Consider the following 54,173-nt stretch of genomic DNA (forward strand, 5'->3'; position numbering starts at 1 on the left):
CACTCCCCATCGGGTTTCCCCATCCGGATAAGTTGTGGGATGACAGGTGTAATTTCACCGTCCTTTCCTGATATTTTACCTGCCGCTTGCTAAAGGCGGTTTTTGATATATACCCTTACGGGCGCACATAAAGCTCGGTCATTGAATTGCTGACTGGCGTCCCGGTGGCGAATACGACGCCCCGGCTGTGCGTGATTTCGTCGAGATACCGGCATTTCAGAAACATGTCGCTGGACTTCTGCGCGTCGGTGGTGGAGAGGCCCGCCACGTTGCGCATTTTCGTGTAGAGAAACAGATTTTTGTAGTTGTGCGCTTCATCCACGAACAGACGGTCCACGCCGAGCTGCTCGAAAGTGACGACATCATCCTTGCGGGAATTGTCGTTAAGACGCTTTAACCGGGCCTCGAGCCCCTTCTTGGTGCGTTCCAACTGCTTGATTGTGAATTGCTCTGCGCCACTGTCTTTGAGTTCCTCCAGCCCGTTTTCAATTTCCCAAATCTGTTCCTGAATCAGCCGTTTCTGCCGTTCCAGCGAGACGGGGATTTTCTCAAACTGCGAGTGGCCCATAATGATTGCGTCGTAATCGCCGGTGGCGATCCGGGCGCATAATTTTTTGCGGTTGCGTTTTTCAAAATCCTTTCGTGTGGTAACGAGAATATTGGCCGAAGGATACAGTCTCAGAAACTCGGAAGCCCACTGCTCCGTCAGATGATTCGGAACGGCAAACAGGGATTTTTGACACAGCCCCAGCCGCTTGCCCTCCATTGCGGCGGCGATCATTTCGTAGGTTTTGCCCGCGCCTACGACGTGCGCCAGCAGAGTGTTCCCGCCGTAAAGCTGGTGCGCCACGGCGTTGAGCTGATGCTCTCGCAGCTTGATTTCAGGGTTCATACCGGGGAATACAAGATGCCGCCCGTCGTATTCACGTGGGCGGCTGGAATTAAACGTTTCGTTGTATTTTTTCGTCAGGGTCTGACGCCGCTCCGGGTCTTTCCAGATCCAGTCGCGGAAAGCGTCCTTGATGGCCTGCTGCTTCTGCTGGGCGAGGGTGGTTTCTTTGGAATTGAGGACGCGGCGCTCTTTGCCGTCCGGGTCTGTCACGGTATCGTAGATCCGCGTGTCCCGGAGATTTAAGCTGTCCTCCAGAATTCGGTAGGCGTTGGCGCGGTCGGTGCCATAGGTGACATAAGCCGCCACATTGTTGTAGCCGATGCTGTTTTTATTGGATATAGCCCACTCCGCCGTAAACGAGGAATAGTTTACCCGGATGCCATCGCGCACACCGGACGGCGGGTTGAGCAGTTCTTCCATGAACTGCTGGATGTACCCCTTGTCAATCCACGTCGCGCCGAGACGCACCTCGATTTCCGAGGCGTCGAGGTCTTTCGGCTGGGCGGCTTCCAGCGCCTCAACGTTGGGGGCGATTTTCTCCGCAAGATCGGGCCGCATTTCCGCGAGGTCTTTCGCCAGCCGCAGCTTACGGCGCACGTTGCCGGAGAGGTATTCGTCGGCGGTCACAAAGGGGATATTGCCCAGCTTGTAAAAGGCTTTCGGAACACTTGCCGGGTCCTGTTCGCCCAAATCGCGGAAAATCACACCCCGCAGTTCGTCGATCAGCGCTTCCGGCGTTTTGCCGGTGAGGGAAGCCATGTAATCCATATCCACCCGCGCCTTTTCCGCGATGGAGAGAGCCAACGCTTCCGACGCCGTGTCCACGGAAGTGACGATTTTCCGCTGCCGGATGGTACGCTTGGTGAACATGTCGGCCTTGCGTTCCAGCTTGCCGTCCTCGTCAATCACTTCCAGAGAACAGAGCAGATAGTACGAAGAATCCTCCGCAAACGCGAGACTGTTGCCGCGCGAGTTGATGAGGCCGTATTTCGCGGAAAAGGCGTCGTAGAGCCGGTTCAGCTCCGCTTGCGCCTGAAAAATTGCCGCATCTGCCGTGTATTCATCCAACTGGAGGTTGATGAGCTTCTGCACACAGTCCCGCAGCTCCACCATGCCCATGACGCGGGCCTTGGCTGTTTCGTTCAGCTCCGGCCGCACCATGCGGGAGTTTTCCCGGTAGTACACCTTGCCGTCCACGACGGTATAGGAATAGTTTTTTACGTCGGGGTCTGCCGGGATGGAATCGTCGATTTCCTCGTTCTCACCGAGATCCGGCAGTTCCGCTTCGGCCATCTGTCCCTGAATATGGAAAACCGCCTCGTGGAGCTGTTCGGAAAGATCAGTATCGGGAAACGGCTCACAGGTTGTTTCCTTTTTATCGCCGTGCATCTTATCATCCCATTTGATCGTCCCCAGCACCATTTCGGGATGATCGGCAAAATAGCCGTTGACGGGAATGCCATCCCCGGTCTGACCGAGATGCACCCAATCCGGTTCAATGTCAATGGGCCGGTCGCGCTTTTGGAGAAAGAGGATGTCGGTGGTGACTTCTGTTCCGGCGTTGGCCTTGAAAGCATTGCTCGGAAGCCGAATGGCCCCCAGCAATTCCGCGCGCTGCGCGATGTACCGCCGCACCTCCGGCGACTGTTTATCCATCGTGTAGCGGCTGGTCACGAACGCGATCACGCCGCCCGGCCGCACCTGATCGAGTGTTTTGGCAAAGAAATAATCGTGAATCGGGAAACCGAGTTTGTCGTAAGCCCGGTCGGAAACCTTGTAGCTGCCGAACGGCACGTTGCCAACGGCCAAATCAAAAAAGTCTTTCCGGTCGGTAGTTTCAAAGCCCGCCACGGTAATGTTGGCGTTGGGATAGAGCTGTTTGGCAACCCGGCCTGTGATGCTGTCCAGCTCCACGCCGTAGAGCCGGGACGCCGCCATGCTCTCCGGCAGCAGGCCGAAAAAGTTGCCGACGCCGCAGGCCGGTTCCAGAATGTTGCCGGTCTGAAAGCCCATGTTGCCGACAGCTTCATAAATGGCTCGGATTACCGTGGGGCTGGTGTAATGGGCGTTCAATGTAGAGGCCCGTGCCATTTCGTATTCCTCGGCGGTCAGTGCGCCGACCAGCTCGGTATATTCCTTTGACCATGCGGCGTTGTCAGGGTCGAACGCCTGCGGGATGCCGCCCCATCCGACATACCGGGAGAGGGTTTCCTGTTCTTCCGGCGTTGCCGTGCGGCCCTCGGACTCGATTTGTTTCAGAGTGCGGATAGCGGCGATGTTGTAGCCGTATTTGGTCTTCGCGCCGCCCTCGCCCAAATGGTCATCGATAATGCGAAAGTTGCGGCGTTCTGATTCAACCTGTTCTTTTGCGGTGACCGTTTTTTCAGGGAGAGCCACACCGCTTTCCGGGCGTAGCTTGCCGGACGGCTCTATGGCAGGCTCCCGCAGGACCGGTTCATGGGAAAAGCCGTCCTGCTCCTGTTCATACAGAGCGCGGAGAATTGGGGCAATTTCTTCCCAACGGGCGCTCCGTTTGCTGTTGTATTTGTCGTGAATATCGACCTCGAAGCCCGTGGTGGTGGCGAAGAAATCCGCCGTCTCTCCGGTGGCCAATTCCATCGTATCGGAAGTCCCAGCATAGGTATCAGAAAGGCGTTGGGCCACGCGGGTATTACCCTCGTTTTCGCGGAAGTATCCCGCAATCTTTTCCTTGTCCCGCTGTTCCAGCAGGCCGGAAGTCAGGGCCTCGCGCAGATCGGCGTCCGTGTGTTCCAAGTCCGCAGCCAGAAACTCCGTGATGGGACCGTTCCGGGAATCCTGCCGCAGCAGGCGTTCAAAGTTTTCCCGGCTTTCAGCGCGGAAAATGGGATAGGCAAGCGACGGGTCGCGGAGTTGGACGTCGGAAGTGCCGATGTCGGTGATTTCAAAGGGCTTATTGTTCAGAAATACCGTATCGCCAATCTTGTAGGGAAGCTGAATAGCAGCGCTGTCGGGAACCGTCCGCTGTAGCGCCTCCCATTGCTCGTCGGAAAGCGTTATATCCACTTCATGGGAAGCGTCACCGTTTCCGATGGTGATGGTGTCGCCGGTGCGGGTGATCGGCTGGTCGCTAAGATCGGGCGCTGCCTGTTCTTCCTGCGTGTAAAACCGATTCTCCCGGATGAGCTGGGCGATTCGCCGCTGCACCTTCGGCCATGACAAGTCCGTCGATGTGCTGCCCACGGTCACGGGAAACGCCGGGAGATCGTCGCCGTACTCGGCGCGCAGGAACGCCGACGTGTCCTTGTCGCGGGCGTGTTTCCGCATATACTCGGCAACGGTGTTTTTGCTTTCGGTGCTGCCGTTCCATTCCTGAAGGGCGGCGTCAATGTCGGCTTGGGCCGTAGTGCTTTTTTCCGGCTTCTGTGGTGCTGGTACAAAAAAAGCGGAGGGCTTTTCGCTCTCCGTTGCGGCAATTTTCTGTATTTGTTCCTGCTCCGACGGGAAGAAACTTAGCTGTAGATAAGCTCCGTCAGAATCGTTTCCTCGGCCTGCGCTTTGAGGTCGTTCATGAGGCCCACCCAGCGCATCGGGTCGGAGGCTTTCAGGCTCTCCGTAACGCCCGCCGATTTCATCAGCTCCGGCATCATGCGCTCTAACCGCGCCGTCGCCGTCCGCTCGATCTCCAACAGGTGCGGGTACAGCTTCTCCGACAACAGCAGGCTGTTGTACAGAACCGGACGGTGCTCCTTCAGGTAATTCTTCCGCATCCTCCCGTATTTCCCGATGCTCTCCGTCTGCTCCGTGATCGTCAGGTCCGGAATCAGGTAATCCCCGTTCTTGGTGTAGGTCAGGTTGTTCTCCATGTGTGGCGCTCCTTTCCGCGAGGTGTTCTCGTTCGTAATTTTTAACGGTGACTTCAATCTGCCGCAGCACCCTTTGACTTCCTTCGCTGACCGCCGTGCCGAGGGCGGCGACGGTATCCGGCGTGTTGAAATCAAAGATGCTCAGAAAATCCTCATGCTCAAAGTATTCGTCGGGTTCCAGCCCGCAGCGGGACATGAGGGCGTAGGTCAGACTGACAGAGGCGGCATTTAGGAACTGTGCTCCGATGTTGAATTCATCATATTCCTCTAAAAAGCTGCCGTCAACGATGTGGAGAATGTCGTACTGATGGTCCTGCCAATATTCGTTTGCCAACTGTCCGGCGATCTGCTCCAATTGATCGGCAAGGCCCTTTTCGCCTGAAATTTCATATTCCTGTTCCAGCACTGTCGCAACCGCGTCCTCATGCTCCGGGCGGTACTGCCAAAGGAACGGACGGCGGGAATTCTCCCTGCCGCCCGTGTCGGAAATATCAAAGACGTACCGGATTCCCGGCCTGTCGCCGGATGCGTCGATGAGCGCGATCCCCTTGCTGCCGTGCCGAACGTACCGGCGCATTTTATCGTTCCAGACCTCATATCCGGCACAGGCCGTCGCGTCGGGGCGCTGGGCGAAAATCATGAGCTGTTCTTGATATGGGTACTTGTAGAGCCGCGCGGCGGTTTTCAGAAAATCCATCCAGCTTTCATGACTGGCGGTAATCTGCGTCGCCGTTTTCTCCGCGATCTGCTCGCAGGCTTGTAGTTTTGTCGGCATATATTTACAACTCCTTCCTGTTACTCAAATGAGTTTTATAATAAAACGCAACATAAACTAGTTTTTCAATATGCTAAAATGGCCGTTACAAAACGGAAGTTTTGTAACGGCCATCATCTTTGGTATCGCACTGTTTCTCTGAATTAAAACTTTTTGGGAAACGCTTAATTGTTGATTTTTTGCCCATCAACAAAGATATTGATTGACTTATATTTAATTTTTTGATAACTTAGTGTTTTTTCAAGAGATTTTAATAAAGCCGTGCGATTGCTCTTGGTAAGACAATCCGTAAATTCGTTCGACAATGTCACATTTAAGGTAAAAACATCCCCAACAACATACGTGGCGGTACTGCTATTCCCTGATTGTTCATACCCATTCGAATCAATTTTATAATCAACCATACTCACACTATCAGGAATGTTATTCAACTTTTTCCATTCTTGAAAGATATTCTGTGGAGTGTAATCTAACTTCACCGATTCTTTTTTTATCTCAGTTGTGCCATTTTCAAGATAGTATATATCAACATAGTCATTGAGAATGGCGTTTGTGGTCTTTTCCTGATGTGCCTCTTTGCTTGATATTAAAGTAGGAAGAAATTTTGGTATGATTACAGAAGCACATAAAACAAGCGCAATGCATGCGGCAATTCCAGTGAAACGTTTCCAATTGAAGCTGACCACATTTTTTTTGAGGGTGACAGCTTCATCGGCCTCTTGTATGAAGTTATCATCGATACTATTGATGGCATTATACAGATTTTTCCCTGTCATGCCATAAAGCCTCCTTTCTGTAAATAGACTTTCAATTTGTTTCTTGTCCTAAAGAGAGAGGATTTAACTTTACTTTCACTGATTTCAAAACGGACTGCAATTTCTTTAATGGAATCTGTGAACCAATATCGCCTAACAAATATAATTCGTGATTCGCGATCAATAGTATGGAGAAAACAGTTCACTGACCTTCCAAGATCATCGGCATCATATTGCCCTTCCACACCCTTTAATCCGACAATACATTCTTCCAGTTCAGAAAAGGCGATTTCTAATTCAGTGTTCCTTTTTTGAGCTGAATAATATTCGTATCGTTGCAAGGCAAGATTGCGAACGATCTTCCCAAGATAGGATTTTAACATACTAGGTTTTTGGGGAGGAATAGCATTCCATACCCTCAAATATGCGTCGCTTTCACATTCCTCGGCATCCTCCTTGCTTTTTAGGATGTTGTTAGCAATACAAAAGCAGAAATTTCCATATTTTATCTTAGTCTTGTCAATTGCTTCTTCGGAACGCTCAAAATACAACTGAATAATTTGGGAATCATCCATGCTTTTCCCCCTCTCTTATTTAATGAAAGCTTTCACTTATTATAGATCGGAAAAGAATAAATTGGTTGCAATGTTTTGAGAAAAATCATGTAAAAAATTGATAATCGTGTTCTTCATTCAGCATCCACGTCAAAATCCGGGAGCAGATCAAGCTCGGCGTACTCGGCGTCGCTCATGCCCCGGAGCTTTCCCAGCGCGGAATCCGTCAGGGACAGAAGCTCTGTTTCCTCCGCGCCGAGATAGTCGCGCATCTTTGTCAGCTCCGCAATCAGTCCCTCCCGCGTCCCGGTATTGTAAATGCACATCAGGTTGATTTCATCGTTAGTAAACATATCACCGCTCCATTTCCGCGCCTCTGTCGGGCGCTGTTTTTTTGTGTTCCCGGCTGACCGGCTGATTTCTGAGCCGTTCCACGACGGAATTTTTCTTTTCGTCGTCTTCCCGCCGAGACGCCTCGGCAAGCTCCAGAAGGGAGATCGGCTGACCGGTTTTGGACTGCTGTTCCAGCTCCGCGACGGTGGGATTTTTTCCGTTGTCGATGACGCCGTCGATCATGTCGTAATCGTCCTCCATCGACATTTCCGCGCTTTTCAGGTAGTTTTCCGGCTTCAGAAAGGCCGGAATCTCCTGAAAACCGAAGCTGTCCACATAGTGACAGGATACAACGCCGTTCTGCTTTAGGGCAATGATGTCGCTGACGGACAGGCTCGGCTTGTGATAATCGGCGGGATGATCGTTGTTAAACCTGTCCCACAAAACGGCCAGTCTTTCCTCTGTATTGCCCTTATCGGTAAGCGGGGCGGTATAGGTAAGATCATAAATTGCCGTGATCCACGGAAATGCCTTTGGATTCCAGCCAACTGAGCGGCTCAAACCGGATATCCCGCAGCTCGTCGCCGTCCTTGACCTGATAGATGGCGAAAGCGTCCTGAGAGGTTTTCAAAAAAGCGGCTTCCCGCTGCTCCTGATGCTTCATCCGGTCCTCTATAGCGGATGAAAACTCCCGGCTTTCTTCCCATTCCTCGCGACTGACGGCGAACAGGCCGCTGTGGGCCTGAATCTCATCCGGGTCGAACGCCATGCTTGCGCCGCCGTTCTCAATCATGTAAACGGTGAGATCCTGCTCGAAAAGCTCCAACGCCCGGTCTTTGGAGAGGGACAGCAGATCGCCGTCCAGATACCCGCAGGCTTTCAGATTTGCCACGGTCAGTTCTGAATCCGGCCTGGGATATTCGTCGAGTGCCAGTTCCGGCGCATCCGGCAGCATACTGGCTTCTTTCGAGGATGTGGGGGCATCTTGTGGCTCCGGCGTGACAATCTGATGATCCCCCATGCTTAGATTATTTTTACGGATATATTCCTGTATGTCCTGTTCACGCACGGCGGCAATCTTGTTTAGAATGTCAAGCGGCACCTTTTCTGAGGTTGCGGGGGTCAGGTGTTCAAGGGCAATCGCCTGTTCGTAAGCGGTTGGAATGGAACTGACACCCTCATCGGCAAATCCATTTGCCGTTTCCCGCAGGCTCTCCTTATCGTAAAGGGTATAGCCGTATCCGTCCTCATTTTCCTTCAAATAAAGATAGGCGGCGTTGTCCAGCAGATACACCGCCTCGGTTTCCCTCGGAGAATAGATTTTTTCGATTTCATCCAGCCGCCGCAGAAGCTCATCCGGGAACGCCGTGTCCTCACCCTTGGCGGCACTGAAAATGGCCGCACGGGTGTCTTTTCCGTAACCGCTTTTCAAATCTTCCACGGTGGCCGGGACTTCTTCCTCCATAGAGTTGAGAGGAAACGGCGGTTCCATGACGGAAGTTGTGTACTGATACACGTCCCCGGCGAACTGTTCCAGAACGCTGTCATACTCTTTCAGGACCTCGCGGAAATTTTGGTCGATGTCGGAAATAAGGCCGGAGGCGGTTTTATTGATGGTTTCAAGAGAAGCCCGCAGCTCCGGCAATTCCTTATCCTTGCTCCAAGAGGCGATATAGCCGAAGCTGTTCTCGCCGGTCTGAATGCCGTAATATTGGCAGACGGCATAGGAAACGCTCTCGGCCTCCACTTCCTCGCTGTGCCGATCCTTCGGTTTGGGCGGTTCGGCGGTTTCATCACTTTTGGCGGCGGCAAGCCGGGCCTGTTCATAGTTATGCAGCGTGGCGTGAGTGATTTCGTGGACGGCGGCGGAGACGGTCTGCACTTCGCTCATGCCGGACCGGATGGCGATACGCTGGTCTTTTTCGCTGAAATAGCCGTCCGTATTCGGCTCCATCGCTTCAAAAGCAAGCGGAACGGGGGACGAACGCCGCAGCGCCTCCATGAAAATCTCATATTGCTTCACATTTCCCATGAGATCGTTTGCCAATGTCGGCAGAGGCTTCCCCTCGGTCTGCGAAACGTCAAAGACCGACACCACCTTGTACATGGGAATTTTGATTTCCTTTTCCTCCATGATGATCTTGCCGTCCGCGTCCAGCATGGGAACCTTGGTATCGGGGTCGAGCTTTTCTTCCTCGATTTTCTTTTTGAACGGCGTGGGAGCGATAATTTTGATCTCTTTTTCGCCCCGCATGACATTCCGACTGAACTGATCGCGCCATTTGTTGAACCCGGCCACGAGGGTGGCGTCCGGTTTCTGCATGTAGATGAGCATGGTGTTGTTGACGGAATAGCGGTGAAACCGGGACATGGTACGGAGGTACTGCGCGTACCGGTCGCTCTGGAACAGGCTTTGGATGCCCTGTTCGATGCTGTCGGTGATCTCTTTCAGCCGTTCTTTATTCTTTTCGGCCATAGTGTGCTCCTTTCTCAATTCATAGAATCGAAAAAAGCGCGCCCCCGCACAGGCCGGGGGAATCCTATGCAGGAGCGCGCTCATTATTCATTTTCGGAGCGTATGCTCCTTGTATTATAGAGTAGTAGTTATTAAGGGCCCTCTCCAAGGACTTGTGCTACACTGTAAAGGATGCTGTGGATTGGTTGTATGCTCCTACCACCAGATGGTTCCCGACAGGTTCCAACCACAGCCCTTTGCATTTTTGTTAATTAGTTAAATACCGCCAGACGGTTTATGTGGAACAAGGTTACAAGAGCAAAGCGCCCTGTGGAAGCAGCATCACAATCTTACCGTCGGAGGTCTTGCTATGATTTCTGTTGGAATCGACGTTGCCAAGGATAAGCACGACTGCTTTATTATCAATTCAGAAGGGGAAGTCCTCGCGGATGTGTTCACCATCCCGAACAGCCTAGAGGGGTTCCAGAGTCTGCTGCAGAAAATCCGAAGCTGCTCCTCGACTCAAGACAAAATAAAAGTAGGGCTTGAGGCTACCGGACATTACAGCTACAACATCCTTGGGTTTCTTCTTGACAATGGTCTTCCCACCTATGTCCTGAACCCCCTGCACACTAACCTTTACCGGAAAAGCCTCAGTCTCAGAAAGACGAAGACAGACCGTGTCGATGCACGAACGATTGCGGCTATGCTTATGTCTGATTTAGGCCTCAAGCCCTACACAAATACAGCATACCACAATGAGGAATTGAAGTCACTGACGAGGTACCGTTTTGACAAGGTGAAGGAGCGTGGCCAGCTTAAGCAATCAATTTCCCGTCTGGTCTGCATTCTCTTTCCTGAACTGGAAAAGTTGGTACCGACGCTTCACATAGTTTCCGTTTATACCTTGCTGGAGAAATTTCCAGGAGCCAAACAGATTGCGGAAGCTCATCTGACGCGGCTGAAAACACTTTTACATGACGCTTCCAGAGGCCGCTATGGGCGGGACATGGCCGTAAAAATCCGTGATGCTGCCAGAAATTCCGTCGGTTCTGTGATGCCGGCGAAATCGCTGGAGCTGCAGCATACCATCCGGCTTATCAGGGAACTGGATACCGAGATTGGGGAAATTGAGTCCGCCATCCAACACATTATGGATAAGATTCATTCACCTATTACCACCGTTCCCGGCATTGGTACTCAGATGGGTGCTATGATTCTGGCTGAGGTAGGAGACTTCTCCCAGTTCGACTCTCCGGATAAAATTCTGGCCTACGCCGGGCTTTCGCCCTCTACCTACCAGTCCGGGCAACTCAAAAATTGCTATGCCCACATGGAAAAACGGGGTTCCAGATACCTACGTTATGCCATATTTAATGCCACAAAGTATGTTTGCCTTTGGGTTCCGACGTTTTCTTCCTACTTTGCTAAGAAACGAGCAGAGGGCAAGCACTACAATGTCGCAATCTCCCATGCTGCCAAAAAGCTGGTACGGCTCATTTACGCCTTAGAAAAGTCCGGAGAATCTTATCACCTGGCAGCATAGCTTTCACTCAATAGCTGGTGTGAAACTTTGATAGGACCTCGCTTTGCTATACATTTTTGAACCATCTTCTTTTCGATCACCATCCTCAGTTTCGAACTTGACTTTTAATAGTTAATCTGTCGGGAGGGCGTATTTTCGCTGTTTTAGCCCGCAAACTGTCGGCTTCGCGCCGCCGGTCGCTGTACGGTTCCCGGACGGAAACACAGCCTTTGGGAACAAGATAGCTGACGGCCCCGCGATGCTCCGGGTGCTCCGGTTTCACCTTGTCGGGGTATTTTACTGAGAGCCGTTTGAGCTTTTGGATAAGTTTTTTATTATGTGTGTAAACGCTGGCCGTCGCTTCTTCTTCGTTATAGCTGATGATCGTCTCCCGTTCATATTTGGTAAGTTTCATGATCTGCCCCGCTTTTTCGTCCCCGAATCAAATTCCAGTTTGAAATTGACGTGTTCCCCGGTGTCATCCAAAATCACCGTGGCGTCGTAAGTCTTGCCGGCTTTTTCGGAATAGCAGCCGGTAAGCCTTACGCGCCCGTCCTTCAGGAGCGCGGCGGCGACGGATTTTGTCAGCGCCTTTTTCTTGACAGCGAAAAACCGGTTGTCCTTCCACAGCCCGAAACGGCAACTGTCGTTTTCGCAGAAAAAGCCCTTTTTGCTTTCGGTCACGCTGCCGCCGCAACGGGGGCATTTGCCGATAATTTCCCGACCGGAGGGGAACAGCACTTCCGCGCCCTTGACCGGCGTATATGTTTTTATAAGTTCCCGGAGCATGGATGAAATCCCGTTCATAAAAGCGTTCGGTTCCAGTTCGCCGCGCTCCACCTGTTTGAGCCGGTTTTCCCATTCGGCGGTCAGCAGCGGGGATTGAAGCTGTTCCGGCAGGACGGTGACAAGCGACACACCGACCTGAGACGGAATGAGATTGACGGTTTTCTTGGCCTTTTTCCGTTCCACAAATCCGGTAGTAACGAGCTTTTCCAGAATGGCCGCGCGGGTGGCGGGGGTGCCCAAACCTTTTCTCTCCGCATCATCCGGCATATCCTTCGCGCCCGCCGTCTCCATCGCGGAAAGCAGGGTGTCCTCCGTGTAGTGTTTGGGCGGCGAGGTTTTTCCATCTTTGACTGAAAAAGCGGAAATAGGGATGTCCTGTCCTTCTTTTAACTCAGGCAAAGGTTTGTCGGACTGTTCCTGAAAATAGGTTTTCCAGCCCGGAACGAGGATCGTTTTGCCCTTGGCAGTAAATCCATACCCTGCACAGTCCAGCGTGACGGCTGTTTCGTCGTATCGGTGCGGCTCACTGACTGCGCAGAGAAGCTGTCGGGAAACGAAACGCAGAATTTCCCGTTCTCCGGCGGGCAGCGCGTAAACATCCGCTTTGCCAGCGACGGAGGTGGGAACGACGGCGTGATGGTCGCTGACCTTCGCGCTGTCGCAGACCTGACCGGCGTTGAGCTTTTCAGGAACATCCGCGCCGCAAATACCGGCGGCGACGGAGACAAGTGCCGGGACGGTTCCCTCCATATCGTTTGTCAGGAACCGGCTGTCGGTGCGCGGATAGGTGCAGAGCTTCTTTTCGTAAAGCGATTGCAGATAATCGAGCGTCTGCTGGGCCGTGTAGCCGAGCAGACGGTTGGCGTCGCGCTGGAGGGTGGTCAGGTCGTAGAGGGCGGGAGTCTTTTCGGCTTTTTCTTTCCGCTCCACGGCTCTGACAGTGGCTGTTTTCCCTTTGCAGGCGGCGGCAATGGCTTCGGCCTCCGGTTTCTGTTTGAACTTGTCGCCGGTGGCGGTGAAGTCGCCGCAGTCGAGGCTGACCGTATAGAACGGCTCCGGCTGGAATGCGGAAATTTCAGCTTCCCGCTGCACGATGAGCGCCAGTGTCGGGGACATGACGCGCCCGACGTTCAGGGTACGATGGTAAAGGGTACTGAACAAGCGTGTCGCGTTGATACCCACCAGCCAGTCGGCCTTGGACCGGCAGAGCGCGGACTGATGCAGCCCGTTGTAATCCCGGCCCGGTTTCAGGTTGGCAAAGCCCTGCCGGATAGCCTCGTCCTCCATTGAGGAAATCCAGAGCCGTTTAATCGGCTTGGAACAGCCCGCCATGTCATACACGGTACGGAAGATCAGTTCGCCCTCGCGTCCGGCATCGCAGGCGTTGATGACTTCATCCACATCGTCGCGGCGCATCAGGGCGCGGAGAATATCAAACTGTGCTTGTTTGTCCCCGCTTACGGTGAACCACCAGTTTTCCGGCAGGATAGGTAAATCTTCACGCCGCCATTTCGCGTATTTTTCATCATAGGCGTCGGCGCTTGCAAGCTCCGCGAGGTGGCCGAGGCACCACGAAACGAGATAGCCGCCGCCCTCCAGAAACCCGTTGCCGCGCTGTTTCGCGCCGATCACGGCGGCAATACTTTGAGCAACCGATGGCTTTTCACTGATTACAAGTTTCAATTTTTTCTCCTTTCATCGGACATAGAAAAAGGACAACCGATTTCTCGATTGCCCTTGAGTATAAAGATACGAAACTAAATCTGTGCCTTTTGTTGGGTTACTTCTTTTTGACAGGAATCCATATCTCGCTGTAATATTTCTCATCCTGTATTCCTTTGGGATACTCGGCAGGATCGCTGTACATTTCAATATTGTAGCCCGCCGCAATCTCATAATCCTTGCTGTTTGGAAGCCATTCCGAAAAAATTCTTTTGCTTACATCCTGTAAGGACTGGGGCATCCCGCCTTTGCAGGCAAAAACAGCCCAGGTGTATGCGGGAATAACCTTTGTAACAAAGCCTTCCGGTATTTCTGCGGCCGGATTGTAATTGTCTGCGACCAGATACTCGAATTCATCCGATCCCATACTCTCGTCAATACTGATGCCATACATTCCACATACCACCCGCTCTTTTCCGGGCTGATGGAGTTCCAGCCAAAACTTAGGAATTTCTGCTTTTGCGTCATCATACTTGAATGTTCTGGACGCTCCCATAACCGTAAAGGAATCCTTTTCGACAATCTTGTAATCCATAACATAACCGCCTTCCAAAGTAAATTTGATTTTCAGCTGAGCAAAAGACTTAATCATTGCTCCGTCTTTTCGAACGGCAGTCGGTGTGACGCCATGAAAACGGGTAAACGCCTTGGTGAAGCTGTCCGGTGAGTCATAGCCGTATTTCAGTGCAATATCAATGATCTTTTCATCGGTGGAAACAAGCTCACTGCCGGCAAGAGTAAGCCTGCGTTCTCGGATATACTCTCCGACCGTAAAACCGCAAAGCATGGCAAATCCCTTTTGAAAATAGAAAGGGGATACTAACACCTGCTTTGCAATCTTTTCAATTGTCAGTTCATCAGTAATATTGTTTTCAATATAGCAGATGGCTTCACCGATGCAATCAACCCAGCCCATGTACACATCTCCTTGCCTGTGCTTTCATCTTATTACTTTCAAAGCGGCTGTTCCCGACTTTTTGTGTTATATTTTGTCCGCAGATTAAATTCGCGTTTATAAGTATCTTATCATTCAGGATAATCCAAAACAAGCCGCGTTATTTTATTAGCCCCTTTTGCATTAAAAAAGGCAACCGATTTCTCGATTGCCCTTACACAGTAGCTATACCTGTCGTGAAAATAAACCCGTGATTATGACTTTTTCACTGGTCTGATATACTTCCAAAAACGTTCCGGATCATGATAAAAGTAAATTATTCTCCCGGGGGAAGTATCATAGCAATAACCGGTTCCTGCAAAATCAAAAGTAGCCATTGCCTTTTCAACCTTTTCCTCCACACTGCGATTTTCCTGCTCATAATCGAATGGCTCATGTTCAAAAACAAGATACTCGGCTTCGGGAACATCAATTAGTAGCATTTGTGGCGGTACTTCGCCTTTGTAATCAGAAGGAAGGCGCACGCCATAACACTCTATACGTGGGAAACCCCAATCGCAGAGTCTGCCGTCCGGGTCATTAATGTACGCCATAATTTGACCGCTGCTGCTGTTTGATTCGCTCCCACCATCGTCATCCAATTTACCTTTGATGCTATCGAGTAAGCCGCAAATTGTATCGCAGTCCTGTCCCGAAATAAGGCTTTGTTTTTGCCAAAAATCCCAGTACCCATTACTCTCATAGTTTTTAATGTGTAAGAATTTGTGTGCGGGAATGGTTACAAAATAAATTTTAACACCATCTGTGGATTTTATCATACCTATCTCTCCCAATCCGAAAAAGTAGCGGTCGAAGGGGTTTATTTTTGTACGAAGAACGACAGGCTTAGGCTTTTTTCGGTATTCACTTGGAGTTACACCATAGGTTCCCTTGAAAGCTCTGGTAAAAGCTTCGTGTGATGAAAAGCCATAATCAAAAGCAATATCCAAAATGTTTTTTTCGCTATCCCGAACCTCTTTCAGTGCAAAGGCTAACTTTCTAAGCCGCAAATAATCTCTAAACTGCATACCCGATATTTCCTTGAATTTTCTGGTGGTATGAAATTCAGAATAACCCAACTTGCGAGAAAGAAACCGCAACGTTAGTGCTTCATCGTGATGATGTCTGATACACTCGTCAATTTGGTCAACGATTATTTGAATCTGCTTGTGCCACTCGTACATTCGTCTGCTCACCCCGTTTCAACTACCCTATAACAATTATAGAGTAAAGGAAATTGCATTGCTTGATTTTACTTGCGGAAATCGATGCTTTCTTTTGCGCCAGAGATTATTTGAATAATCAACGATCTAAAAGCTTACGAAATATCTTAACACACAGGTTTATCCGAAACAAGCCGGAACGTTATCGCTCCGGCTTGACGACCTTCTGTGTGATGATAAGATTGCGGTAACAGTCAGGGGGATGGTCAGAACGGCCTTTCGGCGGGGCGGGAGGCCGTTCCTCCCGCCTGTATTGAGGCTTCTGCACCATCATCCGCTCAAAAGGGCTGTCGGTGAAAAAGGTCATTCGTCCTCACTCTCCGTTTCACCACCGGATGATTCGGAACCGTCTTTTTGCGCTGTCTCTAAGTCAGGGACTTCCGGTTCATCTTCCGGCTCAGATTCTTCCTCTTCTTCTTCGGTGTAATCGTAATCGTCCGGGTCGGGTTTGTTCTTGTCCTTTTTACCCGGCTTGCGGAATTTGAAGAACCAGACCGCCGCACCGGCGAGAACGGCTGCAAGAACGGCAACCGCCGCGATTCCGGCGCTGCCGTTCTGCTTTTCCGGTCGGGAAACAGAAGAAACCGTGGGCGTCGATGCGGTCGGCGCGGAGGATGTCTCCAGAGTAGAAGTAACCTTGGACGAGGAAGAACCGGATACGTCCTCGTTGTCGCTCTTTGCAAGTGCAAGCAGGTCCTTGTCCGTCACGGCGTCAAGGAAATAGACGTTTTCGGCGTTTTTCTGACGGTCGATAATCAGGTAAAAGACGTGCTTGCTCGGCGTGGTAACGGTGAAAAACTCCTTGCCGTCCTCGTTGGTCACGTTGTCGATCACCGTCCCGGTGCCGTCCGGCGTCAACGGCTTGAGAGATGTTCCGGACGACGTTGCGGACGACGCCGACGACGATGCGGTACTGCTCGCGGTGCTGGAACTGCTCAAGGTCGGAGAGGTCGTCCCTGTGCTGTAGGCGAGGACGTTGACGGAAAAAGCCGCCGTGCAGGACACGGCGGCCATCAGGCAGACCAATACGCGAATTTTAGATTTCTTCATGATGTTCCTCCTGCTTCTTTTGGTCGGATACGGGCCGGTTTTCGCGGGATGCTTTCATGAGCGCCGACAGTTCCTCTGCCGTCATGCCCATGCCCCGCACAAGGCCGACAATATCGAGATTTTCCAGTTCCCGGCGCTGCTTTTCCAGTTCCTTCTGCCGGTTTTGCAGCGCGGAGATTTTCGCCGCGTTCTTTTCATACTCGGCGTCGATTTTTTTGAATTTCGGATTCACGGTTCATTCCTCCAATCTGTTTGTTTATGGGTTCGGTAAACGCCCGAACGTATAAAAATGGATCTGCCAGTAGCTATTGTTGAGATTCGAGTAACCGATGGGGTCCCCCGCCGCGAGCATCATGCCGTTTCCCACATAGATGCCCACATGGGATACACCGTCGGTATCGTAGGTGTGTTCAAAGAAAACAAGGTCGCCGGGTCTTACGTCGGCGTGAGAAGCCGGAGTGCAGATGTCGCAGAGGCCCTGCGCCCCCAGCCGTCCCACGTTCCACCCGCTGTGATTGATCACCCACGACACATAGCCGGAGCAGTCGAACGAGGTTTTCGGGCTGCTGCCACCCCAAACGTAAGGGTAGCCGATGTACTTTTTCGCTTCCGTCATCATGGCGACGAACCGTGCGTCCGCCATCGCTTCCGGGGGAATATCGTATTCCGTGGGCTTTTTGACGGTGGATGCGTTCGGATAGGCCGACGAAGGGAACAGGTCGGGCCGGTTGCCGAGGGTGGACATATACATTGAGTACACGCCGACCTGATCCTCGTTCATGATGGAAATAGGAAGATGGGACAAATCCTCGTTGTGCAGCTTCACGTTGCAGATGGTGTAGGTATAGGGAACCTGACGGGTTTCGGTATGGGTCGTGCCGTCCGGGTCCGTCACGGTATCCGTTTCAGTGCGGGTTCGGGTTTCCGTCTCCACGGTCTGCGTCAGTTGATATTCTTTTGAGAACAGCGCGGAAAGCATGTCCCGGACTTCATCCAGCGTCCATTCGCCGCCGTGCCACGCGGTCAGGATGGAGATCAGCACATACGGATCGTGACCGATTTTATCGAGGTCATAGTGATATTCGTCATACCCGGGGTGCTGTGTCTCATAGTGGTCGATTTCGTCCTGAAGGTCTGCTTCTTTTTGGGCGTAGGCGGCTTCCGCGCCGAGCATGGCGTCGTCCGTGGAAGGATAGGTGGACGCGGTAACGCCGGACAGCGCCCCCTCCAGCAGAACCGAGCTGGAAGATAGAATGTTCAGAAGCAGGACAAGCACCAGAAAAATGCCTGCGGTAATAAGAAAACCGTTCCGGTGCCGTCCGACAAAAGCCGCCGCCCGCTTGCCCTCCCGCGCCGCCGTCTTTGCCGCTTTAGAAGTGTTTTGGGCGGCTTTCCCGGCAGAACCGGTAAAATGACCGGCCCGTTTCGCGGCGGCATACTGCTTTTTGACAGCCCGCTTTTGCCGCCAATGGGCCAAAGGATTTCCGGATAGCAGCGGATTGTCCCGCGCGGCCTTTTTCTGCAAATAGCCGAGGTTGGCGCGGTCAAGCCGCTTTTCCGCTTTGGCCGATTCCCGGTAGGGTTTCAGTTTGTGGGAGCGATGGGCGCTGTGCGCTAGACGCCCGCCTGTCTCGGCGGATTCCTCGCTTTTGTGCGCTGCCTCCACGCCCACGTTTTCATCCTCGGACTGCCGGATTTCCCGATGGAACTGCATCAGAACGGCGTTCCCGGGCGCATCCCGGACGGCGTGGGTGAATTTGGGCGGCTTTTTCTTGTCCACTTCCTCGAATTTCAGGCGCGTTGTAACCTTGCCGGTGGCCGGGTCAACGGCGCGCTGCCGTTTTAAAGCGGTCTTTTTCGGGACTTTGGCCTGTGCGCGATCAGCTTTAACCGCCGCTTTCTGCTCTCTGTGGACAAATTTTTTTAATACTGGGTCGGTTTGTTCCTCCTCTGTAAATTGCAGGCGGGGCGCTCGTTTTTCCACTATCGTCACCTCCTGTCCCGCCGAGCGCGGACGCTCATGTTGCCGCCACTTCCTGCGGCTTGGTGGTCATGATACGGTACAGCTCCGTGTCCTTCGGGAAATGGTCAATAAACGGCAGAATGACGTTGCCGTAAAACAGCAGCCCTTCGCCCTCGCCGGAATGGGTGACATAGGAAAGCTGATGCGGCGAAATGCCGAGCTGCTTGGAGAGAATCTGCCGGTCGCCGGAAGCCTGATTGAGCATGTAAATGTAATCTGAATTTTCAAAGATGTTCTCGATTTCCCGTGAGGAAAGAAGATCCTTGATGTTCTGCGTGATCCCAGTCGGAATGCCGCCCCACTTGCGGAACCGCTTCCAGATCTCCACGGAATAGGCGGCGGTCTGTTCTTCTTTCAGAAGAAGATGGAACTCGTCGATATAGTAGCGCGTGGATTTTCCCACGGCGCGGTTGACTGTAACGCGGTTCCAGACCTGATCCTGCACGATGAGCATCCCGATTTTTTTGAGCTGCTTTCCAAGCTCCCGGATGTCGTAGCTGATGACACGGTTTTTTACATTCACAGTAGTGCGGTGGTTGAACACGTTGAGGGAGCCGGTGACGTAGATTTCCAGTGCCGTGGCGATGTACTGCGCTTCCTTTTCATCCTGCCGCCGCAGCTCGTTATACAAATCTTCCAGAATCGGCATGCTCTCCGGGCGCGGGTCGTTCAGGTAATTCCGGTACACCAGCCTCACGCAGCGGTCGATGATGGTCTTTTCCACCGGCTGCAAGCCCTCTTTGCCGCCGACGATCAGTTCACAGAGCGAAAGGATGAAATCGGACTTGAGCGACAGCGGGTTTTCTTCCTCGGAATAGTTGAGGTTGATGTCCATTGGATTGATGTAATCGGTTGACGCGGGCGATATTTTGATGATCTGCCCGTGCAGGCGCTCAATCAGCGGGCCGTATTCGGCTTCCGGGTCGCAGACGATGATGTCGTCGTTTGTGACGAGGAACACATTGACGATTTCCCGTTTCGCGGCGAAGGATTTGCCCGCGCCCGGTGTGCCGAGAATCAGACCGTTCGGGTTTTTTTGGAGCTTTCTGTCCACCATGATGAGGTTGTTGGACAGGGCGTTCAGCCCGCAGTACAGCGCCTCGCGCCCCGTCTGGAACAGCTCCTGCGTGGTAAACGGGATGAAAATAGCGGTGCTTGATGTGGTCAGGCCCCGCTGGATTTCCACCTGATTCAAACCGAGCGGCAGACTGCTCATCAGCCCTTCCTCCTGACGGAAATCGAGCCGGGTCAGTGCGCAGTTGTATTTCTGCGCGAGGGAGCTTGCCTGAAACACGTTGTTGTCCAGCCGCTGCCGGTTTTCGGCCACGTTGAGAACAAGAAAGGTCACGAGGAACATACGCTCGTTGCGGCTCTGTAAATCCTGCAACAGTTTTTTTGCTTCTTCGCCGTAGGTGGCAAGGTCCGAGGGGATGATGTCCATGTCATAGCCGGAACGGATGGCCTTTTTCTGCTCCTGAATCTTCATGGAATCCAAATCCGTGATTTTCCGTTTCACCGTCTTGATGGCGCTCACCTGGTCGATGGACTGGATGTGCATGGTGACGATGAGGCTGGATTCCATGTCGAGAAAATCTGCCAGCATCCGGTCGTTCAGCTCCGGCGCGAGGATTTGCAGGAATGACACCGCACCAACCTGACGCCCCATGCCGAACATGCTGCCGCTTTTGAACTCGAAGGAGGACGGCGCGATGAAATCCTTGACGGAGAGGCCGGAGGGAGCCAGCCAGTCCCACGAAAAACGGAATGGCTCCGGCGCGTCCATGCGGAAAATATCGTGCAGCAGCCGCAGGCGGTCCGCGCCGTTCAGGGAAGCGGCTGTCACGCCGAGATGCTTGAAGTTGTTGAGAATGTCGATCTCGATACGTTCCAGCCGGGGCTTGGCCGCTTTCAGACTGTCCGCTTCGATGCCGAAAGTCAGGTATTTGGTCTTGATGAGGCCGTTGTTGCCTTTGGCAAGCTGGTTCCGGAGCATTTCCGTGTATTCCGAACGAAGGCTGTCGAAATCGTCGCCCTGCGGCGGGATGGTGACGCTTTTCGCAAAGCTGTCCCGCGTCGCAGCAAGGTTCAGAAACGAGAGCTGAAATTTAATGGAGCTGTCGAAATAGTTGAGGAAATCGCACCAGCCCTCGAAAATGGCGGTCTTATCCTCGTTCTGGTTGAGCTGATAGTTGATGTCCTGAAACTGAACGGTTTTCGTGTAATAGCTGTCGGTCACGCGGCAGATACCGTCCGGGAACATACGCTGAAACGGAATGCTGTCCTGCGCCGACTGCTTTTTCTTATCGGTCTGCCGTGCCTTTGCGACGGCGGCTTCGATCTGACGTCTCTCGGCGCGGGACAATGACCGTCCTGCGGCCGGTTTTTGCTTTTGTACCGACAATCCGACGCACCTCCTTGTCGAGTTGACTTTGCCGCGCGAGCACGGCGTAATAGTTGTTGGTCTGATAGGGCCGCTGCTTTGGCCGGAGAAACAGCACACGGGCAATATTGCGGACTATCTTTTCCATCGGCAGGCCGTTTTTCTCATAGACGGCCATCAGGAAAAACGGCAGCATCACGAGCACCATGCAGAGGGATGCGGCCCCGGCACTGAAACCTGCAGGCCCCTTGAGCAAAAAGAAAAGCGGTACGCCTACAAGCGCGCCGCCGCTGAAACAGATAAGCTGCCGTTTCGTTAAATTGAACAGAACCTTCGTTTTCACGGCGGTCAGGTCCTTGGGCACGGGAACATAAGCCATTGAATCACTCTCCTAAATATATCTGATAAAAAAACACCACATCTGCGATGGGGGCTGGAAAAGCGTAAACGAATATGCTATATTGATAATATAAACTTGCTATTAATGGCCTTGATAAACACGAATTCTGAGAAAGGTAAGATGTTGATATGAAGGCAGATGAATTAGAGAAAATTGTCCTTGAAAAATTAAACAAAGGTTTATTGGACGGTATAGTAGGAAATGATTTCGTTACAGGAGACTATGCAAAAGTAACTTTCCGTAAAATCATAAAGGATGGTATACCTCAAATTCTTCGTTTCGGGGCAGATAGTAAATTTTTTGATAATAAGGAAAATGTACGAGTGTCAGGAAAAGAATCGGTTCAACTATTTAAGACAGTAATAGAAAAACTGGGCTTTATAAAAAAATATGGTTGGCTGATTGATGATCCTGATGTTAAAGCCTATAGTGCCTTATTCAAACCAAATAAGAAATAAGAGGTATACTTTCAATGAAATATAGCATTTAACTTTAAGAAACTAACAAATTTCGAATTTATCAAGCGCAGGATGAAAAAGTCCTGCGCTTTAATGCGCGTTGAAGATGGATTTTGCGAGGCTGCCGGTTTTAAAAAGCGTGAAGCACAGCAGCACTGTGTAGCCCATGCACGTCCAGATCGCCTTGCTGATATCCGTGCTCACGCTGATACTTTTTACAAGAACGGCGTAAATCGCCACGCAGACGATGATGAGAAAGCCCTGAAATCCGAGCGCGAACAGGGAGCGAAGATAGTTCTGCCCCATGCCGCCCGATTCCCGGTTGAGCATCGTCGCCATCGGGATTGGCGCGATGGACGTGGCTAAGTAGATTTCGATCATCCTCCCGTACACGATGATGAAAATGCAGATTGTGAGCGCCCACATGGTGAAACCCACGAAAATGCTCTGGAACCACAAGCCAAACAGGGGGCCGAGATCCATAGCCAGGAGCCGCGTCTGAAGGTTTGCCGTAACGGAGCTGATGTCGATGGACGTATCGGAAACGATGATTCCCGCCGCGCTGTTGACCACGCTCTGAGCCACGTCGAATATGCCCATGACGATATTCCATGTGTTGGTTACGATGAGGATGGCGCAGGCTGTTTTGAAAATCCAACGGAAAAAAACGGCGCTTTCGATGTCGTGAAAATTGTTTTTGTCGGTAATGATCTGAATCAGCTCCAGCGTCATGACAAACGCGAGGATGAGGCCTGCAATAGGCATCATGACGTTTTCGGACAGGGTCCGGATCATATTGTAAATGCCGGTGTTCCACGCCTGCGGCGTCGTTCCCACCTGAGAGGCAATCTGCCCGACCTGACTGTTTACGTTGTCGAACATGCCCGACAGGTTGTTCATGATGCCGCCGACGAGTATTTCTTTCAGCCATTCGGTAATCTGCTGCTTGATGAAATCCAAGTGGCATCACCTCCTTTCCCGCGCCCCCTTGAATGGGGCACGGAGTGTTTTCGCGTCGGCATCAGCCGAAAAGGTTGGAGAGCAGAGGAACCAGCGTAATGCCGATCAGGGCCACGCCGCCGCCCGCCATAAGCTGTTTAATGCCCTGACTTTTTGCACCCGGATTGTCGTTGCCGTAACCTTCCAGAAGGTTGATCGCGCCCCAAATGGCAAGGCCCGCGCCGAGGGCGATAACAAGGGTCTGGAGAACGCCGATTGCGGAATGAAAGAAACTCATAATACTACCTCCAATTCTGATTTTGAATATGAAAAAAGCCGCTATTCTGCGGCTTTCGGGTCCCCGGAGAGGTCAACGGAATACGTGTTGAACACATCGTCCGGTTTCGGTTTCAATTTGGTGGACAGAAACTTCTCAATATGGAAAGCATTGTGGGGATCGTAATCGGACAGGTATTTGTAGTTCGGATGCTTTGTGATGTCGTACTTGTCAGAAAGGAAGGGCCGGACGCCGCGAAGCTGGAGGATGCATTTGCCGCCGTCGAGGACGGACAGCTCATCGACCGAAGCTAAATCCTTCCCTAATTTTTGATAATTGAGGCTGTGGGAAACCTCGCGGCCCCGGCTTTCGCCGGTATTGTAGGTGTCGATCGTCTCTTTCCCAAGAGATTCGGTCAGTTCTTTTAAGGTCGTGCGTTCCTTGCCGCCGAGGAAGATGGCGCTGTCGCAGTTGCCGATGATCGTGTCGGCGTTGTCTTTGTACAGGGCTTTGAGCTGGCTCTGCGCCTGCAAAACAAGGCAGGCCGAGATTTCACGGCTGCGGATGGTGGCAATCAGCTTTTCAAACTTGGGGATCTGCCCGATGTTGGCGAATTCGTCAAGCAGGCACCGGACGTGGACAGGCAAGCGCCCGCCGTATACATCGTCCGCCTTTTCACACAGCAGGTTGAAAAGCTGCGTGTAGGCCATCGAAACCAAAAAATTAAAGGTGTCGTCATTATCGGAAATAATGATGAACAGGGCGGTCTTACGGTCGCCCAGCGTGTCCAGCTCCAGTTCGTCGTAGGCCGTCAGGTCACGAAGCTCTTGAATGTCGAACGGGGCCATTCGTGCGCCGCAGGAAATAAGGATCGATTTTGCTGTCTTGCCCGCCGCCAGCTTATATTTCTTATACTGCCGGACGGCGAAGTGATTCGGATTTTCCTTTTCCAGAGTCTCGAACATAAGATCCACGGGATTTTTGAATTCCTCATCATCTTCTCTCACTTCCGAGGCGTTGATGAATTCGATCAGCGTAGCGAAATTTTGTTCCTCGACCGGGGCCTCATAGTGGATGTAGCCGATGAGCGCCGTATAAAGGAGAGTCTCGGCCTATAACGATAGGTAAGGTTTTGATGTTATCGCCGCCTTTTCCCCCGTTCCACACCGGACATGCGACTTTCACCGCATCCGGCGTTCCATCGATTGTTTTCGCAAGCATTTAATCAGTCACCAAATTAATTACTTAATCTATTGCTGGAAGACCGGCTTGCATACGCAAGCTGTTTACTTTTTCCATCAGTTGCTTAGTTGCTTTGAGCATATCAGCTGTGGCTCTTAATACCGTTTGCACATTATCTTGTAGCAATGGCAAAAACCTATTATGGATTAGCGTCATGTTCTGATATCTTTCCTTGCCACCGAGTCCTACGGGTGTTTTAAGCCAGCAGATGATATCAGAGGCATCCGTAAACGCTTCTCCGCATAGGGCGCATTTACCACGTTGAGCAGAAAATAATGAAATCCTGCTGTCTGTGTATTCTGCGCTATGACCTTCGGACGTTATGCTTCTTAGTCCTTTAAGGACAAATGAATCCAGACTAAGATTTGTATGAATCAACGCTCTTCCTTCGGCTGTATAACTACAAACAGCCGACCTTTTAGCCATCGGTATCTTATTCTTGATGTATGCGATAGGGTAGATTGGTTGGTCGATACCGGACACATAACGCACCATCTTCGATTTACCAAACCGTTCCTTTTCGTTTTGGGTCATGGTACCGCCCTCACGAACAAGCATACATCCTGTTTCTGTATTGAGCCGATTGGTTAAAACTGTCATGACCTGCCTGTGGATTATCTTGCAATCAATACTGATACAGGTTGCAAGCTGATAATAGTTTTGTATTCCCAACACCATAGAGTTGAACAACCGTATTTCATCTAATGGTCGTTTTCCTTCCGATGGCCTTGCAATCCGTTTTGCTTGCTCCACGAGCTTTTGTCGTTCCAGTTCCATCTTTTCGTCACAGATATGGGATTGTACAGCGTATTTATGACTTTTCGGCCTTACCCGTATCTTGAATCCCAGAAACTCTGAATAGCGTTTTCTTACATTTACTATTCTTGTTTTCTCTGGTGAAACTTCAAGTTTTAACCTCTCTGCAATCCACTCCGACACAGCTTCTTTTGTTCTCAAAGCGTCTTCCTTATCCCGGCAGAAGATTCTGAAATCATCAGCATATCTCACGATATACATTTCTTTCAGATTTGTTTTCTTCATAATCCTGTATCCATGGCTTTTATCAAACGCGGTGTTGTTACCTATCTGTCTGTACCTGCCACGGTCAACCGCCACCGGGTTGTTCTGCCATTGACTCTCTATCCACTTATCCAGTTCATTCAGCACAATATTTGCCAGAAGCGGCGAAATGATGCCGCCCTGCGGAGTGCCTTTGTCTGGTATCATGGTGGAGCCGTCCGGCATCCTTATTGGAGCTTTCAGAATCCGCTTGATTACAAATATCAACTGTTTGTCCTGTATTCCCATTGCCCAAATCTGCTTCATCAGCTTGCTGTGATTTACATTATCAAAGAAACCTTTGATATCGAACTCAATTACATAATGCAGATTCATCCTTTGAAGCATGGTGTAGGTCCTCTGCATTGCGTGTTCAACGGAACGGTTAGGGCGAAAGCCATAACTGTTATTGCTGAATTGGGCTTCACAGATGGGTTCCATGACCTGCTTAATGCATTGCTGTATCAGCCTGTCCCAGATGCACGGGATTCCTAACGGACGTGTCTTGCCGTTTGGTTTGGGGATATCCTTACGTCTGACCGGTTTCGGCCGGTATCCGTGCTGGCTCCCTGTGACAATAAACCTCACGTTCTTAACAACCATTTCGGGTGAAAGACACCCAATGTCACTGATGTTTCTGTTGTCTGTTCCTGCTGTGTAACTTCCTCCGTTTGCCTTGATGTTCCGATATGCCAGCAGAATGTTATCACGCGTCAAAATGAGTTCCATCAGATTTGTGAAAATATCTCCATCCTTACTCCGGCGATACAGCTCGTCAAAAACAGGCTGCATACCGTAATACTCGGCGTGGCGCAAGTCGTCCACACATAGATTTTTTGCTTTCTTTGGCATAAGGCATCACCTCCTTTTTGCGAAAGTGACCCTTTTGGTCGTATTCGAATCCTTATGTTGGACTGAATAATGCCTGTTTATCTCAACCGACTTGTGGCCATCCCTCCACCCTCGTTACAAGGGATTCATAGGTTCGACCACTACTTTTCAGCGGCAGTTCATCTGCTTATTATTCTTCGTCAGACTATTCCTTGCGGAACCTGCTACCTTTCCTCGTTCCGATAGTTCTATCTGTACATACATATCCTTAGGCGCTTGCTATAAGCCTGCCAGCTTGACTGTGCCTGTAACACAGTATGGCGTTCATAGGGCAAAATCTATACTAACCACACTGACTGCGCATTAACGCACCCGTATATTTCTATACGGTCTTCTTTTAGACCTGTACATTCGCAAGTTCGTCAGTCCGCCCGCCAAAGCGAACATTCTCGCCATAGATATCTTATAGACCCTTGGCCTATAGGTAACATGGTCTGCCTCCAGACCGCTTTCGACCACTTTTGGCAGTGGTTACGGTTACTCTCAGCCGTTGTCATGAGGCTTCGCACACAAGCCATTACAGCTAATGCACGCCCATCAAGGGTAGGCGTTTCAGGGCGTTACCCCGTCATTCCACCTATCAAACTACCAGTTCTCCGAACAACGGAAAACCGTTGCCCGTGCGCCGACTTTTTACCGTCAGCGAACGAGTCGCACTTACCCAAAAATCATCTCCTTCCTTGCCTTCGCCCTTGGTATTGGTGATGAGCGCCGTGACCAGCTTCAAGATGTCTTTTTCCGAATGGATGTATGCGAAGGGATTGTATCGCATCGACTTTTTGAAGTTGATGGTGTTGAGAATTTTGATGCGGTAGCCCCTGCGCCGCAGAAGATTTCCGCACTCCACGACGATGCTGCCCTTCGGGTCCGTGACAACGAAGCTCGTCGGGTAGTCTTTGGAATCGCACTGCATCAGGTTCGGTTTGATGAAAAACCGCGTCTTGCCGGAACCGGAGCCGCCGACGACCAGCACGTTTTTGTTCCGGGAGGTCTTGGGGTCCTTCGGACGGCTGTTCATGGTAAGCCGTTCCGTCTGCGTGAGAATGACGTTATTCTCAAAAACGGGGTCGATGTACGGCCTGATGTCCTCGGCCTTGCCCCAGCGGGCCGAGCCGTATTCCACGTTTTTGCGGAACTTTTTGGCGTTCCGGCCCTTAACATAGACCGCCAGCCGGAGGGCGGCGGCGAGAAGGACGCCCACAGCCAAATCAGCCGGATAAAAGCTCGGCAGCAAAGACGCAAAGGCGGCGGTGAGGCCGTCCATCAGATGCAAGAGCTTCCACGAAGCGTCCGTGCCTGCGGTCAGCCGCCACGCCTGCCCGAACTTGGTAGCAAACAACGCGACGAACAGGTACGGCAGATTCATCAGAAGCAACTTTTTTGTTTTCTCACTCATCGCGTTCGCTCCTGTTCCTTATGTTTTACTTGGTCAACGGTATTCGCTTTGACCCGTTCTTTGAACTGCCGGAGCCGAGTGAGAACGGATGGCTTTTTCGTCCGGTTTACCGTTTTCGCCGTGAACTCGGTGAAAGCGGCGGTAAGCGCGTCCGCATCCCGCGCCTTGAAAAAGACGAGATATTTTGGCGGCGATACGCTGCGGTCCTTTTTTACGGCGTAGTCCACGCCGTATTTCCGCGCCACGCGGTCAAAGGAACGGATGTTGCTGTCGGTGATCTCGATATTGGATACGCCCGCGTTCTGTCCGACGAGCTGCTTCAGCGTCTGCCTGCCGTGGGGGATCACGGGACCGGCGCGGGCCTTGGCGCTTTTCTTCTCCTTTCGGTGGGCCAGATACTTGGCAATCGCCGATTTGAGAACCCGGCCCGTGAGCTTCGCGCCGCTGATGATGAGCGTCACGGAGCGGTTTTCGATTTCTTCCTGCAAATTTGTCACCTCCATGTGTCATGGCGAAGCCGCCCCGTCACCGTTCATCGTGAGAGGGCGGCTTTTTCTTTGCCAGTGCCGGTTTCCGGTCATTTTTCTGTTCCCCGCTCTTTTTCACAAAAGGGGTGAGAACGGTTTCCTTGCTGTCCATGTACATTTCCTCGGTTTTCTGTTGCGCCTGCTGAAGCTTTGAGATGGCATCGGTCACGTCGTTGAACAGAGAGTGGTACATTTTCTGATATTCGGGCACGGTATCTTCACTCCTTTTCCGCGTCTTTTTCCCGGCCCTGTCCCTTGACGGTAAGAATGCCGTCCAGCGTGGTGGCGGTAATATGCAGCCGCTCCGCCGTGGCAATATCGTTTTTTACGGTTTCATCCACGTTCCTGCCGCAGACCACCAGCACATGGGCGCGGCGCAGGAAGTTGCAGGCAATATCCACGCCGTCCTTGTGCTCCTGCGGGATGGCGTCGTTTATGAAAAGCGGCAGAAACAGGACCGGGCAGACCGGGGAAAAGCCCGCATCGTAGACCTTGCGGCAATATTGCGCCGCGTCCTCGGTGTTTTCGATTTCATCCGCGCCCCACGGGGCGGTGATGTATGCGAGGGGTCGTTTCATGGTGAAATTCTCCTTTCTGTTTTTTTGTCGGGTATGAAAACAGCCCGCGCTGGACGTTTACCGTCCGGGCGGGCTGCTTCCGTACATGTCGTGATTGACCAGCGCCGAATAATAGCTGCTGATAGTGGTCGGAGCCTGATACAGCGCGGTCAGAATGTAGTTTCGGATATTGCGGACATCAGTGGTGTTTTTATCCAGACACTCCAGCACGTATTCGATGTGGCTGTCGTCGAGCTTCAAAAGCCTGCTTTTCACTGTTTCGGCGGGCATGTCCTCACCCGCGATCCGGATTTCCTTTTTCCGGCTGCACACGGTGTCGAGCATAATACCCACGATTTCATCCAGACGCTCCGTGTCGCATCTCTGCCGCAGAACGTCGTAGGAAATATTCTCTTTGATGATTTCGCGGTAGGCATCCGTCGCATCCATCGAATCAGCCGGGGCAACGGCCTCCGGTTTTCGCTCTGCCGGATTGGATTGATACGTATTTGCTCCATACGTATTTGATTTTTTAGGGATATTAGTTCCCTTAGTATTTAATTGCGCGGGGTTTTCCGTATCCGGTTTTTCCATATCAGGGTTATCCAGATACGGCTTTTCCGTATCTGGTGAATCCGTATCCGGGAAAGGCGTACCCGGCGATTTGCGCGGCTGCTCGTAGATGGTGTATTCGGTGTCCGTGATACGCCCGTTTTTGCCGCGAAGCTGGCGGCGCTCCATATAGCCCGCACTTTCCAGCTCCTTGAGCGCCTTTCCGATAGCGTCCACACCCTCCCGGCAGATGGAAGCAAGGCCCCGCGTGGTGTAATCCCAATCGTCCGGAAGGGAGAGCATCATGGACAGCAGCCCTTTCGCTTTCAGGGACAAGGCCCTGTTTTTCAGATGATGGTTGCTCATAACCGTGTAATCCCGCGTCCGTTCCACACGAAAAACCGCCATTTGTATCACTCCCTTCCATGTGACCGGCTTAATCGGTAATCGTGAAGTTTAATATCAGTTCATGGGAAACAGTTTTCGCATTTGCCCATGCAAGACCGAATTTGGCGGTAAGCGCCAGATTTCCCGACGCTCCGTTCGCGCCGAGCGTTCCCAACGGCACTTCCGAAGCAAGATCACCCGTGTAAACGGGAGATTCCCGGTCAACCGCCGTCCAGCCTGAACCGGCTGTTTGGCTGATTCCCACGCCGAGAGCGATTCCGTTTCCGGTCTGCGCCGCCGTCAAGCTGTTCCAGTCCGAATAGGACGTGGGGCGGCATCACCGATGCCAGATGTCGCTTTCAGCCCCGCGACAGAAACTTGGACGGGAAAAGTGGAATGGTTGGTAATCGGAATATCCGGTGCGGTGAACGGCGTACTGCTGTTCGGGTCAATCGCGTAACTGATGCTGACCGGATGGGTCACAGAGACAAGTTCATCCGTATGGTAGTGGGTGACAGCCGAAATGTTTCCGGCATTATCCACGGCGGCGATATGGATGTAAAAGCTGCTGCCGGATGGGCGGGAAAAAGTATAGCTGTTTGATGTCGTGATAATGCTCCCGTCCGGGATGGTATCGGGGTTGTTGTCCACTACGATGGAATAACCCTTCATACCGGTTTTTAGGGATGTTGATATAACCGGAGAATCGTATTTCGCGCCGTCGTTCTGACCCGTGGCCTCCACATAGTATTGATAGCCGGTCGCATTGTCCTGCGAAGAATAGTTGACGGTGTACTGCGTCCGGCCGGAATTGTGCGTGACGCCCGAAATTGCCGGTTCGTCCGGCGCGTCCAGATCCTGCCCCTTGTGGTCGTTCCAGCTTGTGTCGGTCGTGATTTGAGCGAGGTAAAACAGAGTGTTAGCCGTAACGCGCTGCTCGTCCGGTGTCGCTTCGCCGTCGGAGTGGCCAGTCTGAATCAGAGCACAATTGCTCCATGTTGTCAGGTAAAAATTATTGGTACCCTTGCCGTTGGAATCGCTTTGCGGCACACCGCCGCAGTACGGATATGGCGGTTGATATGCCATCCAGATGTCACCAAGTGCAATCTGCGAATTAGAGTGAGATGTCGGGATGGTCAGCGCCGTGCCTATGCCGCCTATATTCCAAGGATAGTTGGTGAGCAATCCCTTTTTCGTAACAGAAATCTCCGAACCGCCTAAAGGCGTATAGTGGTTGATCGTTTCAATGTTTACATAGTGGGCGAGCTTAAAGAAATTTGGATTGGCAATGGCATCGTTGGAAACAAGCGTATCATGTCCGAAACAAACGCCCCGCCCGGTTCTAATAAACGCATCCGTACCGGCTTCCGCCGCTACCGACAGGTCTTGCAGATTGTTGTTATCCCACGCGCCAAAATACAGCACGTCGTATTTGTAGCTACCGTCCGCGTTTTTCAAGTAAGCGTCGGGATTGGCGTTAAAATCGAAAATCGACACGGTATCCACGGAAATAAGGCCCTCGCCGTAGCCTTTGGAATTGTGCCCATTCGGCGTTTCCATCCACATTTTAAGGGATGCCGACTTCGGCAGGGTGTAACTCTTTCCTTGCCACGTCGTAAAGGAAACGGTCGGAGTGACAACGGGATAGATGTTCAGAACCTTCGCGCTGTCTTTGGCGGGGATGCTCTGGAAGGTTGATTCATGCGCAGACTTGGAATAGAGCATATAGCTGTATGGTTGGCTTTTGTCACTGTTCGTCCAGTTCAGCGCCACATAGTTCCCGGACGGATTCGGCGTCGCGGTCAGCGTCAGCACCGAAGCGGCGGATGCCGCGAACGCGGGCGAAACGCCAGACAGTAGAATTCCGGCGGCAAGCAGAGGGACGAGAAAAAGCCGCCTGAATGATTGTCTCAAATAGAAACCCTCCTTTCGGCGTGGAAGGTTGGCCGGGAAAATCCCGGCCAATTCCCGCACTTATGTCTTTATGCAAGCTGGAACTGGAAAACAAGCTGATGGTTGGCCGTGTACGCTCCGTCGAACGCGAGGCCATAGTCAGCCGTGAGGGACAACGCGCCGGAAACGCTCGGATTCAGCGTCCCGACCTGTAACGGCGAATCGTTCACCGCCCAATGGGTGGAAGTGCTGTACCCGCTGTTCCAGCCAGAATTGCCTTTTGCCGCAATGCCGAGCGCGATGTACTTCTTGGAATCCGCGAGGTTGAGTGAGCGCCAAGCTTTCGCGGACGGGTCGACGTCGGTGAAGGTAAGCGTTCCTCCCGAAGCGGCTTTCAGGGATTCTACCGTAGCAATTACCGCAACCTTGGTGTTGTTGGTCACTTTGATGTCGGGCGCGGTAAAGGTTTCGGCGTCCGGGCTAATGGCGTAGGCCACGTTGATCGGATGGGTGACGGAAATGGTCAGCGGCGAGATGGAACCGTTGATCGTCACGTTCCCCGTGACGCTGCCCGTGCCGGTGTCGGTCTTGTCGGCGGCGAACGCCGGGACTGCCGCCGACACGCCGAGTACAGCAAAGGTGATGATACCTGCGAGAATCTTTCTGAGTTTGCTTTTCATTGAGAAGCCTCCTTGTAAATTTTTATATCAACCGGATCATCCGGCTGATTACGAAACGGAAAGATGGATTTTGTAGTCGGCCATGCCGAGGTAAGCCTTAGTATCCTTACCGTAATACCGGATGGTCGCTGTCACGCTGTAATTCCCGGATGAAACCTGACGGGAAAGAGTAAGGCCGTCGATATGCTGTCCCGGATAGATCGGCGCGGATTTCGCTATGGTTTTGCCGTCCAGCACAATTTCACACTGCATAATGACAGTGTTGGAAGATGGATTCTCCACTTCCCATGTGCCGGTGCTGTCCTTCGCCCCGCTGGAAAAGGACGCTTGCGCGCTCACCTTGTCGGTGACGGTGACTTCCTGCTTTTGAAGCCGGGACAGGATTTCCTGCCGCGATGGGGTGCTGCCGCTTCCCGATTCCGCACTCCCGGTATCGTCCAGAGACGGAGCGGACGATGAGGGAGCGGAACTGGACGGCGGCGGGTTTGGGCAAGGGTGCTGATTTCCGCAGCTCCGTAACAAGAGCAGCAGGAGAAGCAGCAACAGCAGAAGAATCGCAAGAATGTACGGCCACTTGCGTTTTCGCTTTTCATCCTCCTTCCCGCGCCTGTTTTGGTTGATTTTTTCAGTTGTCATGCGGTTTCCTCCTTAATCAAGACATGAAAAAAGGCGTCCCTTTCGGAACGCCTGAAACGACGGTTATTATCTTTCCTGATCCCGCTGCCGCTTTTTTTGCCATCCGTCCAGCAGCCGGATAATGACCTGCTCCATTTGCTGCGGGGTGTACGACTTGGGAAAATATTTTTGGAGCTTATCCGCCTTAAGGGTCAGGTCGTTTTTCTCCGGTTTCTTTTCCTCCGACATGATGGCAAGCATACTGTCCTCGTTCAAATGGCCATCCTGACTGAAATTTTTCAGCCGCTGGGCCTGTGAAAGAGAAGGGGTGGCCTGTTCGCTTTCGATGGTGTCAAGCAAAAGCGTCTGTTCCTCCGGTTTAAGGTACGACAGTTCCACGGCGGGGGTCATGGCGATTTTCTTATCGTCCACCATTTGCTGAAGTTGTGGAGACAGCTCATTCAGTCGGATATACCGCCGCACTTGGTCTTTACTGATGCCTGCATCTTCGCCTACTTTTTCAACCGATAACTTCTGTGCAACTTGCATAGAAGTTAGATCAGTCCTCGCACCTTGCCGCTTAATGGCTTCCAGCTTCATTTTGTACGCCTTGGCCCGTTCACTCGGCAGGATGTTTTCACGCTGAATGTTGCTGTCAACCATGATAATGGTCGCGGCGTCATCGTCCAGATCGCGGACGATAACCGGCATAGTGGGAAGTCCCGCCAACTCGCAGGCGTGTTTACGCCGGTGGCCGGAAATTAGCTCAAAACCGCCGCCTGCGCGGGGACGGACAATAGCGGGAACCAACACGCCGTATTCTTTGATACTATCCACGGTTTCTCTCATAGAATCATCGTCCCGCACCTGAAACGGATGGTCGGGAAACGGGTGCAGCTCCGAAAGCGGCATATCCGTGACCTTCTCCCGTTTTTCATCCTCGCGGGTTTCCTCCGTGGAGAAAATATCATCGTAGCTGTTCAGACTTATGTTTTTGGCGCTGCTTTTCAATCTTCAACACCTCCTTCGTCAGTTCCCGGTACGCCTCGGCAACTTTGCCCTTCGGGTCGTGGGCGAAAATACTCCTGCCCTCCGCGCTGATTTCGGCGGCGCGAACGGAATGAGGAATCTCTACATCAAAAACCTTCAGCTTTGAACCGTAGGTATCCCGTAGCAGGGCGCTAATCTCTTTGGCGTAGTTGGTACGGCTGTCCACCATCGTCAGCAGAATGCCGTCGATTTTGAGCTTCGGATTGATCTGCCGCCGTACCTTGTTGATTGTCTGCAAAAGCTGTTCGAGGCCCTTTACCGGAAGGTACTGCGCCTGAACGGGAATGAGAACGCTGTCGGCTGCGGCCAGCGCATTGACGGTGAGCATCCCCAGCGAGGGCATACAGTCCAGAAGCACATAGTCGTATTGCCGCTTTACGCCGTCCAGATACTGCTTCAGGATTTTTTCACGGCTCATGGCGTTGACAAGCGATACTTCCATGCCGGAAAGTTCGATATTGGCGGGCATGAGATCGACCCCTTCGTCATGATGCAAAAGGCCCTCACCGGGGACGATGGTTTCCTCGTTCAGCACCTTACCCATGATCGTCGCCAGCGTAGTTGGTAATTGGTCGGGTTGGGAATTGCCCAAACTGATGGTCAGGGAACCCTGCGGGTCGCTGTCCACCAAAAGCACTTTTTTCCCTTCCTGCACCAGCCCGATGCCGAGATTGGCACAAGTTGTGGTCTTGCCGACGCCGCCTTTTTGGTTGGCAACGGCAATTACATTGGTCATGTGATTTTTCACCTCCGGAATAGAAAAAGGACGTTCCTTTTCACGGAACGCCCTTAAAATATGATGAAGTTATTCAATTTTTAGGGGTAAATACTGCTTCTTAATTGCCCGTAAACCCTTGGTATTACTGACTTTTTTGAATAAATGCCGTAAGAACACTCGCACCAATAGAAAGACCCGGAAAGCCGCATGAACGCTGGCTTTTCGGGTTTCTTTTTTACATAAAAACCGATTTATGCGTATCAGTTGAACTGGCAGCGCAGCCGCGATGGTCTCCACTGTTTCCATCTTTTGGCAAAGGTTTGTGCGTAAATAGTTGTTGTACCAGATAATTTTTCCGGACATGGTTGCTGTCCCTCTTTCAGAATGCTGTCTCGCAACTTCATTCTATCAGAGACCTGCAAACCTTGTCTCTTTTTATCCGTTTTTTTAACTTGCGCAACATCAGATTTTTCCTGGAGAAGCCCGAAGAGCCATAGGAATGTTGGCTCTTCGGGCCTTAAGTTATAGAGCGGCTCTTCCGCATCATGCTTGACTGTGCGAAACGCCCTGGCCTGCCTCCGCCAGGTGCAGCCGGTGGAAGCGTACTTAGCATGCCCTAACGCCATGGAGAAAAAATATGAATCTACAGAAAAAACGGTTTCTTTTTATCTTTCAATATAGTAAAATAAAGTAAAGAGGGATTTATTATGATTTTTAATATGAGTTCAAATACACAGATCGGCAGCAAGCAGCCGTTAAGCACTGAGGAAGTGTTCAGAAAAATTCTTAGAAGAATTATCAAGCTTCAGCTGGAGCCCGGCCAGCGCATCAGTGAAAATCAAATGGCACAGGAATATAACGTATCACGCTCCGTCATCAGGACGACTTTTACAAGACTTCAGCAGATGAAATTCATCGAGGTCTTTCCGCAGAGAGGCACATATGTCAGTTTGATCGATTTAAATCATATCGCAGATTTACTTATGCTTCGCACTGCGGTGGAAAAGGAAATCATCTATGAGATGTTTACTTCACTGCAAAAGAAAGACAGGCAGGCGCTTGTCGACGCCCTGGAAGCCAATTTGGCGGAGGAAGAAAAGTGCAGGAATGAGGCCGACTATTTCGGAAAATTCCCGAAACTGGATTCTGCTTTTCATAAAACGATGATAGACAGCGTCGGACGTTATGCGCTGGTAGAACTGCTTTCCGACGATATGCTTCATATCGCGAGATGGCGAAATTTCGATGTGGCTTTCGGCAACCGAATTCCGGAGCTGATCGATCAACACCGCGCGATTGTGGAAGCGATAAAAAAAGAGGACATGCTGCTGACCCAGCAGAAAATAGCGGATCATTTGGAAACGATTTCGTCGATCTATGAAAGAGTTGTCACGCAGTATCCGCATTATTTTAAAAATCATTCATAAAAAAAATAGAACAGGGCGGCCCGTTTGGTCAAATCGCTTATTTTGAATTTTTGTGAAAGACTTGATTCATACGGGCTGCTATTTTATTTTAAAGAAAATCATATTAACGGAAAACCAAGCAACAACTTGTCGAAATTGCATAAATTTGAAAGAATTTCAAGAAATCTATTTACAAAATGGATCAAAAGTATATAAAATATGAATATAGAGTGATTGACAAATTATTATCTTAACAAAGTAAATGACAGAACAAAGAAAAATAGCTGGTATACAAGAGTACTAGGTATCCATAAAACTCATCTTTTTCCCGGAACCTTTAAAAAACTAGTACACAAGTATACAGGATTGGAGGCGGTGTAATGTTTACGTTGGGAATTGATATAGGATCGACGACTTCCAAGGCGGTCATTGTAAAAGACGGCCGGGAGATTGTCGCCTCATCCGTTGTGATTGCGACCGTCGGAACGGACGGTGTTTCAGACGCGATTGAGAATGTGCTGGGGGAAAGCGGGCTTGAGCACGGGGACATTTCGGTCACCTTTGCGACAGGGTACGGCCGACAGACGTATCCGGATGCCGACGGGCAGGTCAGCGAACTGACCTGCCATGCACTTGGGGTGCATCATGTATTCCCGGATGCGAGAACCGTGATCGATATCGGGGGACAGGATGCAAAGGTATTGGCACTGAATGAACGGGGAAGAATGGCGAATTTTGTCATGAACGACAAGTGCGCGGCAGGCACCGGGCGCTTTCTGGATGTAATGGCAAATATTTTAAAGCTGGATATTTCGCAGCTGGAGGTGGAGGCCGCGAAAGCGCTTCATCCCGCCGGCATCTCTAACACCTGCACCGTGTTTGCGGAGTCGGAGGTGATTTCCCAGCTTGCGGCGGGCACCAAAATTCCGGACCTTGTTGCGGGAATCTGCAAATCGGTCGCGTCACGTGCCGCGTCTTTGGCCAAACGGGTCGGCGTGAGGGAAACGGTCTGCATGAGCGGCGGTGTCGCGCGCAACGCCGGGGTTCGCAAAGCGCTGGAACAGGAGCTTAACGTTAATATCGCTTCTTGTGATATGGCTCAACTGATGGGTGCGCTGGGGGCATCCCTGTACGCCTATGAGAAAGCCTGAGGCTAACAATAAAAAGGAGTTGTGATTTTATGAGTGAGGAAGTCAAAAAGCAAAGACCCGCGCCGGATCCGAATTCAGCAAAGTTCAAACTGGGGCAGATTGCGGCCAAGGCTTACAGCGATTGTGTGGAAGCCAAGGCGCGCGGCGAGAAAGTCGGCTGGTGCGCCAGTAACTTTCCGGTGGAAATTCCGGAAACGCTGGGCCTGCATGTTTGCTACCCCGAAAATCAGGCGGCTGCTATCGCCGCAAGGGGCGGCGGCGAGCGGCTGTGCAGCGAAAGCGAGGGGGAGGGATATTCTAACGATATCTGCGCTTACGCGAGAATATCTCTCGCGTACATGAAGTTGAAGGACGCGCCCGAACAGAATATGCCGCAGCCGGATTTTGTCCTTTGCTGCAACAATATCTGCAACTGCATGATTAAGTGGTACGAGAACATCGCCAAAGAGCTTGACATTCCGATGATCATGATCGACATCCCGTTTAATCCGGATTATGAAGTATCGGAAGCACAGACCGCTTACATAAGGGCACAGTTCTGGGACGCGATTCATCAGCTGGAGCAGATTACAGGCAAAAAATGGAGCGAGGAAAGATTTCAGGAAGTCAAGAAGATTTCCGGTCGTTCCAGCCGCGCATGGCTTGAGGCAACCGCTTGTGCCAAACATAATCCGTCGCCTTTCAACGGCTTTGATCTTTTGAACCACATGGCGGTCATGGTGACGGCGCGTGCCAAGAAAGAGGCCGCGGACGCAATGGAGACCCTTTTGAAGGAATACAAGGAGAATCATGAAAAGGGAGTTTCAACGTTCCGCGCCGAGGAAAAGTACCGCATCATGTTCGAGGGAATCGCCTGCTGGCCGTGGCTGAGGGTTACCTCATCCGGACTGAAGGACAGAGGAATCAATATGGTGACCACCATTTATGCAGACGCTTTCGGGTTTATCTATGACGATTTCGACGGTATGTGCCGCGCCTATTCGCGTGTGCCCAACGCGATGTGCCTCGAGCTTGCGAGGGACAAGCGAGTCAAACTCTGTAAGGACGACCACGTCGAGGGACTGCTGGTTCATACTAACCGTTCCTGCAAACTCTGGTCCGGATTTATGCCCGAAATGAGCCGGCAGATCGGCAAGGCCTGCGGTATTCCGGTCGCAAGCTTCGACGGCGATCAGGCCGACCCGAGGAATTTCTCGGCGGCGCAGTATGATACCCGCGTCCAGGGCCTGATGGAAATCATGGAAGAAAACAAAGGAGGAAACTGACAATGGCTGTTGATGAATTACTGGCTCAGTTTCATGAAATTGCCGCGTCGCCCAAAAAACAGCTGGAAAAATACCTGGCGCAGGGTAAAAAGGTGGTAGCCTGCGCTCCGGTTTACACGCCGGAGGAAATCATCCATTCCATGGGACTTGTTCCCATGGGCGTCTGGGGCGCGGATCAGAAGGTCGGCGAAGCAAAAAAATATTATCCGGCGTTTATCTGTTCCATCATGCAGACGGTGCTGGAGCTTGGCATCACCGGCAAATATCAGGGCGTTTCCGCAATCGTGATCCCTTCTCTCTGCGATTCGCTCAAATGCCTTGGGCAAAACTGGAAGTATGCCGTTCCCGATATTCCGTTCATCCCCATGACTTACCCGCAAAACCGGAAGCCGTCGTATGGGATTGCGTTTACCAAGGCCGGCTATGAGCGCGTAATCAGCGACCTATCCGCCGCGACGGGCGCAAAGTTTTCAGAAGTCGCACTGGCAGACTCCAACCGTATTTACAATGAGCACAACGCCGTGATGCGGGAGTTCGCGGAGATTGCCGCGGATCATGCGGTCAGCGCGGCGCAGCGCAGCGATGTGTTCAAGAGCGCCTGGTTTATGCGGAAGGAAGAACACACCGCCATGGTGAAGCAACTGAACGCGGAACTGGCACAGACACCGAAAGATAAAGGAAAAATTCGTGTCGTGGTGAGCGGAATTCTGGCAGACTCCCCCAGTTTGCTGGAGATTTTTGATAAAAACGAAATCAGGATTGCGGCGGACGACGTAGCGTTTGAATCAAGGCAATACCGGACGGACGTGCCGGAAGACCCCAATTCGCTGGATGCGCTTGCTCGGAAGTACGCAAATATGGACAACTGCTCTGTGCTTTATGACAGGGACAAAAAGCGAGTCGATTCGATTCTCGAACTGGCAAAGCGGCACGACGCGAGAGGCGTCATCGTCCTGATGACAAAATTCTGCGATCCGGAGGAATTCGACTATGTTCCCATCAAAAGAGCTTGTGAAGCGGCCGGGCTTTTGAATCTGAACATTGAGGTTGACCGGCAGATGGTGAATTATGAGCAGGCAAATACCATGATCCAGACATTCAGAGAGATGTTCTAACCCAGCGGCCAATGAGGAGTATTGAAATAAGGAAAAGGGGAAAATGTCATGATTAACAAGAACAAAATGCCTGTTGCGATCGGGGTAGCGTTCGTGTGGTTTACCACGCAGTTCGGCGGCGGATTTGCTTCGGGGGCGCAGCTGCTTACCTATTTTGTACAGTTTGGAATCTGGACCCTCGTCACACCGATTCTGGCGCAGGCTTTCGGCGCGTTCTTCCAGTGGTACGGGCTGCGCTATGCGAAACGGCACAACACCTATGATTACCGCACGTTTACCGACACCTTCTATGGCGATCTGGGAAAAGGAACGAAAACGGTTTTCTCAAATCTCTATGAAGTGGTTTACATCGTAACAATCTGCCTCGCTTCCGCGGTCGCTTTCGCGACGGGAGGCTCCACGCTTGAGGCACTGACCGGCATCCCCTACCTGCTCTGCACACTTGTCATCGGGGCGGTTATCTTTGTGCTGACGATCTTCGGCACGGATATTGTCAGAGCTGCGGCTTCCACCATTTCCGTGGCGATCATAGTCGGTCTTCTGGTTGTCTATATCCCTAACATCATCGCTCAGTGGGGCACTATTTCGGCTAACATCGGCCAACTGTCGGTTGCCCCCGCGCCGGTTGCCCCCGCTTTATGGAAATGTCTGTTGTACGGAGCGTTCCAGTTGGCTTCCATCGGCCTTTTGATGCAGCATGCAGAGCCGTTTGAAAACGAAAAGGTAGCAAAGACTTCCATGATTTACGGCTTTATCGTTAATGCGGGAATTATTTTCATCTGTACGCTCGGCATGCTGGCGGTTGTTAAAAATCCGGATCTTGCGACAGCGAAGGTTCCGACGCTGCTGATGGTTACAACAGGCGTCGGCGCAGCGGTCCTGACGCCGATCATTTCAATCCTGATTATTCTCGGCTCCGTATCAACCGCCGTCAATATGATCGCCGGCGTTGTCAAGCGTTTTGTAACCGCGTGGAACAAAAAAGACGCCTCTCCGGAAGAATCGGGAAAGAAAAGCACACAGCGCACGATGACGATTGCGATTCTGTTTACTCTGCTGACCTTTGCAATCGCACAGTTCGGACTGATTCCGCTGGTTGCCGTCGGATATGGGTACCTCGGCTATTTGACCATTTTTGTCGTCCTGATTCCGTTCCTGATCCATATGTTCCTGACCAGGGCGGGGAAAATCGATTCTGAATTCAAAAAGAATTAATCAAGATAAAAGGAGAGACCGAAAAAATGAGCAAACCATTGCAAGGAGTCCGCGTCATTGAGCTTGCCACCTTTATCGCCGCCGCTACGGCGGGCAGATTTATGGCTGACCTCGGCGCAGACGTCATCAAAATCGAATCGGCAAAGGGGGACCCCCTGAGATACACGGCGCCTTCCGAGGGAAGACCGCTGGATATGTACGAAAACACCACATGGGATTTGGAAAACGGCAACAAACGCTGCATTTCCCTGAATATGAAGGACCCGGCGGGCAAAGAGGCGTTTTTAAAACTGCTTGAAACGGCGGATGTCCTCATTACCAACTGGCGGGTTCAGGCGCTGGAACGCGCGGGCCTTGATTATGAAAGCCTGAAGCAAAAGTATCCCAAGCTTGTCTATGCAATCTGCACCGGCTATGGTGAATACGGTCCCGACAAAGACCTTCCGGGCTTTGATTTTACCGCATTCTTTTCAAGGGGAGGCTATCTGGATTCGCTGCGCCAGAAGGGCACCGTGCCGATGAACGTGGTGCCGGGCCTTGGCGACCACAATGTCGGCATGAACCTTGCCGCGGGAATTCTGGCGGCTCTGTATCAGGCGAAAACAACGGGCGTTGGAGAAAAGGTGGAAACTTCCCTGTTTGAAAGTGCCGTTTTCAACATGGGCATGATGATTCAGGCGTCAAATTACGAAGGAATCGCACAGCAGTATCCCATCGATGTCAGAAAGGCCGCCAATCCGTTTAACGCTGCATGGAGGACAAAAGACGACCGGTTCATCCAGACTTGCATGCCGGATTACAACACCTATTACAAAGCCTTTATGAAGGCGATCGGACGGGAGGACCTTGTCGAAAACGAAAATTATTTCCCGATTCTGACTTGTCAGAAAAAGGGCCTTACTTCCGAGGTTTACGACATTGTCATGGAAGCGTTCAGCCGGAAGACCGTTGAGGAATGGACGCGGATTCTCGCCTCTGCCGACGTTCCGTTCGCGCTTGCGAAAAATTGGATGGAAATCCGGGAGGACAAGCAGGCCGAGGCGAATAACTGCTTCTACGACATGCGCTATTCCACTGGAAATACCAGAAGGCTGGTGAGACTTCCGGTGAAATTCCAGCAGATGGGTGTGCCGGACTATCGCAGAGGCCCGATGATCGGCGAACAGGGGCCGGAAATTCTGAAAGACATCGGATATGACGAAAAGCAGGTTCAGAATCTGATGGAATCCGGCACTCTGTATGTTTGGAAGGACGAGAAAAAGTCGAACTGATTTCAATCAAAGGGACTGCAACCGGACCGGCACCGGTTTCGGCTGCGGTTCTTTCAGTTGATATTACGGAATTACCGGGGATGCAATGATGAAACTGGTTCATAAGACGATAATTGAATGTTTGGCGGAACGGGCAGGCGCCGACGGCGAAAAGACGGCTGTTGAAACGGGCGGGTGGAGCTGTACCTATCGTCAGCTTGACCTGTTTTCCGATCTTTTGGCGGCACAGATGAAAAGAAACGGAATCGGCACTGGGGTGCATGTTGGCATCTGGAGCGTCAACAGCCCGGAGTGGGTCGTAACGTTTTTTGCGCTGGTGAAAACGGGAGCCGTGCCCGTGCTGTTAAATACCTGTTTTCAGGATGACGAAATTACGCAGGTTCTGAATTATGCAAATGTAGAGGTCCTGTATTACGGAGAAGGTTACAAGACAACATCCTATCGGGACATGATTGAAAGAATCAGGGAAAAAACGCCGAACATCAGGCGTTTCGTTTCAATGGATCAGGTTAAAGACGGAATGAATTCCGCCGGGAGTAGGTATGCCGACGCGACGCATGGGCAAAAGGCCTTCGCCGAGCTTCAGGAAGCGAAGAAAAAAATCCGGCCGCAAGACACGGCCTGCATGATTTTCACCTCTGGAACCACTCTTGTTCCCAAAGGAGTGCTTCTCAGCCATTACAGCCTGGTCAACAATGCCGCCGCGGTGTCAGAAGCGATGCAATGGAGCGGACGGGATAAGATGTGCATTACTGTGCCGATGTTCCATTGCTTCGGCCTGACGGTCGGCATTCTGGCCTGTGTAATCTGCGGTGCGGGTATGTATCTGATTCCCTGCTTCCGGACCGGAGTCGTATGGGACGCGATTGAGAATCAGCGCTGCACAATCCTGAACGGCGTGCCAAGTATGTTTCTCGCGCTTATCCGGAGTTCAAACGGGCGGGGAAGAACTGCGCCTTTCCTGAATTCCGGAATTATCGCCGGGTCGCCGATTACGCCGGAGGATTACAATGAAATCTGTGAACGGTTTCCATCGCTTCATCTTCAGCCTTCGTACGGCCAGACGGAAACCTCCCCCTGTGTGACGATTGCGGATTGGAACGATCCCCAGGGAAAGAAAAGCGCTTCTGCGGGAAAGCCGATTGACTTTGTCAGCGTTCGCATTTGTTCCGTTTCGAATGGAACCGTCGAGAAATTGGACAAAGACGGTGAAATTCAGGTCAAAGGCTACAATGTGATGGAGGGTTACTATCATCTTCCGCAGGCGAACAGAGAAGCCTTTACGGCGGACGGCTGGCTGAAAACGGGGGATATCGGCCATTTCGATTCCGACGGGGAACTCCATGTTACCGGCAGGCTGAAAGAGATGATTATCCGCGGCGGCGAAAATATATCTCCGCGCGAAATCGAGCGGGCGATTCGCGCGCTTGACTGGGTGGAGCAGGTCAAAGTGGTTGGTGTGCCCGACAAAGTGATGCAGGAGGCCATAGCGGCGTGCATCATTCCCAAACAGGGATGTCAAGTTGACAGGAACGGACTGTTCCGTTATTTAGATAAAAAACTTTCCCAATATAAAATGCCTTCCTATGTATTCGAATTCAAATCTTTTCCTTTCAACGCAAGTGGAAAAATTCAGTTGGAAAAAATAAGGAAACAGGCGGCTGTGCTGGCTGAACAGGCAGCAAAAGAAAAAAAGGAGGAAGCACAAATATGGCAGACGCGTATTTTACGGAGCAACATGAGCTAATCAGGAAACTGGCCCGCGAATTTGCGGAAAAGGAACTGACGAAGGAAATTCTTGACAAGGTGGAGGAAACAGGGGAATTCCCAGAGGAAATTCTTGACAAAATGGCCGCGGCGGGATTTTTCGGAATCAAAATACCGAAGGAATATGGCGGCCAGGGGGCGGACGCCCGTTCTTATGTTCTGGTCATGGAGGAAATCGCGAGAGTTTCGGGCGTGGCGAGCATCTACGTGTCGACCCCGAACTCCCTTTCAGGCGGACCGCTGCTTCTCGCCGGCAATGAGGAACAGAAAGCGAAATATCTGACACCGGTGGTAACCGGCAAGAAAAAACTGGCATTCGCTCTGACCGAACCGGGCGCGGGCTCCGACGCGAGCGGCATGGTGACCTCCGCCGTAAAGGAGGGCGACCATTATGTGCTGAACGGGCGCAAATGTTTTATCACAATGGCCCCGCTTTCCGACTATGCGGTTATTTTTGCAAAGACCGACATGAAAAAGGGCAACAAGGGCATTTCGGCGTTTGTCGTTGATATGAAAGGCCCGGGCGTCAGCTGCGGCAAGCCGGAAGACAAGATGGGCATCATCGGCTGCGCGACCTCTGATATTATTCTGGAGAATGCGATCGTTCCGGAAACGGACCGTTTGGGCGAAGAGGGCGAGGGATTCAAAATCGCCATGAAGACGCTGAATACCGGCCGTTTGGGCGTGGCGGCTCAGTCAATCGGCATCGCACAGGGCTGCCTGGACGAGACCATAAAATACGCAAAGGAAAGAAAACAGTTTGGGCAGCGGATTGCCGACTTTCAGGCCATCGGTTTCATGATCGCCAATATGGCCACAAAGCTGGAGGCCGCAAAGCAGCTGACCTATAAGGCTGCGTACCTTCTGGATACCAAACAGGATACGACACTCAATGCGTCGATGGCAAAGTATTTTGCCTCCGAGGTGTGCAACGAAATCGCGGCCTGCGCCGTTCAGATTCACGGCGGATACGGATTTATCAAGGATTATAAGGTAGAGCGGATGTACCGCGACTGCCGCGTGTTTACCATTTATGAAGGAAGCAGTCAGGTTCAGCAGATTGTCATCAGCAAGCAGCTGCTGAAAAAGTAAGAAGGGAGAAGCTTAAGGCATGAAAATATTAGTTTGTGTAAAACAGGTTCCGGATACGAATGAGGTTAAAATTGATCCGGTCAAGGGAACCCTGATCCGCGAGGGTGTTCCCAGCATCCTGAATCCGGACGACGCAAATGCGCTGGAAGCCGCGCTTCAGCTTAAGGACAAAGACCCGGACACGAAGATTGCCGTTCTCACCATGGGCCCCCCGCAGGCAACTTATATGCTCAGAGAATGCCTTGCGATGGGTGCGGACGAGGCGTATCTGCTCAGCGACCGTGCGTTCGGCGGAGCGGACACCTGTGCCACTTCCACAACAATTGCGGCGGGAATTAAAAAAGTCGGGAATGTCGACCTCGTTTTTGCAGGGCGCCAGGCCATTGACGGCGACACCGCGCAGGTTGGCCCCCAGGTCGCGCAGCGTTTGAACGTGCCGGTTGTTACCTATGTAAAGGACATCAAGGCTGAAACGGGAAAAGTGACCGTTCAGAGGCAGATGGAAGACGGGTATGAGATTATTGAGGTTCAAACCCCATGCCTTCTTACCTGCGTGAAAGAGCTGAACGAACCCAGGTATATGTCGGTCGGGGCGATTGTTGACGCATATCAAAAGGAAATTACGGTTTGGGGACATGATCAGGTTGAACTTGACCCGAAGGACTGCGGACTGAACGCCTCCCCAACACAGGTTTTCCGCTCCTTTACACCGCCGCAGAAGGGCAAGGGCGAAATGCTTTCGGGTTCCGTCGGCGAGATAGCGGCGGTACTTGTTTCCAAGCTGAACGAAAAGCATCTATTAAAAAAAGAAGGGTGAGAACAACATGGCAGTTGTTGTATTAAAGGATCAGTGCAAAGGCTGCACGAAATGCGTGAAAAGTTGTCCGTTTCAGGCAATTACGATGGAGAACAGAATTGCCGTGATTGGTCCGGCCTGCACAGGCTGCGGCCAGTGCGTCGAAGTTTGCCCGTTTCAGGCGATCAAGAAGACGGAAGACAAAAAGGCCGCAAAAGATTTGAGTACCTATCACGGCGTATGGGTTTTTGCCGAGCAGAGAGACGGAAAGCTGATGCAGGTGGCGGTTGAACTGCTGGGCGAGGGAGCCAAGCTTGCCAAAGCCGTGGGCTGCGAACTTTGCGCGGTTCTTTGCGGTTCCGGTGTGGAACCGCTCGTGAGCGAACTCTTTGAGTACGGCGCCGACAAGGTCTATTACGCCGATGCACCGGAGCTTAAACAATATACGACCGATGCCTATACCAAGGCGATTTACGAGGCGATTGAAACCTATAAACCTGAAATTGTTCTGCTTGGTGCGACACATATCGGCCGCGACCTGGGTCCCTGCCTTGCGGTCCGCTGCGGAACCGGACTGACGGCTGACTGTACAAAGCTTGAAATTAACCCGGAGACCAAGGGGATCATGCAGACCCGCCCCGCGTTCGGCGGCAATCTGATGGCGACGATTGTTTGCCCGAACCACAGGCCGCAGATGTCGACGGTTCGCCCGGGCGTTATGGAGAAAGCTACAAGGACTGCCGGCAGAGCCGGAGAGCTGATTCGTTTGAGGATCGGATTCCATGAGGGCGATATTCGCACAAAGGTGCTGGAGGTTGTTAAATCCGTCAAAGAGGCGGTGTCCCTGACCGACGCTGAGATCATTGTTTCGGGAGGAATGGGGCTGGGAAATCCGGAGGGATTCGAACTCCTCAAAAAATTTGCGGAAAAGCTCGGCGGGACCATAGCGGCGTCAAGAGCTGCGGTTGATGCCGGCTGGATTGATCACGCCTATCAGGTTGGACAGACCGGAACGACTGTGAAGCCGAAAATTTATTTTGCCTGCGGTATTTCCGGTGCCATTCAGCATGTGGCCGGAATGCAAAAATCCGGGCTGATTGTCGCAATCAATACCAATGAAAGCGCGCCGATTTTCGATATTGCTGATTTCTGCATTGTTGGCGATCTGTATAAGGTGATTCCGGCCATTCTGGAAGAACTTGAAAACGTGCCGTGTTAAAATAAATGCGGGGCCGGTCCATATCCCGGTCTTTCAAAATGGGAATGAAGTAACGAATTCGGAGAATTCAAATAAAAAGCGGCGGAAAAAATTCTTTTCCGGCCGCTTTTTCTGTTCTGGCGGGCAATCCAGTTTTCCGGGTTTGACCGTCTGCTGTAAAGTCAGGGCGTCGGCGAAGCTGACGCGGCGCCCGTTACCCGCGTTCCGGATATCTGAAAGTTGCCGTAGCCGGTCGTTGCCACCGCTGCAAGCGCATTTCCTGACAGGGTTCCCTTCACTTGATATTTTGTGCAAAAAAAGCCCATGCTAAGAACGCCTGAAAATTCAAAGGCATTAAAATCAATTTTGCCGTTTTTAAAAAAGCTGGTGCTTCCCATGGCCCGAATGGAGCCGCTTAAAATCCCTCGTTCCTCTTCCATGGCCAGCACGCCTCTTTGGGGTCCGATGGGTGTCTGCAATGTAACATTGAAAGTACTTTTCATAATAAATCCCCGTTTATTTTGTATTTCAATCCGCATTCCACAAGCGGGGAGTACGGCTGAAAAGGGATGATTTGGCGGTTTTTACGCAAAGTCGGTCAGCGGTATAAGATGCCCGTCGGCATGATTTTACCGCACGCTATTTTGGCACCGGAATTCCCGGATGGCTGCGTTGTGAAATCATCCGGAGCCGCGTGAACGATCACAGTTCGCCCGACGACTTCATTCACGGTAAATCTGTCGGTGAAAAACGCCATGAAAGCGTATCCCCGGTTGCCGAACAACGGAGGAAGATCGCCCGCATGTGCGGGATGCGGACAGCCGTTTGGATTATAATGACCGTCCGTGTCGGCGAAAGGGTCTTCGGCGTTTCCCGTACAGGATTTGCCCTCGTGAATATGGAATCCGTAGATGTCGGGAGAGCACGCCTGTGTCCCTGTTGGGAGCCCATGAACCTGGGCGATCAGATAAACTCCGTCCGAAGTCTGATAAAAGGAGACAAAGCCGCGGAGATCGGGATAATCGGGGCTGCCGTTTATCATGGCGCGGGCATTGGGAATCCTTCGCAGGGTATTTTGAAAAAGTCTCAGATTCATTTGGTGTTCTGAAAGCAAGGTACCACCTCCTGGACTATTTTATGCACATGGAAATTAATTGCCAATGTACTGCCTGAGCAACCAGCCGTTTTTCGGAGACGAAGGTTTTCAAGCGCCGACATATTTTTAAAAGACTTCCATATTTTATGGTATAAGGCGGAGGGCGGTACAGTACCGCTTGCCGGTAAATTTCGCTGATGGGAAAGGATGTTTTGAAAGATGTGTACGGCAATCACGTTTCAGTCTAAGCAGGGAGTCAATTTTTTTGGGCGCACCATGGACTTTTCTTACCCGATCGAACCGAAGACCTATATCATCCCCAAGAATTACGTTTGGCACAATGTTTTGAACGGGAACATGTACAGCGATTCTTACAGCTTTATCGCAATCGGTCAGGAAAGTGATGAAATGCTGGGCTTTTTTGACGGAGTCAATGAAAGAGGGTTTGCTTCGGCGGTATTGTATTTTCCGGGATATGCAAAATATCAGGAAAAAGTGACCAAAGAACAGAAGGAACCCGTTGCGGCGCTTGATTTTCTCCATTATATTTTGGGAAAATGCGGATCGATAGACGAATTAGACGGGCTCTTGCGGCAAATTTCTCTGTTTGGCGTTCCGGACCCGATCACACAGAGCGTTGCCCCGCTGCACTGGATTGCAACCGACCGAAGCGGGAAAAGCGTTGTCATCGAATCGACGGAGCAGGGAATCAAACTGTATCGAAATCCCATCGGGGTTTTGACCAACAGCCCGGATTTTCCATGGCATATGACAAACCTCAGAAATTATATGACGGCGGCTCCGCGGCAGGAGGAAGAGGTTTTCTGGGGAGAAGTTCCGCTCAGGCCGTTCGGTCAGGCGGGAGGAACCGTGCCGCTGCCGGGAGGCGATACCTCCCCGGAGCGGTTTGTGAGAACGGCGTATCAAAAAACGCATGTTGAAATCCCTTCCGGCGACACCGAGGCGGTAATCACCTGTTTTCATCTCATGGAAAATGTCACAATTCCCAGAGGAGTGGTCGAAACGGCGAAAGGCGACTGTGACGATACAAAATATACTGCTTTTATCAACACAAAAACATGCGAGTATTTTTTTAGGACTTATGACAACAGCGAGATTGCGTGCGCAAGCCTGTGGGACCGCAGCGGATACAGCAAAAAACCGGTCTGCCTGGGAGATTTGGCGCGTCCGGTTTCCTTTCATAAAATTTCTTGAAAACTGCGCGCGCAGACAAACCCGCCGCCCCCGAAGGCCCACGGTACCGGCTTTCGGGTCCGCCTGTTTCTCCGCATAGAAAAGCCGCCCGAAGGCGGCTTTTGGGGAGGAGTGTTATGAAAAAAGTTTATGAAAATCCTCAATCTGAGGGACTTGTGGTTTGTCTGCGGGCCTGCGGTTCGGTGTTCCGATCATGCCGCCGACCATGCTGCAGTGATTTTGTTTTGCTTTGACGGTTTTAATTATACCGGCATGTTGTTAAGGAGCCGTTAAGAAGAAATGAAAATAGATGGAGAAAACAGTTAAGAAATTTTGAATACAGCCGCCCGATGTGACCCATACGGTTGGGATAAGTTTCAAAATGTGGTATAATCTAATTAAAATCAGAGATTATCTGAAAGGAAATATGTTATGAAGAAGTCGAAAATACTGATCCCACTGTTTCTGATCTTGTTGCTTGGCGCGTTTATTTTTGCCGATGCGCCGAATCTCAATCCGCTTTATCGGGAAGGGCTCAGCTTTTGGGGCTTTCTCATAACCGCAGTTTCACTGTTTCTGTGGTTTTGGAAATCCGGCGTGCGCAAATTTACGCGGCAAACCAATATCGAATTTTCCGACCTGAAAAAGGGACGCGTTTTTTTCATCGCGGCGGCGGCTCCCTGGGTGATTTTTATTCTTGTAAGTTTGTTTTCCAGCGTGCTTTTTCATGTGGATCAATACAAAAACCAGATGCCGGAACCGGAGAACAGGGTGTTTTCTTCCGATGTTCAGGCGATCGATATTTCACAGCTTCCTGTGGTCGATAAAAGTCTGGCTTCTCTGCTTGCCGACAAAAAGCTGGGTGAAAAGCCATCTCTCGGCAGTCAGGTTGCTCTGGGGGAGCCTACTATTCAAAAGGTCAATAATAAACTGGTGTGGGCGGTGCCCCTGCTGCATTCTGGCTTTTTTAAGTGGATCAGCAATTCCGGCGGTACGCCGGGGTACATTTTGGTTTCGGCGACGAATCCAAAAGATGTGGACTATGTGGACAGCTATGCGATCAAGTACCAGCCAAATGCGTATCTCCTTGATAATCTGCAGCGGCATGTACGTTTTTCCGGCGGGCTTTTTACCGGGCTGACCGATTATTCCTTTGAAATCAATGATGAGGGAAAACCCTATTGGGTCGTTACAACTTATAAATATCTGGCAGGGTACAGCCTTCCGGAAGCCGACGGCGCGATTATTATTGATGCCGCCACCGGAAAAAGCGAAAAATACGGCATCGGCGATATTCCCGGCTGGGTGGACCGTGTGCAGCCGGTCGATTTTGTCATGACGCAGATCAATAACCGGGGAAACTATATTCATGGGTTATTCAATTTTTCGAACAAAGATAAATTTGAGACTTCCGAAGGAAACGCGATTGTCTATAATAATGGAAGATGCTATTTGTACACCGGCCTGACCAGCGTCGGGGCCGATGAAAGCACCACGGGTTTTATCATGGTCGATATGGTGACAAAGACGCCGTACCGGTATCAGATCAGCGGTGCGACAGAATACGCGGCGCAGCAGTCGGCGGAAGGAAAGGTGCAAAATATGCACTACCGTGCTTCCTTCCCGCTGATTACCAATGTGGACGGCCGCCCGGCTTATTTTATGACGCTGAAGGACGACGGGGGACTCATTAAGCAGTACGCCTTCGTTTCCGTCACCGATTATACGAGCGTCGGAACCGGAGAGACGATCGGTTCCGCGATTTCCAATTATCAGTCGGTCGTTAAGAATGTAAGCGGAAGTTCCTCCATTGATACCGGAGACCAGGAACAGAATCTGCAGGGAACGATCGACAGAATATCGTCTCAGATCGTGGGGGAAAATACGGTTTATTCCATGATTCTAAAAGAACAGCCTGACAAGATCTTTACCGCGGTTGCGGACATCAGTCAGGAATTGCCGCTGACAAGGGAGGGCGACGGAGTAAAGATCACCTATATCAAGGCGGACCGAGGAGTGATCAGCCTCTCAACCTTTGACAATCTTGAATATACGCAGAAGTAAGAGGATGAATCGAAAAACGGCTCCGGCACTGTTTCACACAGTACCGGAGCCGTTTTTATACTTTGTTCAGTTGTGAAATGTGTTACTCCTGCTTTGTTTCTTCCTTCAATGCCTTTTCCTTTACTGGGTACGTTTGCCCGACAAAAACGGAAACCAGGAACACAACTGCGAAAATGAAAGAAAGAACGGACCAAATCATCAGATCCTGATATGTACCAACATTGGAAATTCCCACAATTCCGCCGATCGCGTAAATCACGGTGGTCGCGATCGTGCCGCCCTTGCTGCTTCTGGCAACGATTCCGACGATTCCGGCGACCAGCAGACAGATTGCCAGGAATAATCCTGAGGACCCGCTGGATTCCCCATTCGCGGCAATCGCGTTCCCGACCCCGGCTGCGCACGATTGGAACAGTACAAATAAAGACAGGACAATCGACACAATCCCAATAATCAGTTTTGCTACTTTCATATAGACACCCATCATTCATAATTTATACATATATTTTATCATTTTGGGAACAAAATGCAAGACTTTTTTCTGATTTAAAATACTTTAAAAGAGATAATTTGGGCCGGCGCTTTTAACACGCCGGCCCATAACAAGGTTTTGCATGCTAATGAAAGAGCTTTTGCTGCTCTGAGCTTTCGATTATCGCGGACGTCTGGGCGGTGGCCCGGGCGGAGGGGGTCCGGGAGGTCTTGGCGGTCCGGGCGGACGTGGAGGCCTTGGGGGATACGGACGCCTGGGGCACCAGGGAAAGATTGGCCACCAACGACAGAACGGCCGATCGTATCTTCTTGGCATAATTTGCATCTCCTTACCCACATTTTATTCGCGGAGCAAGAATTCTGCGACACAGAGTGATGAAAGAAGCGCCGAAACAAAGAATTCAGGGGATTTTCAAAAAAAGCGGCCCCAACCCGAAGGATGGAGCCGCAAATGCCGAAAAACGCTTCTTCGTTTTATTCCACCTCCCAGTCTCACAACACGTGTGTATGATACCGAATGAATGGGAACAGAGCAAAAAAAATCATAAAGATTATATGAGAAAAGGATCACATCAAAAGGCCACCCGGTTGGGGGTGGCGGTGAAAAGAATGTAGTCCTCTAGATCAGAGGGCGTAACCGACTTAAAAAATTTGACACGTGTCCGGTCAAGCGCGCTGTGTTTTTCTGTTAGAATTTACGGCAACGGCAGCAACAACCGCGGCCGCAGCCGCAGCAGCAAAAAGCCAAAAAGGGAATCAGCCAGCAGCACATGATGCAGTACCACCTTTCGTGTAAACTGCTATATCCTATGCGTCCGATTACAGGCTTGTCAATCTGGCTAATTGGAATTTGAATGCGGAAACAAAGATTGTTTCCGCGGGCCGAATACCTTCTGGAGAAAAGAATTCTGAAAAAGAGGCGCGCGCCGGCTTGCTGGGGATGAGCCTGAGTGCCTATATGAACGCTTTGATCGACAGAGACATGGGAATGTGCCCGTAAAATTCATCATACTGTCACCGTTCTCACCTAAAATTTGTTTGGTTTCTGCCGATAGAATAAATAGATAAAAAAGAAAGGGTATGATGGCCATGGCTATTTCGGCGGTTTCAGGGACAACCGCTGCCTATTCTGCGGGCGTGGACAGCAACTCCTCCAGCCAGATTTCCCAGTTGGAGAAACAGGAAAAGAAACTGCAGGAGAAACTGGAGACTTTGCAGAAAGACTCATCCGGTGAGAATGCCAAACTGGTTCAGCAGCAGGAGGCTCTAATTCAGCAGCAGATTTCACAGATCGAACGGCAGATTCTGCAGATTGAAAATCAGCAGAAATCGCCGGAATCCTCCGGGCAGTCGGCAGCTGCAAACATCAAAACGGCAAGTGCCACGGAAAACAGTTTGTTAGATACCTTTGCATAATCGATCCCCCGTCGGTTTATTGGCCGGCGGGGGATTTCTATATGATTCAATTATGAAGTCTTTTACATTACCCGTGTTGGAATGAAGGCGTCAAGAATACCGATTGCGACTGCGCCTAAGACAGCGCCCAGAATTGTGACATTCATATTCGGAACAGCAAACTGGGCCGCGTATAAAATGACGGCGGTCAGCAAAAATCCTTTTAGTCCTTTTCCAAATGGGGAAGCGTCGGTTTTCATAACGCTCTCCACCAGATAATCCAGCAGGCTGATTACAATCGCGGCAATCAGAAACGACCAAAGACCTACAATGGAAAAGCCGGGAGTGAAAAATGAAACCAGGAATAAAACAATCACCATTACGGCCAATTTTCCCAGCCATCTGCCAAAAGAAAAAGATGTTTGCGTATCGGACTCATTTTGGTCGGTTCCGGCATAGTGCGTGTGAACGGCATGACCTTGATGCGCCATGAGTATCACCTCCTTTCACAATATTAGTAATCCTGTTTTTATCAAAGATATTAGCGGTAAATTTTATGCTGACTTTTAGGGAACCTCTGAACAAATGGCGCAGGAAGAGGAATTCAGCGAAAAGGGATTCAAGAGGCGTTCCAACTGAATGATTACGTCGAATTTCGACGCTATACTCCTGAATTTATTTCCACTTTTGCGGAAATGGGCGCACTTCTCCCTTGTCAGGTCTCACTGAAACTTCGACCTGCCATTGCCAGCATATAGAG

49 protein-coding genes and 4 pseudogenes are annotated in these 54,173 nt (G+C 51.3%); 16 read left to right on the forward strand and 37 right to left on the reverse strand.

Features of this window, described 5'->3' with window-relative positions:
• Window positions 1-127: 127 nt before the first annotated feature.
• A pseudogene (locus tag CAFE_RS20425) lies at window positions 128-3,730 on the reverse strand (DEAD/DEAH box helicase family protein); the annotation flags it as partial.
• A 653-nt stretch (window positions 3,731-4,383) separates the two neighbouring features.
• The gene (locus tag CAFE_RS19850) at window positions 4,384-4,737 is read right to left on the reverse strand and encodes a TnpV protein (protein WP_233452654.1); all 354 of its coding nucleotides are present in this window, start codon (window positions 4,735-4,737) and stop codon (window positions 4,384-4,386) included.
• Between CAFE_RS19850 and CAFE_RS19855 the strand changes: the two genes are divergently transcribed.
• Window positions 4,736-4,969, forward strand: a complete 234-nt coding sequence (locus CAFE_RS19855) for a hypothetical protein (RefSeq protein WP_233452655.1) — start codon at window positions 4,736-4,738, stop codon at window positions 4,967-4,969. The two genes, CAFE_RS19850 and CAFE_RS19855, sit on opposite strands and share 2 nt — an antisense overlap.
• Window positions 4,970-5,676: 707 nt before the next feature.
• Here the strand turns inward: CAFE_RS19855 and CAFE_RS00920 are convergent.
• The 6 genes and pseudogenes from CAFE_RS00920 to CAFE_RS20575 all read right to left on the reverse strand — a co-directional run.
• Window positions 5,677-6,288: a hypothetical protein gene (locus tag CAFE_RS00920; protein WP_156989537.1), complete on the reverse strand. Its 612-nt coding sequence runs from the start codon at window positions 6,286-6,288 to the stop codon at window positions 5,677-5,679.
• Entirely contained in the window at window positions 6,285-6,842 is a 558-nt protein-coding gene (locus tag CAFE_RS00925) for an RNA polymerase sigma factor (RefSeq protein WP_156989538.1), read from the reverse strand. Before CAFE_RS00925 ends, CAFE_RS00920 begins: the two co-directional genes overlap by 4 nt.
• 113 nt (window positions 6,843-6,955) lie before the next feature.
• Window positions 6,956-7,174 carry a transposon-transfer assisting family protein gene (locus tag CAFE_RS00930; RefSeq protein ID WP_156989539.1) on the reverse strand — a complete coding sequence of 73 codons (219 nt, stop codon included), beginning with the start codon at window positions 7,172-7,174 and terminating at the stop codon, window positions 6,956-6,958.
• 1 nt (window position 7,175) lies between these two features.
• On the reverse strand, window positions 7,176-7,715 hold the full coding sequence (locus tag CAFE_RS19860; RefSeq protein WP_233452656.1) for a YodL domain-containing protein: 540 nt from the start codon (window positions 7,713-7,715) through the stop codon (window positions 7,176-7,178).
• Window positions 7,657-8,646, reverse strand: a complete 990-nt coding sequence (locus CAFE_RS20570) for an LPD16 domain-containing protein (protein ID WP_413814409.1) — start codon at window positions 8,644-8,646, stop codon at window positions 7,657-7,659. The genes CAFE_RS19860 and CAFE_RS20570 overlap by 59 nt, the downstream gene beginning before the upstream one ends.
• A gap of 57 nt (window positions 8,647-8,703) precedes the next feature.
• Window positions 8,704-9,714 (reverse strand): annotated as a pseudogene (locus tag CAFE_RS20575) (ArdC-like ssDNA-binding domain-containing protein); the annotation flags it as partial.
• 265 nt (window positions 9,715-9,979) lie between these two features.
• On the opposite strand from CAFE_RS20575, the gene CAFE_RS00940 reads away from it, so the two are divergent.
• Entirely contained in the window at window positions 9,980-11,155 is a 1,176-nt protein-coding gene (locus CAFE_RS00940) for an IS110 family RNA-guided transposase (RefSeq protein ID WP_156989540.1), read from the forward strand.
• An 85-nt stretch (window positions 11,156-11,240) separates the two neighbouring features.
• Here the strand turns inward: CAFE_RS00940 and CAFE_RS00945 are convergent, their stop codons facing one another.
• From CAFE_RS00945 to CAFE_RS00985, 10 genes are all read right to left on the reverse strand, one after another.
• The gene (locus CAFE_RS00945) at window positions 11,241-11,549 is read right to left on the reverse strand and encodes an immunoglobulin (RefSeq protein ID WP_156989541.1); all 309 of its coding nucleotides are present in this window, start codon (window positions 11,547-11,549) and stop codon (window positions 11,241-11,243) included.
• Window positions 11,546-13,606 (reverse strand): DNA topoisomerase 3, encoded by a 2,061-nt coding sequence (locus CAFE_RS00950; RefSeq protein ID WP_156989542.1) that lies wholly within the window; start codon window positions 13,604-13,606, stop codon window positions 11,546-11,548. Before CAFE_RS00950 ends, CAFE_RS00945 begins: the two co-directional genes overlap by 4 nt.
• A gap of 97 nt (window positions 13,607-13,703) precedes the next feature.
• The gene (locus tag CAFE_RS00955) at window positions 13,704-14,561 is read right to left on the reverse strand and encodes an AraC family transcriptional regulator (RefSeq protein WP_156989543.1); all 858 of its coding nucleotides are present in this window, start codon (window positions 14,559-14,561) and stop codon (window positions 13,704-13,706) included.
• A 233-nt stretch (window positions 14,562-14,794) separates the two neighbouring features.
• Window positions 14,795-15,763 carry a helix-turn-helix transcriptional regulator gene (locus tag CAFE_RS00960; protein WP_156989544.1) on the reverse strand — a complete coding sequence of 323 codons (969 nt, stop codon included), beginning with the start codon at window positions 15,761-15,763 and terminating at the stop codon, window positions 14,795-14,797.
• A 181-nt stretch (window positions 15,764-15,944) separates the two neighbouring features.
• Window positions 15,945-16,109 carry a hypothetical protein gene (locus tag CAFE_RS19615; RefSeq protein ID WP_166525037.1) on the reverse strand — a complete coding sequence of 55 codons (165 nt, stop codon included), beginning with the start codon at window positions 16,107-16,109 and terminating at the stop codon, window positions 15,945-15,947.
• Window positions 16,106-16,852, reverse strand: coding sequence for a CD1107 family mobile element protein (locus CAFE_RS00965; protein ID WP_156989545.1), 747 nt, complete (start codon window positions 16,850-16,852; stop codon window positions 16,106-16,108). Before CAFE_RS00965 ends, CAFE_RS19615 begins: the two co-directional genes overlap by 4 nt.
• Window positions 16,839-17,084: a DUF4315 family protein gene (locus CAFE_RS00970; protein WP_330593690.1), complete on the reverse strand. Its 246-nt coding sequence runs from the start codon at window positions 17,082-17,084 to the stop codon at window positions 16,839-16,841. Before CAFE_RS00970 ends, CAFE_RS00965 begins: the two co-directional genes overlap by 14 nt.
• Window positions 17,085-17,108: 24 nt before the next feature.
• On the reverse strand, window positions 17,109-18,836 hold the full coding sequence (locus CAFE_RS00975) for a C40 family peptidase (RefSeq protein WP_330593692.1): 1,728 nt from the start codon (window positions 18,834-18,836) through the stop codon (window positions 17,109-17,111).
• A gap of 34 nt (window positions 18,837-18,870) precedes the next feature.
• Window positions 18,871-21,276, reverse strand: coding sequence for a VirB4-like conjugal transfer ATPase, CD1110 family (locus CAFE_RS00980; RefSeq protein WP_156989546.1), 2,406 nt, complete (start codon window positions 21,274-21,276; stop codon window positions 18,871-18,873).
• Window positions 21,176-21,634, reverse strand: coding sequence for a PrgI family protein (locus tag CAFE_RS00985; RefSeq protein ID WP_156989547.1), 459 nt, complete (start codon window positions 21,632-21,634; stop codon window positions 21,176-21,178). The genes CAFE_RS00980 and CAFE_RS00985 overlap by 101 nt, the downstream gene beginning before the upstream one ends.
• Window positions 21,635-21,783: 149 nt before the next feature.
• Between CAFE_RS00985 and CAFE_RS00990 the strand changes: the two genes are divergently transcribed.
• Entirely contained in the window at window positions 21,784-22,113 is a 330-nt protein-coding gene (locus tag CAFE_RS00990; RefSeq protein ID WP_156989548.1) for a hypothetical protein, read from the forward strand.
• A 90-nt stretch (window positions 22,114-22,203) separates the two neighbouring features.
• Here the strand turns inward: CAFE_RS00990 and CAFE_RS00995 are convergent, their stop codons facing one another.
• The 15 genes and pseudogenes from CAFE_RS00995 to CAFE_RS01060 all read right to left on the reverse strand — a co-directional run bounded on the left by CAFE_RS00995 (window position 22,204) and on the right by CAFE_RS01060 (window position 34,914).
• Complete coding sequence (locus CAFE_RS00995; protein WP_413814410.1) at window positions 22,204-23,013, reverse strand: VirB6/TrbL-like conjugal transfer protein, CD1112 family; 810 nt, start codon at window positions 23,011-23,013, stop codon at window positions 22,204-22,206.
• 121 nt (window positions 23,014-23,134) lie between these two features.
• Window positions 23,135-23,350, reverse strand: a complete 216-nt coding sequence (locus CAFE_RS01000; RefSeq protein WP_013485766.1) for a Maff2 family mobile element protein — start codon at window positions 23,348-23,350, stop codon at window positions 23,135-23,137.
• Between the two features lie 41 nt (window positions 23,351-23,391).
• Window positions 23,392-24,441, reverse strand: a pseudogene (locus CAFE_RS01005) (VirD4-like conjugal transfer protein, CD1115 family); the annotation flags it as partial.
• A gap of 133 nt (window positions 24,442-24,574) precedes the next feature.
• A complete protein-coding gene (gene ltrA / locus CAFE_RS01010) occupies window positions 24,575-26,482 on the reverse strand; it encodes a group II intron reverse transcriptase/maturase (protein WP_156989550.1) in 1,908 nt (635 codons plus the stop codon).
• A gap of 679 nt (window positions 26,483-27,161) precedes the next feature.
• Window positions 27,162-27,917 (reverse strand): annotated as a pseudogene (locus tag CAFE_RS01015) (type IV secretory system conjugative DNA transfer family protein); the annotation flags it as partial.
• On the reverse strand, window positions 27,914-28,405 hold the full coding sequence (locus CAFE_RS01020; RefSeq protein WP_156989552.1) for a PcfB family protein: 492 nt from the start codon (window positions 28,403-28,405) through the stop codon (window positions 27,914-27,916). The gene CAFE_RS01020 and the pseudogene CAFE_RS01015, both read right to left, overlap by 4 nt.
• A 37-nt stretch (window positions 28,406-28,442) precedes the next feature.
• Window positions 28,443-28,655 (reverse strand): hypothetical protein, encoded by a 213-nt coding sequence (locus tag CAFE_RS01025; protein WP_330593695.1) that lies wholly within the window; start codon window positions 28,653-28,655, stop codon window positions 28,443-28,445.
• Between the two features lie 7 nt (window positions 28,656-28,662).
• Window positions 28,663-29,022: a DUF7768 domain-containing protein gene (locus CAFE_RS01030; protein ID WP_156989553.1), complete on the reverse strand. Its 360-nt coding sequence runs from the start codon at window positions 29,020-29,022 to the stop codon at window positions 28,663-28,665.
• Window positions 29,023-29,079: 57 nt separating this feature from the next.
• Window positions 29,080-29,961, reverse strand: coding sequence for a DUF6017 domain-containing protein (locus CAFE_RS01035; protein ID WP_156989554.1), 882 nt, complete (start codon window positions 29,959-29,961; stop codon window positions 29,080-29,082).
• A gap of 28 nt (window positions 29,962-29,989) precedes the next feature.
• The gene (locus CAFE_RS19865) at window positions 29,990-30,244 is read right to left on the reverse strand and encodes a hypothetical protein (RefSeq protein ID WP_233452658.1); all 255 of its coding nucleotides are present in this window, start codon (window positions 30,242-30,244) and stop codon (window positions 29,990-29,992) included.
• Window positions 30,241-31,854, reverse strand: coding sequence for a DUF5057 domain-containing protein (locus CAFE_RS01040; RefSeq protein ID WP_233452659.1), 1,614 nt, complete (start codon window positions 31,852-31,854; stop codon window positions 30,241-30,243). The genes CAFE_RS19865 and CAFE_RS01040 overlap by 4 nt, the downstream gene beginning before the upstream one ends.
• A gap of 68 nt (window positions 31,855-31,922) precedes the next feature.
• Complete coding sequence (locus CAFE_RS01045) at window positions 31,923-32,513, reverse strand: hypothetical protein (protein ID WP_156989555.1); 591 nt, start codon at window positions 32,511-32,513, stop codon at window positions 31,923-31,925.
• 48 nt (window positions 32,514-32,561) lie between these two features.
• Complete coding sequence (locus tag CAFE_RS01050; RefSeq protein ID WP_156989556.1) at window positions 32,562-33,149, reverse strand: hypothetical protein; 588 nt, start codon at window positions 33,147-33,149, stop codon at window positions 32,562-32,564.
• Window positions 33,150-33,215: 66 nt separating this feature from the next.
• On the reverse strand, window positions 33,216-34,139 hold the full coding sequence (locus CAFE_RS01055) for a ParB/RepB/Spo0J family partition protein (protein ID WP_156989557.1): 924 nt from the start codon (window positions 34,137-34,139) through the stop codon (window positions 33,216-33,218).
• A complete protein-coding gene (locus CAFE_RS01060; RefSeq protein WP_156989558.1) occupies window positions 34,096-34,914 on the reverse strand; it encodes a ParA family protein in 819 nt (272 codons plus the stop codon). Before CAFE_RS01060 ends, CAFE_RS01055 begins: the two co-directional genes overlap by 44 nt.
• Before the next feature lie 689 nt (window positions 34,915-35,603).
• Between CAFE_RS01060 and CAFE_RS01065 the strand changes: the two genes are divergently transcribed.
• The 10 genes from CAFE_RS01065 (at window position 35,604) to CAFE_RS01110 (ending at window position 47,193) form a co-directional block, all read left to right on the forward strand.
• Entirely contained in the window at window positions 35,604-36,323 is a 720-nt protein-coding gene (locus CAFE_RS01065) for a GntR family transcriptional regulator (protein WP_228725089.1), read from the forward strand.
• Between the two features lie 359 nt (window positions 36,324-36,682).
• Window positions 36,683-37,453, forward strand: a complete 771-nt coding sequence (locus CAFE_RS01070) for an acyl-CoA dehydratase activase (protein ID WP_066644728.1) — start codon at window positions 36,683-36,685, stop codon at window positions 37,451-37,453.
• A 29-nt stretch (window positions 37,454-37,482) separates the two neighbouring features.
• Window positions 37,483-38,718 carry a 2-hydroxyacyl-CoA dehydratase subunit D gene (locus tag CAFE_RS01075; RefSeq protein ID WP_066644730.1) on the forward strand — a complete coding sequence of 412 codons (1,236 nt, stop codon included), beginning with the start codon at window positions 37,483-37,485 and terminating at the stop codon, window positions 38,716-38,718.
• Between the two features lie 2 nt (window positions 38,719-38,720).
• Window positions 38,721-39,833 (forward strand): 2-hydroxyacyl-CoA dehydratase subunit D, encoded by a 1,113-nt coding sequence (locus tag CAFE_RS01080; protein ID WP_066644732.1) that lies wholly within the window; start codon window positions 38,721-38,723, stop codon window positions 39,831-39,833.
• Between the two features lie 48 nt (window positions 39,834-39,881).
• Window positions 39,882-41,048: a YkvI family membrane protein gene (locus CAFE_RS01085; protein WP_066644736.1), complete on the forward strand. Its 1,167-nt coding sequence runs from the start codon at window positions 39,882-39,884 to the stop codon at window positions 41,046-41,048.
• 26 nt (window positions 41,049-41,074) lie between these two features.
• On the forward strand, window positions 41,075-42,319 hold the full coding sequence (locus CAFE_RS01090; RefSeq protein ID WP_066644742.1) for a CaiB/BaiF CoA transferase family protein: 1,245 nt from the start codon (window positions 41,075-41,077) through the stop codon (window positions 42,317-42,319).
• An 85-nt stretch (window positions 42,320-42,404) separates the two neighbouring features.
• Window positions 42,405-44,066, forward strand: a complete 1,662-nt coding sequence (locus tag CAFE_RS01095) for a class I adenylate-forming enzyme family protein (RefSeq protein WP_156989559.1) — start codon at window positions 42,405-42,407, stop codon at window positions 44,064-44,066.
• On the forward strand, window positions 44,030-45,178 hold the full coding sequence (locus CAFE_RS01100; protein ID WP_066644746.1) for an acyl-CoA dehydrogenase family protein: 1,149 nt from the start codon (window positions 44,030-44,032) through the stop codon (window positions 45,176-45,178). Before CAFE_RS01095 ends, CAFE_RS01100 begins: the two co-directional genes overlap by 37 nt.
• Window positions 45,179-45,197: 19 nt before the next feature.
• A complete protein-coding gene (gene etfB, locus CAFE_RS01105; protein WP_156989560.1) occupies window positions 45,198-45,995 on the forward strand; it encodes an electron transfer flavoprotein subunit beta in 798 nt (265 codons plus the stop codon).
• Between the two features lie 7 nt (window positions 45,996-46,002).
• Window positions 46,003-47,193 (forward strand): electron transfer flavoprotein subunit alpha, encoded by a 1,191-nt coding sequence (locus CAFE_RS01110; protein ID WP_066644750.1) that lies wholly within the window; start codon window positions 46,003-46,005, stop codon window positions 47,191-47,193.
• A gap of 161 nt (window positions 47,194-47,354) precedes the next feature.
• On the opposite strand, the gene CAFE_RS01115 is transcribed toward CAFE_RS01110, so the two are convergent.
• Window positions 47,355-47,675, reverse strand: coding sequence for a hypothetical protein (locus CAFE_RS01115; RefSeq protein ID WP_156989561.1), 321 nt, complete (start codon window positions 47,673-47,675; stop codon window positions 47,355-47,357).
• Between the two features lie 95 nt (window positions 47,676-47,770).
• Window positions 47,771-48,286, reverse strand: a complete 516-nt coding sequence (locus tag CAFE_RS01120; protein WP_407926832.1) for a superoxide dismutase family protein — start codon at window positions 48,284-48,286, stop codon at window positions 47,771-47,773.
• A 201-nt stretch (window positions 48,287-48,487) separates the two neighbouring features.
• Between CAFE_RS01120 and CAFE_RS01125 the strand changes: the two genes are divergently transcribed.
• Both CAFE_RS01125 and CAFE_RS01130 read left to right on the forward strand, forming a co-directional pair.
• Complete coding sequence (locus CAFE_RS01125) at window positions 48,488-49,483, forward strand: choloylglycine hydrolase family protein (protein ID WP_156989562.1); 996 nt, start codon at window positions 48,488-48,490, stop codon at window positions 49,481-49,483.
• A gap of 411 nt (window positions 49,484-49,894) precedes the next feature.
• Window positions 49,895-51,526, forward strand: a complete 1,632-nt coding sequence (locus CAFE_RS01130; protein WP_066644754.1) for a hypothetical protein — start codon at window positions 49,895-49,897, stop codon at window positions 51,524-51,526.
• An 82-nt stretch (window positions 51,527-51,608) separates the two neighbouring features.
• Here the strand turns inward: CAFE_RS01130 and CAFE_RS01135 are convergent, their stop codons facing one another.
• Window positions 51,609-51,998, reverse strand: coding sequence for a hypothetical protein (locus CAFE_RS01135; protein WP_233452660.1), 390 nt, complete (start codon window positions 51,996-51,998; stop codon window positions 51,609-51,611).
• 1,109 nt (window positions 51,999-53,107) lie between these two features.
• On the opposite strand from CAFE_RS01135, the gene CAFE_RS01140 reads away from it, so the two are divergent.
• Window positions 53,108-53,434 (forward strand): FlxA-like family protein, encoded by a 327-nt coding sequence (locus CAFE_RS01140; RefSeq protein WP_166525038.1) that lies wholly within the window; start codon window positions 53,108-53,110, stop codon window positions 53,432-53,434.
• 62 nt (window positions 53,435-53,496) lie between these two features.
• Here the strand turns inward: CAFE_RS01140 and CAFE_RS01145 are convergent, their stop codons facing one another.
• On the reverse strand, window positions 53,497-53,904 hold the full coding sequence (locus CAFE_RS01145) for a phage holin family protein (RefSeq protein WP_083210032.1): 408 nt from the start codon (window positions 53,902-53,904) through the stop codon (window positions 53,497-53,499).
• Window positions 53,905-54,173: the final 269 nt, after the last annotated feature.

It is taken from the genome of Caproicibacter fermentans (assembly GCF_009746625.1).
Taxonomy (GTDB): domain Bacteria; phylum Bacillota; class Clostridia; order Oscillospirales; family Acutalibacteraceae; genus Caproicibacter; species Caproicibacter fermentans.

Bases quoted from the DNA above. Each gene is read 5' to 3' on its own strand.
- CAFE_RS01095 (WP_156989559.1), top strand. From the start codon at position 42,405: ATGATGAAACTGGTTCATAAGACGATAATTGAATGTTTGGCGGAACGG.
- CAFE_RS00960 (WP_156989544.1), bottom strand. From the start codon at position 15,763: ATGTACGAGTGGCACAAGCAGATTCAAATAATCGTTGACCAAATTGAC.
- CAFE_RS01075 (WP_066644730.1), top strand. From the start codon at position 37,483: ATGAGTGAGGAAGTCAAAAAGCAAAGACCCGCGCCGGATCCGAATTCA.
- CAFE_RS01125 (WP_156989562.1), top strand. From the start codon at position 48,488: ATGTGTACGGCAATCACGTTTCAGTCTAAGCAGGGAGTCAATTTTTTT.
- CAFE_RS19850 (WP_233452654.1), bottom strand. From the start codon at position 4,737: ATGGAGAACAACCTGACCTACACCAAGAACGGGGATTACCTGATTCCG.
- CAFE_RS00925 (WP_156989538.1), bottom strand. From the start codon at position 6,842: ATGGATGATTCCCAAATTATTCAGTTGTATTTTGAGCGTTCCGAAGAA.
- CAFE_RS00930 (WP_156989539.1), bottom strand. From the start codon at position 7,174: ATGTTTACTAACGATGAAATCAACCTGATGTGCATTTACAATACCGGG.
- CAFE_RS19855 (WP_233452655.1), top strand. From the start codon at position 4,736: ATGTGTGGCGCTCCTTTCCGCGAGGTGTTCTCGTTCGTAATTTTTAAC.
- CAFE_RS01060 (WP_156989558.1), bottom strand. From the start codon at position 34,914: ATGACCAATGTAATTGCCGTTGCCAACCAAAAAGGCGGCGTCGGCAAG.
- ltrA (WP_156989550.1), bottom strand. From the start codon at position 26,482: ATGCCAAAGAAAGCAAAAAATCTATGTGTGGACGACTTGCGCCACGCC.
- CAFE_RS01035 (WP_156989554.1), bottom strand. From the start codon at position 29,961: ATGGCGGTTTTTCGTGTGGAACGGACGCGGGATTACACGGTTATGAGC.
- CAFE_RS00995 (WP_413814410.1), bottom strand. From the start codon at position 23,013: ATGAACAACCTGTCGGGCATGTTCGACAACGTAAACAGTCAGGTCGGG.
- CAFE_RS19615 (WP_166525037.1), bottom strand. From the start codon at position 16,109: ATGACCTTTTTCACCGACAGCCCTTTTGAGCGGATGATGGTGCAGAAG.
- CAFE_RS01000 (WP_013485766.1), bottom strand. From the start codon at position 23,350: ATGAGTTTCTTTCATTCCGCAATCGGCGTTCTCCAGACCCTTGTTATC.
- CAFE_RS01050 (WP_156989556.1), bottom strand. From the start codon at position 33,149: ATGACAACTGAAAAAATCAACCAAAACAGGCGCGGGAAGGAGGATGAA.
- CAFE_RS20570 (WP_413814409.1), bottom strand. From the start codon at position 8,646: ATGGAACCGCCGTTTCCTCTCAACTCTATGGAGGAAGAAGTCCCGGCC.
- CAFE_RS00965 (WP_156989545.1), bottom strand. From the start codon at position 16,852: ATGAAGAAATCTAAAATTCGCGTATTGGTCTGCCTGATGGCCGCCGTG.
- etfB (WP_156989560.1), top strand. From the start codon at position 45,198: ATGAAAATATTAGTTTGTGTAAAACAGGTTCCGGATACGAATGAGGTT.
- CAFE_RS01145 (WP_083210032.1), bottom strand. From the start codon at position 53,904: ATGGCGCATCAAGGTCATGCCGTTCACACGCACTATGCCGGAACCGAC.
- CAFE_RS00955 (WP_156989543.1), bottom strand. From the start codon at position 14,561: ATGGGCTGGGTTGATTGCATCGGTGAAGCCATCTGCTATATTGAAAAC.
- CAFE_RS01110 (WP_066644750.1), top strand. From the start codon at position 46,003: ATGGCAGTTGTTGTATTAAAGGATCAGTGCAAAGGCTGCACGAAATGC.
- CAFE_RS01135 (WP_233452660.1), bottom strand. From the start codon at position 51,998: ATGAAAGTAGCAAAACTGATTATTGGGATTGTGTCGATTGTCCTGTCT.
- CAFE_RS01085 (WP_066644736.1), top strand. From the start codon at position 39,882: ATGATTAACAAGAACAAAATGCCTGTTGCGATCGGGGTAGCGTTCGTG.
- CAFE_RS01070 (WP_066644728.1), top strand. From the start codon at position 36,683: ATGTTTACGTTGGGAATTGATATAGGATCGACGACTTCCAAGGCGGTC.
- CAFE_RS01045 (WP_156989555.1), bottom strand. From the start codon at position 32,513: ATGAAAAGCAAACTCAGAAAGATTCTCGCAGGTATCATCACCTTTGCT.
- CAFE_RS00920 (WP_156989537.1), bottom strand. From the start codon at position 6,288: ATGACAGGGAAAAATCTGTATAATGCCATCAATAGTATCGATGATAAC.
- CAFE_RS01090 (WP_066644742.1), top strand. From the start codon at position 41,075: ATGAGCAAACCATTGCAAGGAGTCCGCGTCATTGAGCTTGCCACCTTT.
- CAFE_RS00990 (WP_156989548.1), top strand. From the start codon at position 21,784: ATGAAGGCAGATGAATTAGAGAAAATTGTCCTTGAAAAATTAAACAAA.
- CAFE_RS01115 (WP_156989561.1), bottom strand. From the start codon at position 47,675: ATGAAAAGTACTTTCAATGTTACATTGCAGACACCCATCGGACCCCAA.
- CAFE_RS01100 (WP_066644746.1), top strand. From the start codon at position 44,030: ATGGCAGACGCGTATTTTACGGAGCAACATGAGCTAATCAGGAAACTG.
- CAFE_RS00945 (WP_156989541.1), bottom strand. From the start codon at position 11,549: ATGAAACTTACCAAATATGAACGGGAGACGATCATCAGCTATAACGAA.
- CAFE_RS01130 (WP_066644754.1), top strand. From the start codon at position 49,895: ATGAAGAAGTCGAAAATACTGATCCCACTGTTTCTGATCTTGTTGCTT.
- CAFE_RS00985 (WP_156989547.1), bottom strand. From the start codon at position 21,634: ATGGCTTATGTTCCCGTGCCCAAGGACCTGACCGCCGTGAAAACGAAG.
- CAFE_RS01030 (WP_156989553.1), bottom strand. From the start codon at position 29,022: ATGAAACGACCCCTCGCATACATCACCGCCCCGTGGGGCGCGGATGAA.
- CAFE_RS01065 (WP_228725089.1), top strand. From the start codon at position 35,604: ATGATTTTTAATATGAGTTCAAATACACAGATCGGCAGCAAGCAGCCG.
- CAFE_RS01080 (WP_066644732.1), top strand. From the start codon at position 38,721: ATGGCTGTTGATGAATTACTGGCTCAGTTTCATGAAATTGCCGCGTCG.
- CAFE_RS01140 (WP_166525038.1), top strand. From the start codon at position 53,108: ATGGCTATTTCGGCGGTTTCAGGGACAACCGCTGCCTATTCTGCGGGC.
- CAFE_RS00940 (WP_156989540.1), top strand. From the start codon at position 9,980: ATGATTTCTGTTGGAATCGACGTTGCCAAGGATAAGCACGACTGCTTT.